Source organism: Collimonas sp. OK607 (assembly GCF_900111995.1).
Lineage (GTDB): Bacteria > Pseudomonadota > Gammaproteobacteria > Burkholderiales > Burkholderiaceae_D > Collimonas.
In genome coordinates this window covers 1-57,671 of record NZ_FOKF01000011.1, presented here as the reverse complement: position 1 = coordinate 57,671, position 57,671 = coordinate 1, and the positions used below count along the sequence as shown (strand labels likewise).

Annotated in this window: 48 protein-coding genes (1 of these 48 running past the window's edge); 31 read left to right on the top strand and 17 right to left on the bottom strand. The window is 57.2% G+C overall.

Annotated features, from left to right (window positions below; all coding sequences use genetic code 11):
* The 4 genes from BM029_RS09955 to BM029_RS09940 all read right to left on the bottom strand — a co-directional run.
* Nucleotides 1–603, bottom strand: the 5' portion of a protein-coding gene (locus BM029_RS09955) for an ABC transporter substrate-binding protein (protein WP_092435407.1). Its footprint begins 567 nt before the window's first position; the window shows 603 of its 1,170 coding nt (coding positions 1–603); the start codon lies at nucleotides 601–603; the stop codon falls past the left edge of the window.
* A gap of 56 nt (nucleotides 604–659) precedes the next feature.
* Nucleotides 660–2,534, bottom strand: a complete 1,875-nt coding sequence (locus BM029_RS09950) for a feruloyl-CoA synthase (RefSeq protein ID WP_092435404.1) — start codon at nucleotides 2,532–2,534, stop codon at nucleotides 660–662.
* A gap of 12 nt (nucleotides 2,535–2,546) precedes the next feature.
* Nucleotides 2,547–3,992, bottom strand: a complete 1,446-nt coding sequence (locus BM029_RS09945; protein ID WP_092435401.1) for an aldehyde dehydrogenase — start codon at nucleotides 3,990–3,992, stop codon at nucleotides 2,547–2,549.
* A gap of 90 nt (nucleotides 3,993–4,082) precedes the next feature.
* Nucleotides 4,083–4,916: a p-hydroxycinnamoyl CoA hydratase/lyase gene (locus BM029_RS09940; protein ID WP_092435399.1), complete on the bottom strand. Its 834-nt coding sequence runs from the start codon at nucleotides 4,914–4,916 to the stop codon at nucleotides 4,083–4,085.
* Nucleotides 4,917–5,014: 98 nt separating this feature from the next.
* On the opposite strand from BM029_RS09940, the gene BM029_RS09935 reads away from it, so the two are divergent.
* Complete coding sequence (locus BM029_RS09935; protein WP_092435396.1) at nucleotides 5,015–5,482, top strand: MarR family winged helix-turn-helix transcriptional regulator; 468 nt, start codon at nucleotides 5,015–5,017, stop codon at nucleotides 5,480–5,482.
* Between the two features lie 130 nt (nucleotides 5,483–5,612).
* Here the strand turns inward: BM029_RS09935 and BM029_RS09930 are convergent, their stop codons facing one another.
* Nucleotides 5,613–11,393 (bottom strand): putative Ig domain-containing protein, encoded by a 5,781-nt coding sequence (locus BM029_RS09930; RefSeq protein ID WP_092435393.1) that lies wholly within the window; start codon nucleotides 11,391–11,393, stop codon nucleotides 5,613–5,615.
* 288 nt (nucleotides 11,394–11,681) lie between these two features.
* On the opposite strand from BM029_RS09930, the gene BM029_RS09925 reads away from it, so the two are divergent.
* The 4 genes from BM029_RS09925 (at nucleotide 11,682) to BM029_RS09910 (ending at nucleotide 13,920) form a co-directional block, all read left to right on the top strand.
* Nucleotides 11,682–12,215 carry a phage tail protein gene (locus BM029_RS09925; protein WP_170851037.1) on the top strand — a complete coding sequence of 178 codons (534 nt, stop codon included), beginning with the start codon at nucleotides 11,682–11,684 and terminating at the stop codon, nucleotides 12,213–12,215.
* Between the two features lie 32 nt (nucleotides 12,216–12,247).
* Nucleotides 12,248–12,781 (top strand): phage tail protein, encoded by a 534-nt coding sequence (locus BM029_RS09920; protein WP_092435385.1) that lies wholly within the window; start codon nucleotides 12,248–12,250, stop codon nucleotides 12,779–12,781.
* A gap of 64 nt (nucleotides 12,782–12,845) precedes the next feature.
* The gene (locus BM029_RS09915; RefSeq protein WP_092435382.1) at nucleotides 12,846–13,379 is read left to right on the top strand and encodes a phage tail protein; all 534 of its coding nucleotides are present in this window, start codon (nucleotides 12,846–12,848) and stop codon (nucleotides 13,377–13,379) included.
* On the top strand, nucleotides 13,357–13,920 hold the full coding sequence (locus BM029_RS09910) for a GNAT family N-acetyltransferase (protein WP_211482458.1): 564 nt from the start codon (nucleotides 13,357–13,359) through the stop codon (nucleotides 13,918–13,920). The genes BM029_RS09915 and BM029_RS09910 overlap by 23 nt, the downstream gene beginning before the upstream one ends.
* Before the next feature lie 17 nt (nucleotides 13,921–13,937).
* Here the strand turns inward: BM029_RS09910 and BM029_RS09905 are convergent, their stop codons facing one another.
* A complete protein-coding gene (locus BM029_RS09905) occupies nucleotides 13,938–14,228 on the bottom strand; it encodes a DUF6916 family protein (protein ID WP_092435379.1) in 291 nt (96 codons plus the stop codon).
* Nucleotides 14,229–14,734: 506 nt separating this feature from the next.
* On the opposite strand from BM029_RS09905, the gene BM029_RS09900 reads away from it, so the two are divergent.
* From BM029_RS09900 to BM029_RS25600, 20 genes are all read left to right on the top strand, one after another.
* A complete protein-coding gene (locus BM029_RS09900; RefSeq protein ID WP_092435375.1) occupies nucleotides 14,735–15,310 on the top strand; it encodes a Pvc16 family protein in 576 nt (191 codons plus the stop codon).
* Nucleotides 15,311–15,350: 40 nt separating this feature from the next.
* A complete protein-coding gene (locus BM029_RS09895) occupies nucleotides 15,351–16,241 on the top strand; it encodes a hypothetical protein (RefSeq protein WP_092435372.1) in 891 nt (296 codons plus the stop codon).
* A 21-nt stretch (nucleotides 16,242–16,262) separates the two neighbouring features.
* On the top strand, nucleotides 16,263–17,831 hold the full coding sequence (locus BM029_RS09890; protein ID WP_092435369.1) for a phage tail sheath family protein: 1,569 nt from the start codon (nucleotides 16,263–16,265) through the stop codon (nucleotides 17,829–17,831).
* A gap of 57 nt (nucleotides 17,832–17,888) precedes the next feature.
* Nucleotides 17,889–18,347, top strand: coding sequence for a phage tail protein (locus BM029_RS09885; protein WP_092435366.1), 459 nt, complete (start codon nucleotides 17,889–17,891; stop codon nucleotides 18,345–18,347).
* 42 nt (nucleotides 18,348–18,389) lie between these two features.
* Nucleotides 18,390–18,854: a phage tail protein gene (locus BM029_RS09880; protein ID WP_092435363.1), complete on the top strand. Its 465-nt coding sequence runs from the start codon at nucleotides 18,390–18,392 to the stop codon at nucleotides 18,852–18,854.
* Nucleotides 18,855–18,859: 5 nt separating this feature from the next.
* Complete coding sequence (locus BM029_RS09875; RefSeq protein WP_092435361.1) at nucleotides 18,860–19,063, top strand: DUF5908 family protein; 204 nt, start codon at nucleotides 18,860–18,862, stop codon at nucleotides 19,061–19,063.
* Nucleotides 19,064–19,747 (top strand): CIS tube protein, encoded by a 684-nt coding sequence (locus tag BM029_RS09870; RefSeq protein WP_092435358.1) that lies wholly within the window; start codon nucleotides 19,064–19,066, stop codon nucleotides 19,745–19,747.
* A gap of 4 nt (nucleotides 19,748–19,751) precedes the next feature.
* A complete protein-coding gene (gene vgrG, locus BM029_RS09865) occupies nucleotides 19,752–21,536 on the top strand; it encodes a type VI secretion system tip protein VgrG (RefSeq protein ID WP_092435355.1) in 1,785 nt (594 codons plus the stop codon).
* Nucleotides 21,537–21,580: 44 nt separating this feature from the next.
* Complete coding sequence (locus BM029_RS09860) at nucleotides 21,581–21,883, top strand: PAAR domain-containing protein (protein ID WP_092435352.1); 303 nt, start codon at nucleotides 21,581–21,583, stop codon at nucleotides 21,881–21,883.
* 10 nt (nucleotides 21,884–21,893) lie between these two features.
* Complete coding sequence (locus BM029_RS09855; RefSeq protein WP_092435348.1) at nucleotides 21,894–22,310, top strand: GPW/gp25 family protein; 417 nt, start codon at nucleotides 21,894–21,896, stop codon at nucleotides 22,308–22,310.
* Between the two features lie 45 nt (nucleotides 22,311–22,355).
* Complete coding sequence (locus BM029_RS09850) at nucleotides 22,356–26,153, top strand: baseplate J/gp47 family protein (protein WP_139217223.1); 3,798 nt, start codon at nucleotides 22,356–22,358, stop codon at nucleotides 26,151–26,153.
* A 94-nt stretch (nucleotides 26,154–26,247) separates the two neighbouring features.
* Complete coding sequence (locus BM029_RS09845; RefSeq protein ID WP_139217222.1) at nucleotides 26,248–26,940, top strand: hypothetical protein; 693 nt, start codon at nucleotides 26,248–26,250, stop codon at nucleotides 26,938–26,940.
* Nucleotides 26,937–27,281 (top strand): hypothetical protein, encoded by a 345-nt coding sequence (locus BM029_RS09840; RefSeq protein WP_092435340.1) that lies wholly within the window; start codon nucleotides 26,937–26,939, stop codon nucleotides 27,279–27,281. Before BM029_RS09845 ends, BM029_RS09840 begins: the two co-directional genes overlap by 4 nt.
* Nucleotides 27,282–27,290: 9 nt before the next feature.
* Nucleotides 27,291–29,852: a hypothetical protein gene (locus BM029_RS25885; RefSeq protein ID WP_092435337.1), complete on the top strand. Its 2,562-nt coding sequence runs from the start codon at nucleotides 27,291–27,293 to the stop codon at nucleotides 29,850–29,852.
* A gap of 4 nt (nucleotides 29,853–29,856) precedes the next feature.
* Nucleotides 29,857–34,608 (top strand): contractile injection system tape measure protein, encoded by a 4,752-nt coding sequence (locus tag BM029_RS09830; protein WP_092435334.1) that lies wholly within the window; start codon nucleotides 29,857–29,859, stop codon nucleotides 34,606–34,608.
* A gap of 41 nt (nucleotides 34,609–34,649) precedes the next feature.
* Nucleotides 34,650–35,996 carry an ATP-binding protein gene (locus BM029_RS09825; RefSeq protein ID WP_092435331.1) on the top strand — a complete coding sequence of 449 codons (1,347 nt, stop codon included), beginning with the start codon at nucleotides 34,650–34,652 and terminating at the stop codon, nucleotides 35,994–35,996.
* A 1-nt stretch (nucleotide 35,997) separates the two neighbouring features.
* A complete protein-coding gene (locus BM029_RS09820; protein WP_092435329.1) occupies nucleotides 35,998–38,970 on the top strand; it encodes a hypothetical protein in 2,973 nt (990 codons plus the stop codon).
* 62 nt (nucleotides 38,971–39,032) lie between these two features.
* On the top strand, nucleotides 39,033–41,591 hold the full coding sequence (locus BM029_RS09815) for an eCIS core domain-containing protein (RefSeq protein ID WP_244544996.1): 2,559 nt from the start codon (nucleotides 39,033–39,035) through the stop codon (nucleotides 41,589–41,591).
* A 52-nt stretch (nucleotides 41,592–41,643) separates the two neighbouring features.
* Complete coding sequence (locus BM029_RS09810; RefSeq protein WP_092435326.1) at nucleotides 41,644–46,062, top strand: eCIS core domain-containing protein; 4,419 nt, start codon at nucleotides 41,644–41,646, stop codon at nucleotides 46,060–46,062.
* Between the two features lie 339 nt (nucleotides 46,063–46,401).
* Nucleotides 46,402–46,734: a hypothetical protein gene (locus BM029_RS25600; RefSeq protein WP_139217221.1), complete on the top strand. Its 333-nt coding sequence runs from the start codon at nucleotides 46,402–46,404 to the stop codon at nucleotides 46,732–46,734.
* 68 nt (nucleotides 46,735–46,802) lie between these two features.
* On the opposite strand, the gene BM029_RS09805 is transcribed toward BM029_RS25600, so the two are convergent.
* On the bottom strand, nucleotides 46,803–47,108 hold the full coding sequence (locus BM029_RS09805; RefSeq protein ID WP_092435323.1) for a hypothetical protein: 306 nt from the start codon (nucleotides 47,106–47,108) through the stop codon (nucleotides 46,803–46,805).
* Between the two features lie 132 nt (nucleotides 47,109–47,240).
* Here BM029_RS09805 and BM029_RS09800 point away from each other — a divergent pair, with 132 nt between their 5' ends.
* The 4 genes from BM029_RS09800 (at nucleotide 47,241) to BM029_RS09785 (ending at nucleotide 49,925) form a co-directional block, all read left to right on the top strand.
* Nucleotides 47,241–47,561, top strand: coding sequence for a hypothetical protein (locus tag BM029_RS09800; protein ID WP_092435320.1), 321 nt, complete (start codon nucleotides 47,241–47,243; stop codon nucleotides 47,559–47,561).
* A 2-nt stretch (nucleotides 47,562–47,563) separates the two neighbouring features.
* Nucleotides 47,564–48,871 (top strand): zonular occludens toxin domain-containing protein, encoded by a 1,308-nt coding sequence (locus tag BM029_RS09795; protein ID WP_092435317.1) that lies wholly within the window; start codon nucleotides 47,564–47,566, stop codon nucleotides 48,869–48,871.
* 172 nt (nucleotides 48,872–49,043) lie between these two features.
* On the top strand, nucleotides 49,044–49,325 hold the full coding sequence (locus BM029_RS09790; protein WP_244544989.1) for a hypothetical protein: 282 nt from the start codon (nucleotides 49,044–49,046) through the stop codon (nucleotides 49,323–49,325).
* A gap of 90 nt (nucleotides 49,326–49,415) precedes the next feature.
* Nucleotides 49,416–49,925, top strand: coding sequence for a helix-turn-helix domain-containing protein (locus BM029_RS09785; RefSeq protein ID WP_139217220.1), 510 nt, complete (start codon nucleotides 49,416–49,418; stop codon nucleotides 49,923–49,925).
* Between the two features lie 137 nt (nucleotides 49,926–50,062).
* Here BM029_RS09785 and BM029_RS25595 read toward each other — a convergent pair whose 3' ends face one another.
* The 10 genes from BM029_RS25595 to BM029_RS09745 all read right to left on the bottom strand — a co-directional run bounded on the left by BM029_RS25595 (nucleotide 50,063) and on the right by BM029_RS09745 (nucleotide 56,142).
* Entirely contained in the window at nucleotides 50,063–50,380 is a 318-nt protein-coding gene (locus BM029_RS25595) for a protein BatD (RefSeq protein ID WP_139217219.1), read from the bottom strand.
* A 127-nt stretch (nucleotides 50,381–50,507) separates the two neighbouring features.
* Nucleotides 50,508–50,885 carry a hypothetical protein gene (locus BM029_RS09780; RefSeq protein WP_092435312.1) on the bottom strand — a complete coding sequence of 126 codons (378 nt, stop codon included), beginning with the start codon at nucleotides 50,883–50,885 and terminating at the stop codon, nucleotides 50,508–50,510.
* Nucleotides 50,882–51,739, bottom strand: coding sequence for a zonular occludens toxin domain-containing protein (locus BM029_RS09775; RefSeq protein WP_170851036.1), 858 nt, complete (start codon nucleotides 51,737–51,739; stop codon nucleotides 50,882–50,884). Before BM029_RS09775 ends, BM029_RS09780 begins: the two co-directional genes overlap by 4 nt.
* A 1-nt stretch (nucleotide 51,740) precedes the next feature.
* Nucleotides 51,741–52,067 (bottom strand): DUF5455 family protein, encoded by a 327-nt coding sequence (locus BM029_RS09770; RefSeq protein WP_092435306.1) that lies wholly within the window; start codon nucleotides 52,065–52,067, stop codon nucleotides 51,741–51,743.
* A 2-nt stretch (nucleotides 52,068–52,069) separates the two neighbouring features.
* On the bottom strand, nucleotides 52,070–53,563 hold the full coding sequence (locus tag BM029_RS25590) for a hypothetical protein (RefSeq protein WP_139217218.1): 1,494 nt from the start codon (nucleotides 53,561–53,563) through the stop codon (nucleotides 52,070–52,072).
* A gap of 187 nt (nucleotides 53,564–53,750) precedes the next feature.
* The gene (locus tag BM029_RS09760) at nucleotides 53,751–53,999 is read right to left on the bottom strand and encodes a major coat protein (protein ID WP_092435301.1); all 249 of its coding nucleotides are present in this window, start codon (nucleotides 53,997–53,999) and stop codon (nucleotides 53,751–53,753) included.
* A 212-nt stretch (nucleotides 54,000–54,211) separates the two neighbouring features.
* Complete coding sequence (locus BM029_RS25585; RefSeq protein ID WP_139217217.1) at nucleotides 54,212–54,550, bottom strand: hypothetical protein; 339 nt, start codon at nucleotides 54,548–54,550, stop codon at nucleotides 54,212–54,214.
* Between the two features lie 110 nt (nucleotides 54,551–54,660).
* Complete coding sequence (locus tag BM029_RS09755; protein WP_139217216.1) at nucleotides 54,661–54,942, bottom strand: hypothetical protein; 282 nt, start codon at nucleotides 54,940–54,942, stop codon at nucleotides 54,661–54,663.
* 14 nt (nucleotides 54,943–54,956) lie between these two features.
* Nucleotides 54,957–55,787: a rolling circle replication-associated protein gene (locus BM029_RS09750; protein ID WP_092435295.1), complete on the bottom strand. Its 831-nt coding sequence runs from the start codon at nucleotides 55,785–55,787 to the stop codon at nucleotides 54,957–54,959.
* A 55-nt stretch (nucleotides 55,788–55,842) separates the two neighbouring features.
* Entirely contained in the window at nucleotides 55,843–56,142 is a 300-nt protein-coding gene (locus BM029_RS09745) for a hypothetical protein (protein WP_092435292.1), read from the bottom strand.
* Nucleotides 56,143–56,259: 117 nt separating this feature from the next.
* Between BM029_RS09745 and BM029_RS09740 the strand changes: the two genes are divergently transcribed.
* Nucleotides 56,260–56,631: a hypothetical protein gene (locus BM029_RS09740; protein ID WP_092435289.1), complete on the top strand. Its 372-nt coding sequence runs from the start codon at nucleotides 56,260–56,262 to the stop codon at nucleotides 56,629–56,631.
* Nucleotides 56,632–57,119: 488 nt separating this feature from the next.
* Nucleotides 57,120–57,545 carry a transposase gene (locus tag BM029_RS09730; RefSeq protein ID WP_092435286.1) on the top strand — a complete coding sequence of 142 codons (426 nt, stop codon included), beginning with the start codon at nucleotides 57,120–57,122 and terminating at the stop codon, nucleotides 57,543–57,545.
* Nucleotides 57,546–57,671: the final 126 nt, after the last annotated feature.

Sequence of the window (57,671 nt, the reverse complement as noted above, 5' to 3'; positions counted from 1 at the left end):
GGCCAGCGGCACGCGGGACGAGCCTACGATCTTGCCGCCGCCCGCGGTAAACCCCTTGATGAAGCGCGCTTCGGCATCGATGCCGGTACTGTAGTCGCTGACCAGGGTGTAGACCTTGCCGACCTTGTTTTTTGCGGTCCAGGTACCGAAGGGCTCGGTCATCTGCTGCATCGTCATGCCAGTGCGTAGCATGTACGGCGATTTCGCGGTGATGCCGGTGGTGACAGCGTTCATCACGATCATCGGGATCTTGGCCTGGGTGGCGATGGGTGCTACGGCCAGCGCGCTAGGCGTCAGCGAAAAGCCGATCAGGAAACTCACCTTGTCGCGCCCGATCAGTTCCTGCGCCGCGCGCTTGGACATATCAGCGTTGGTGCCGCCGTCGTCGCGGTAAATGACTTCGATCTTCTTGCCGGCCACCCGGTCGCCGTACTGCTGCAAGTAGGTCTTGATGCCATCCTCGAAGGGCTTGCCGGTGTTGGCAAACGGGCCGGTGAGGGCGGCGATGACGCCGATGCGTATTGTCTCTTGTGCCTGGACGTAACTGCTTGCCAGCGGCAGCGCAACGACCATAGCGATACCGGCCAATGTCTTCATTTTCATACGGTCTCCTTTATAGTTATGGTGCTCGAGTACTTAGGTCTTAGGTGCTCAGGCACCTATTCCAGCTGTGTTGCAAAAATTGTTTGCGGCTGCGTGCCGTCGTACAGTGCCTCGACTATCGCGGCGCGGCGCGTCAGCACTGCCGCCTGGTTGACCGAGCCTTTATCGGTCAACTCGCGCTGGTCGATCGACGGCGGCTCTTCAAGCAGCAACAGCCGTTCGATGCGAGTCGAGGAGCCGCTGGCGTCGGCATTCAAGCCGGCTAGCAGGCGCTGGAAGAAGGCGCGCACGGGCATGCTGGCCAGCACTTGTGCGACGCTGGCGCCAGCTGGCAGGCCGGATAGCGCATGGCAGTTCTCCAGGCGCGGAAACAGCAGCAGGCCGACGGCATTGCGATTGATGCCGGTGACCACGGCTTCCAGCACATAGGGCGCGCCCTGGCTGATCACCTTGGCGCGCAAGGGGCCGACGCTGACGAAGGTACCGGTGCTGAGCTTGAAATCTTCGGCGATGCGTCCGTCGAACATGAAGCCCAGTTCGGGGCGGCTGGCATCGACGAAGCGCAGCGCGTCGCCGGTGCGGTAATAGCCATCCTGGTCGAACGCTTGCGCCGTCAGGTCGGTCGCGCGCCAGTATCCGGGCATTACGTGCGGGCCGTGAAAGCGCGCTTCCATCTTCTCGCCGATGGCAACCAGCTTGACCCGGCAGCCAGGCGCCGGCACGCCGACATAGCCCGCCTTCACGATGGAGCCAGTGCCGAAGGTGCAGGACGGCGAGGTCTCGGTCATGCCCAGTCCGGTCATGATCCGTATCGACTCGCCGCAATGTTCCACCGCTATCGCATCGAGCTTGTCCCAAGCTGCCTGCGACAGGCCGGCGCCTGCGCAGAAGAACAGCTTGACGCGCGAAAAGAAGGTGGCGCGCAGCGACGCATCCAGTTCCAGCGCCTCGGTGAGCATCTCCCAACCCTTCGGAATGTTGAAGTAGATGGTAGGGGCGATCTCGGCCAGGTTGCGCAGGGTGAGTGCGAAGTCGCGCGGCGTCGGCTTGCCGTCGTCGAGATAGAGCGTGCCGCCGTTGTAGAGCGCGATGCCGACGTTGTGGCTGCCGCCGAAGGTGTGGTTCCAGGGCAGCCAGTCGAGCAGCACCGGCGCTTCGTCCGCCATGAAGGGGAAGGTCTGCAGCAGCATCTGCTGGTTGCTGCACAACATGCGATGAGTCGTGATGACCGCCTTCGGGCTTCTGGTTGAGCCGGAGGTAAACAAAAACTTGGCGATGGTATCCGGACCGACGCAGGCATTGGCCTGGTCGACACCGGCAGGCGTCGTTTCAAGCAGGCTGGCAAAGCGGCTGGCCTGGCGGCCGGCAACGTCGCCCTGGTCAAGGATCAGTTCCGCATCATCCGGCAGCACGGCGGCCAGCGCGCGGCTGAACGCCGTGCCGTCCGAGGCATAGACGGCGCCGGGTGTGAGCCTGGCGATCAGTTCCTGCAGCTTGCCATAATCGGTGGCAATCAGCGAGTAGGCGGGGGAGAGCGGTGCATACGGGATGCCGGCATACATGGCGCCGAGCACTAGCTGGAAATGCTGCAGGTCGTTGCCCGACAGGATGACCAGCGGACGCTCTGCCGACAGCCCGCGATCGAGCAGCGCCTGCCCTATGCGCCGGGCCCGATCGAGCATATCGGCGTAGGAAAGCCGGATCCAGCCACCGTCGGCACCGCGGCGCGCCACCAGGGTACGCTCCGGATGCGCACGCGCGCCTTGCACCAGGCGATCGGTGAAGCGCGGCGGAAAAGCGTCCAGCGGCGTGACGGCGTCTACATGCCAGACGCCGTCGACCTGATAGGCGGCGATCTCGGGATTGCCGAGCTTGACCGGACGGCGCTTTATCACCTCGCCCGGAGGGGCCGCAGTCAGCGGTTCATTCATATCAGCCTCCGTTCAGATGGGGTAGTGGCGCGGTGTGGTCTGGATCGTTATCCAGCGCAGATCGGTGAATTCGGCGATCGCCGCCTTGCCGCCGAAGCGCCCGTAACCGCTGCCTTTGACGCCGCCGAACGGCATCTGCGCCTCGTCGTGCACGGTCGGCCCATTGATATGGCAGATGCCCGATTCGATGCGCTGCGCCACCGCCATCGCGCGGCCGATATCACGGCTGAACACCGCCGACGACAGTCCGTATTCGCTGTCGTTAGCTAGCCGGATCGCTTCCTCGTCGGTATCGAAGCGCAGTATCGAGACGACCGGGCCGAACGACTCTTCCCGGTAGATCGCCATGTCCGGCGTGATGCCGTCGACGATCGCCGGCTGCATGATGTTGCCCGTCACGACGGCGGAGGATTGCACCACACTCGCGCCGTGTTCCTGGGCATCGGTCACCAGCTTGGCCACACGCGCCGCCGCGGCTGGATCCACCATGCCAGACAGCGGCGCATCCGACGCCGCCGCTCTCAAGGTTGCGGTCTTGGCGGCGAATTTTTCGAGGAAGGCCGGCGCGATCTTGCGGTCGAGCAGGATGCGGTCGGCCGACATGCAAATCTGCCCCTGGTTGAAGAAAGCGCTGAAGGCGGCACCTTCGACAGCGGCGTCGAGGTCGGCATCGTCGAGTACCACGATAGGATTCTTGCCGCCCAGCTCAAGCAGCACCGGCTTGAGGTGCTTGGCGCACTGCTGGGCGATGATGCGCCCGACGTGGGTCGAGCCGGTAAAGTTGACGCGCCGCACAGCCGGATGCGCGATCAGGCGTTCGACTATTTGCGCCGCGTCCTGCGGTGCGTTGGTGATGACGTTGACCACGCCCGGCGGGAAGCCCGCTTCTTCGAATACGCTACCGATCAGCCGGTGCAGCGCGGGGCATATTTCCGATGCTTTCAAGATGACGCTGTTGCCGCAGGCGAGCGGCATCGCCAGCGCGCGGGTGCCGAGGATCACCGGCGCATTCCACGGCGCGATGCCGACCACCACGCCGCATGGCTGGCGCACGCCCATTGCCAGTGAGCCCGGCATATCGGATGGAATGAGTTCGCCGCTGATCTGGGTCGTCATCGAGGCGGCCTCGCGCAGCATGTTAGCGGCCAGGGTTACGTTAAATTGGTACCAGACCGGGCTGCCGCCAGCTTCGGCGACGCCGCGCGCGACGAATTCACCACGATATTTTTCCATCACGTCGGCCGCCTTTTGCAGCAGCGCTCGGCGGGCGCCGGGCAACATCGCGGCCCAGGCCGGGAAGGCCTTCTGGGCCGCCATGATCGCCTTATCGACGTCGTCCAGCTGAGCGGCGGCGGCGCGCGTAGCCACCTCGCCGGTGGCAGGATTACAGCGCTCGAATACGGCGTTATTGGATGCGGGGTGCGATGTCCCGTCACTAAGCAGATCGGTAATAAACATGAGAGGTCTCATCTGTTGATTGGATAATGGCTGCCGCCATCGGGGATGGCGGCAGCCGCTGCTGTCACAATTCTTATTGTAGAGGGTGCTTCAGCTGCGCTTGTAGGTCTGGAGGCCAGGTTTGATGGTTTTGTCATCGAGGAATTGCTTCAGACCTTCCTTGCGACCTTTTTCCGGATCGCGGTAGTTGGACTGGTCGGTCTTGGCGTACAGGTAGTCTTCGCCCTGTTCCCAGGTCAATTCGCGCGAGCGCTTGAATCCCTGTTTCGCATAACGCAGCACCACTGGGTTCTTTTCCAGCAGCGTCTTGGCCAGCGCCACGACAGCGCTGCGCAACTGCTCTTTCGGCACGCTCTTGTTGATCAGGCCCATTTGCGCGGCTTGCACGCCGGTGAAGGTTTCGCCGGTCATGACGTAGTAAAGTGCCTCGCGGTGGCCCATGGTATCGGCGACTGCCTTACTGACCAGGTTGCCTGGCGGGATGCCCCAGTTGATCTCGGACAATCCAAACACCGCGTCATCCGCGGCGATGGCCAGATCGCAGGCGACCAGTGGCGAGAACGCGCCGCCGAAGCACCAGCCGTTGACCATCGCAATGGTGGCCTTGCTGTACATGCGCAGCAACTTCCATTGCCACTGCGAGCAGTCGCGGCGAATGCGCTCCTGCGTGATCTCCGGCTGGCCGTCGGTTTCGCGGAAGTATTCTTTCAAATCCATGCCGGCGGACCAGGCTTCGCCGGCGCCGGTCAGCACGATGACCTGAGCATCGTTGTCGAGCTCCAGCGTTTCCAGCACATCGATCATTTCGCGATTGAGGGTGGGACTCATCGCGTTACGTTTTTCCGGACGGTTGAGGGTGATCCAGCCGATACCGTTTTCTACATCGACCTTAACGGTTTGCCAGCGCGCTTCATATTTGGACATACAATGTCTCCCTGAAAGTAAAAGTAAGTTTAATATCAGGTTACCTGATACGCGCCTTATACTAAGCCTAACCGCCACGCTTTACAAGATGATTTTTTATGATTAAGAAAAATTTATTACAGTCTGCTTCCGATGCTCAAAAACCGTTGGGACTGGCCTACCTGGTAGGCCGCCTGGACCACGTATTGAACAAGCGCCTGCGCGACAGCCTGGCGCCGACCGGACTGACGGTGACCCAGTACACGGCGCTGTCCGTATTCCGCAAGCTGGGCTCGCTGTCGAACGCGCAACTGGCCGAGCGCACCATGATTTCGCCGCAGTCGGCCAATGAGATGGTGAAGGCGATGGAGGCGAAAGGCTGGATAGAACGCAAGCCGGATCCGTCGCACGGACGCATCATTCAGATTAGCCTGACCGGTGAAGGCCAGGCGATCCTGCAGGAATGCGATGCCAAGGTGAGGGAAGTGGAGCAGTTAATGTTTCCCGACCTGCTCGATGAGGAGCGTGCACAGTTGCACGCACAGCTGCGCGCCGCGGTGCGTGCGCTGAGCCTTGAAGGAATTTGAGGGCCGATCCCGGCGTATGGTGTTTGAGGTCGGGGATACCGAAAATTGTCTTCAGGCGGTCGCAGGTGGGCGGGTAGGGTAGAAGTGCATCACGTATTACCCGCCCTTTCTAAAGACTGTTCAGTTCAGTTCAGTTCAGCGGCACTTCGAGGCCGAACATGATCGACTGGCTGCGACCGTTGCCGACATTCAGGTTGCTGCTGTAGTCAATCGTGAACATCGTGCCGTTATGCATCACCAGCCTGGCGCCCAGGCCCGCGCTCCAGTTGCCGGTGTCCTGGCTAGTGGTATGGACGATATAGGCAGGCCCTGCTGCGGCCAGGTCGGCATACGCCAGCTTGGCGTCATCTTGTCCCTGGAACTGGTGGCGAAATTCCAGCCGAGCGCGTGGTCCCCAAGTGCCGAATCTGGTCACGTACTGACCTTCTGCGCGCACGCCCAGGCTGCCGCTGCTGGTACGCACGGTCTGCTTGAAATACGTCAGCGCATTGAGGCCGCTGGCGGTCTCGGTGTACTGGTCAAGCGTGGCCGACATCAACTCCACCCGGCCGTACGGCGACCACATCCAGTCTTGCTGGCGGAACTCGATGCCACTGACGATGGCGCCGAAGACCTGGTCGCCATGCCGCAAGCCGGTGGCAAAACCGCCGCCGTCGGTGACGTAGCGCGTGGCATTGAAATTCAGCGTGCCGTAGCCGAGGACGGCGTCGACGAACACATTCTTGGCTGGCCGCAAGCTGCCGTACATGGCCGCCACCACGCTCTCCGCCGTGCTCTTGGTGCCGTTGTCGCCGACATCGCTGCTGTCGCGGCTAAAACCTGCACCGAGTCCGATGGTAGCCAAATCGTTGATCCGGTAGTCGCCGCCGGCGCTGACGCCATTGGTGGTGAAGCGGAATCCAGCCTGGCGGCCATTCACGTTCTGCTGGCCGAAATCGACCGCGCCGCCCATCCATAATGACAGAGGCTGTTTAGGATTGTCCTGGCGGACCGGCAACTCCGGCAAGCCGGCGACTGTCAGCTGCGTATCGCTGGCTGCCAGTACCGGCCCGTTGCCGTTGCCGGTACTGCCGCTTGCTGCTCCGGCCGTCTGTGCCGCCGCAGATTGCAATGGCCAGCCGACCTTGCGCATGTTCGGCTGTAACGGTGAGCCAAGCATGCGGTCGACGTCGCTGTTCTGCCATTGTCCCGCGTTACTGCCCGGCCGATTGGTGGCCGGCGGCGCAAAGCTCAGTCCAAATCCCGAACTTCCCCAGCCGTCGCCGTGCAGGCTTTCCAGGCGGCGCGTGAAATTCGAGATCTGCGCAGTGGCGAAGCGCCTGGTGCTGTCAGCCTGAGCCGCCAGCAAACCGGTCACTTCAGGATCGGTCGACATGTCGCGCCGCGGCGTCACGGTCACGTTGACGCTGCCCGGCGCCGAAGTCGCAAAGGCGTTGCTCAGTGTATAGCTGACCGCAGCCTGTCCGGCAAAGGTGCTGGCCGCAGTGAAGCTCATCTGGTAAGCCGGTTTGCCGGCCGTGCCGACATCGCGGATGACGGCGCTGCCTGCCGCAGCCGGTGACACCGCGACCATGCTGGCGGCAGTGAACGGACCGCCGCTGGCGCCGGCCATCAGGTCGACATTCACCGTGGCGCCGGCGCTGACCGTCGCGTTATGCGCGCCTGCCACCGGCATCGGATTGACGCTGATGATCGCCGTCACCGGCGCCGAAGCGCCAAAGGCGTTCGCCAGCGTGTAGCTGAACCTGATGTCGCCGCTGCTGCCGACCGCGGAGGTGTACACAATATCGGTGCCGCTGACTGCTGTGGTCCCGGCACTCGGCGCACTGACCACCACTGCTAACGTGAACGGTCCGCCGCTGGCGCCATTGGCGGCATGCAAGGTGACCGGCTGGCCGGCCAGGACGGTGGCGGTTTGCGGCACGGCTACCGGCACTGCGAGCGGCGTCACGGCCACGGTCACACTGGCTGGCGTAGACGTTCCGCCCGGTCCGGTTGCGGTATAGCTGAAGCTATCGTTGCCAAAATAATTGCTGGCCGGCGTATAGACCGCGTTCAAGCCGCTGACGGCGACGCTGCCGTGCGCGGGTGGGGTGCTGATCGCAATGCTAGTGATCGGCCCGCTGTCGTTGGCCGTGACATTCACGGTTACCAGCTGGTTGGCTGTGGTAGCGGCGCTGTCGTTGACTGCGACCGGCTGCGCCTGTCCGACACCGAGCGTCAATGCCTGCTGTCCGCTGAAATTCTGCGTATCTGTCGCGCGCACCGTGAAGCCAAAACTGCCGGCTGCGCTTGGTGTTCCGCTCAGCAGGCCAGTAGCGGTATTCAAGGTCAGCCCGGCCGGCAGGCTGCCTACAGCTATCGCATAGGTGTACGGCGCGATGCCGCCGCCAGCCGTGAATTGCTGGCTGTAGGCGACGTTGACCTTGGCGGCCGCCATGACGCCTGGCGTTACGGCGATGGTCGGCGCACCGACATTCAGGGTGTAGCTGACGGTAGCGCTGAACGGCGCGCCAGCGCCGCTGCTGCTGTCGCTGGCGCGGATGTTGAAGGTAAAGCTGCCGCTCTGGTTAGCGGTGCCCGACAGCACACCAGTGGCCGAATTGAGCGTCAAGCCGCTTGGCAAGGCGCCGCCGGCCACGGCGAAACTGTATGGCGCCGTACCGCCGACTGCCGTCAGCGTGGTGGTATAGGCTGCCTCCGCGGTCGGGTTAGGCAATGTCGCCGGATTCAAGGTCACCGTCGCGGCGGCGATCGCCAGGCTATACGCTTGGCTGCCGCTGAAGTTGTTGGCATCCAGCCCTCTTACCGTAAAACTGAAAGTACCGGCAGCGCTCGGTGTTCCGCTCAAAGCGCCGGTTGATGCGTTCAGTGTGACGCCTGCGGGCAATGCGCCGCTGACCAGGCTGTAGGCATAGGGCGCGGCGCCGCCGCTGGCGCTGATAGCGGCGCTATAGCTGACCGCCACTGTACCGCCGGCGATGCTGCTCGGCGCCAGGCTGATGCTCGGTGCCGCCACTGTCAGCGTGTAACTGTTCTGTACCGTGAATGGCGCGCCGGCGCCGGTGCTGCTGTCGGTTGCGCGCACCGTAATCGGGAAGCTGCCGGCTTGCGCGGTGGTGCCGGACAATACGCCGGTGGCGGAATTGAACGTGATGCCGCTAGGCAGGGTGCCGGTCAGGGTATAGTTGTAGGGGGAGGTACCGCCACCGGCAGTGAATGTCGCGCTGTACCCAACCGCAACGGCCGCCGCCGGCAGCGAGGCCGGGGTCAGCGTCAGGGTCGGCACGCCGACCAAGATGTTATAGGTGCGGGTTCCGGCAAAACTGTTGACGTCGCTGGCCCGCACGGTGAAACCGAAAGCGCCGGCCTCTGTCGGCGTCCCCGAGAGCGCTCCGCTGCTGCCATTCAGCGACACGCCGGTCGGCAACGCGCCGGCCGAGACAGCATAGGTATAGGGTCCGATGCCGCCGCTGGCGCTGATCGACGCCGTGTACGACGTACCGATGGCGCTGCCGGGCAAGGTGGCTGATGTCAAGCTGATGATCGGCGCGCTGATCGCCAGCGTGTAGCCGATGGCGATCGAGAATGGCGCACCGGCGCCGGTAGACTGGTCGGTAGCCGTGACGGTAACAGGGAAATTCCCGCTCTGCGTCGGCGTGCCGGACAGCGTGGCGGTAGCTGCGTTCCAGCTCAAGCCGGTCGGCAGGCTGCCCGACAGTGCATAAGTGTATGGCGCAACGCCGCCGCTGGTCGAGAATGACTGCGAGAACGCGTTGCCATAGACCGGTGTCAGGATCGGCCCGGCCGGCGTCAGGGTCAGGGTCGGCGTGCTTACCGTCACCGAGACGGTCGCCGGGCTCGAGGTGCCGGCACCGTTGGTCGCGGTATAGGTGAACGAATCTGCACCGGCATACCCTGCTGCCGGCGTATAGGTGATACTGGTGCCGCTGGCGGCGGCGGTACCGTGTGCGGCAGCCGATGCAACGGCCACTGAAGTCGGCACGCCGCCGTTCAGGTTGAGCGTGATCGGATTCGCCGAGCTGCCATAGGCAACCGTGGCGCTGACTGGGCCGGCAACCGGCAGGCCGGTAGCGACCGATACCGAGTAAGCGCGTGAGCCGGTGTAAGGCCCGGTGCCGGTAGAACTATCGGCAGCGCTGACCGTGAAATTGAATGGGCCAGCCACGGTCGGGGTACCGGCCAGCGTACCGTTGGATGCCAATGACAGACCGGGCGGCAAGGCGCCGGCGATGATGCTGTAGACATAGGAGGAAGTCCCGCCGCTTGCGGTCACGTTCTGGTTGACGCTGCTGCCGACAGTCATTGCGGCCAGAGTGGCTGGACTGAGCGCGATGAACGGCGCGTTGACCGTGAGCGCATACGCGCGCGAGCCGGTATAGGGTCCGGTACCAGTCGAACTGTCTGTTGCGGTGACAGTGAAATTGAACGTTCCGCCGGCGGTTGGGGTGCCGGACAACACGCCAGCGCTCGACAACGAAGTACCTGCCGGAAGCGCGCCGGCAGTTATCGCGTAGGTGTAACCGCCAGTGCCGCCGCTGGCTGTCACATTCTGGCTATAGGCACTAGCCACGGCAGCAGCCGGCAAGGTAGTTGGCGCAATGCCGATCGTCGGCGCATTTATAACCAAGGTATAGGCCAGCGAACCGGAAAAACTGTTCTGGTCGGTGGCCCTGACCGTGAAGCTGAACGTACCGCCGGCTGTCGGCGTGCCAGTCAGAGCACCGCTGCTGGACAACGACATGCCGGCCGGCAGCGCGCCGGCGGTGATCGAGAATGTATAAGGAGCGGTTCCACCGCTGGCAGTCAACGGGCCGCCGGCATATGCCACGCCTACGGCACCGGCTGTCAATGTCGCTGGGGCGACGACGACGGGCGTCGCGTTGATCACGATTGTCATGCTCTTGGCTTGGGAAAACGGACCGGTGCCGGTAGAGCTGTCTGTGTACTTGACAGAAAAAGTAGAGCTGCCTGCCGCCGTCGGGGTGCCGGAAATCAGGCCGCCGGATGACATGCTCAGGCCCGGCGGCAAATTTCCTAGTCCGACTTGCACCGCATAGGCGTAGGGAGCCGTGCCGCCGCTGGTGCTGAGCTGCTGGCTGTAGGACTGCGACACCGTACCGGCAGGCGGACTGCCTGGCGACAACGCCATTACCGGGGCCGCGATGATCACCGAATAGGTTTTGGTGGTGGCCAGCGCCGTTGGGCTAGTCGAATCGTGCACCCCGACAGTAAAGGTAAAGGAACCGGCCGCGGTTGGCGTGCCTGTGATGGCGCCGGTAGACGACAAGATCAGTCCCGCCGGCAGGCTGCCTGACGCAAGCGAATAGACATAAGGCGCGACACCGCCGGTGGCACTGAGGGTCTGACTGTAGGTGCTGCCGATCGACGGGTTGGGCAAAGAAGCCGGCGTCACCGTGATCGGCGAAGAAGCTGGCAGGACCGTAACGGTAAATACGATCGTGTTGTTAACATCGTCCAGTACAGTAAATGTGTCAGACAGAGCGCCATCGCCATTGTTGACATAGGTCACCAGACTGGTGGCATTTCCGGTCGAAGGGGACACGTCCGGGACACTGCCGTGGGTAGGTGCTACCGACATGCCGCCAAGGCCGGTTAGGCTGCAGCCAGACAGATCGGCGGTAGCGGTGCCGCCGGAGGCTACAGTCATGGTCTGGGTAGGCGGGCATTCGGTGCTAGGTCCTCCCGCAGCATATGCCTGGCTTGCCCAGCCAAAAATCGCGGCATAGGACAATCCGGCCAGCAAGCGGGCAAACCAGGCTGCACCGCCAATCAGCCTTCCCCGCTTTCTGATTATCTCCCCGGATGCACCTGAAGCAGACGCAGACATTGCGCTAGTGCCGCCCCAGCCGTGTGGACGTAGCAACATGAAGGCTCCCTGATTTTTTATTTAATATGTAAGGCCATCTTAAGGATGGCTCTGTGCCGTTTTAATCAATCGTCGAGGGGAAGAACGGATAGTAATTAGAAGTGTGGTAGAAGCTATTGACGCTTTCCCTGTGGAAACGTATGCTAACCCTAATTATAAAAACGGCAAACAAAGATATTTTCTTTAAAGCAAATTTAATTTGGCTGTTGCGGAAATAACACAAAACCAACATTTTCGCGCCCGCCGCCAGCTACTGTCAGTGCATTACCAATCTTGGGAGAGATATCGATGGCTGAATACTATGTTGGACAAATCATGCTGAGCGGTTTCAATTTTGCGCCGCGCGGTTTTGCTGCCTGCAACGGGCAGATCATGCCGATCAGCCAGAACCAGGCGCTGTTCGCGCTACTTGGGACCATGTACGGCGGCAACGGCCAGACCACGTTCGCCTTGCCAAACCTGCAAGGCCGCACGCCAATACATGCAGGCGGGTCGGCCGACCCGAACTGGCAGCCAACCCCATATACGCAAGGACAGCAGCAGGGGGTTGAAACCGTCACCCTGCAACCTGGGCAACTTCCTCTTCACAATCACTTGGCGAACGGCACCACCACCGCCGGCTCCATCAGGAATCCGACCAACACGCTGTATGGCAACAGCGGTGCGGAAGCGATTTACGCTCAGTCTGCCGGTCCGCAAGTGAAGCTTGCTCCGCAAACCGTCGCGCCCGCCGGCGGCAATGGCATGCACCAGAACATGCAGCCGTTCCGGGTCTTGAATTTCAGCATTGCCCTCACTGGTGTTTTTCCACCTCGCACCTAGCCACATCCCGTAACCTTTTAGGGAATACAGCCATGACTACACCATTTGTAGGTGAAATCCGCCTGCTCGCCTTCCAACGCGTCCCGACCGGGTGGCTCGCCTGCGACGGCAGCCAGCCGCCCATCGCGCAATACGAAGTTTTGTACACATTGCTGGGGACCACTTTTGGCGGCGACGGTGTCAACACCTTCGGCTTGCCCGACATGCGCGGCCAGGTGCCGGTGCATCAAGGAGCAGGCAGCGGTTTGACGCCTCGGGTAATGGGGGAGCAGGGCGGCAACGAATCAGTCACGCTAATACCCGGCAACATACCTGGCCACAGTCATTCATTTGCTGTCACCAGCCTGCTGGCCAGCGCGACCGCGCCAGCAGCATCCGTGCAGCTGGGCGCCGCGGCGGGCAACGACAAGATGTACACCAGCAGCATCAGTGGGCTCACGCCGTTTGCGATGTCGCCGGCGTCGACGTCCGCCGTCGGCAATACTCTGCCGCATGACAACACGATGCCGACGTTGACGGTCTCGTTTTGCATTGCTTGGGCAGGGGTTTTCCCGTCGCAGTCGTAACTCAGCCAGTGCGCCTGCTGCGCGATACGCAGGCGCCGCCAACAGATGATATGAGGAGAACACCGTGACCACACCATTCCTGGGTGAAATCCAGATTTTCGGCTTCAATTTTGCGCCCGTGGGCTGGGCGCAATGCAACGGCGCCACCTTGCCGCTCCAGCAATATACTGCGTTGTTTTCCCTGCTCGGCACCAACTATGGCGGCGATGGAAGGACCACTTTCCAGCTGCCGAATTTTGCCGGACGCGCGGCATGCAGCCAGGGCCAAGGCCCGGGACTGACCCAACGCACCATCGGCGAATCTTTCGGTACCGATCAGGTTACCCTGGGGATCGGGGAAATGCCTGGCCACAGTCATTCGGTTAATGTCTATCATCAATCGAATGCGGCGCTGCAGAGCAACGCGCCAGACAACGGCTACGGCCTGATCGGGCCGGCCAATAGCCTGCCGTTTGTACCGAGCCCAACGGCAAACGTGACGTTTGCGCCAGCCGTCATCGGCGCCGCAGGCGGGGGGCTGCCGCACGAAAACCGCCAGCCGCTGCTGCCCCTGAATTTCTGCATTGCGTTGCAAGGTGTATTCCCTTCCTTCGACTGACCCCGGACTTCCTGCGCTGCCGGCCTTCCCGGTCGGCGCAGTTCCGGAAACGCCGGCCGTGCTGCGCCAACGCGGCATCGCCCTGCGTTCCTGCACAGCCGCGGATATCGCATTCCTGCGCGTTCTATACCGCCAGCTGCGCGCTGAGGAACTGGCGCCGCTGTCATGGCCGGAGACGCAAAAACATACTTTTCTCGACAGCCAGTTCGCGCTCCAGCACCGCCACTACCTGACCCATTACCCGGACGCGGATTTCTGCCTGATTGAATCAGCAGCGCAGCCGATAGGGCGCCTGTACCTGTGGCGACAGGCGCCGCAATTCCTGGTCATCGATATCAGCCTGGTGCCGCAATGGCGCAACCGCGGCATCGGCACGGCCCTGATGCACGACGCCCAGGAGCTGGCGCGGATGGATCAAGCCGGTTTGAATCTGCACGTCGACCAGCGCAACGGCGCTGCACGGCGGCTCTACGAAAGGCTTGGATTTATTGCGACGGATGAGGATGGCCCGTATGCCAGCATGCGCTGGCAGGCTTCATAAGGCTGCGGAAATCCAGGCTAGTTGAATACCGCCTGATACAAAAAACCTTCCTGGTCGCGCGCCACAGGCACCAGGAAAATCCCCACTTCGCCTATGGCTTCATGTTTCATCTGGAAGATTTTCTGGGTGAACAGGACCGGCGAGCAATTCCGGAACAGCAGGCTGAACGGCGCCCGCAGCATCCCGGCCAGGGTAGGCGCCGCCAGCGGTTTCGCTTCGACCAGCACGAAATGCGCATTGCCGTCATTCACAGAATAAAAAGTCTCGTTAACGCGTGCGGCAAAATGTTCCAGCGTGAGGATATCCATAGTTCCGTTGAGTATGCAGTGTTGATCGGGCGACAGTCATTTTAATGGAATTTAGTGTTGCCCCAGCATCCATTTTTGTCCATGCGCTGATGCAGGAAGGTTTGGAAAATATCCTCCAGCGGCGTCGCCTCGCTTCCTACGCCAGATGCTAACGGTGGCACCCCAGTCGCATTTTTTCAACGGTCGCATGAACGCTTCTTCCTCCTGATGTCCTTTTGATGATTTGACAGAAGCTTCGCTACTACAGGAGTGATGCGATAAAAATTTCGAGATATGTTGTTGTCATGAAAATGCAACAAAGAAGGATTTGTATTTTGACAATGCAAAAAAAATACTTATAAGCAACGATTGCCTTATAATAAAGTTGCCGCTGAAAAATAAAATGCCGAGTGAGGATGGGCGTGCTTCCATTAGGAAGACATGCGAAGGGAAGAAGAGACATCTGCAGTAGTCGCCGAATTGTCTCAGAAAAAGAACAGTTTCATCGCGAAAGGTGTCGGGGAAACATGATCAACGCTGCAGTGAGTCATCTGGCCGTCCAGCTCAACCAATCCCTCAAACAGACCTATGCACTTACCGAAGACATCGTGTTGATGTCCGGTCTGGTGGACGCCGACGGGCATGCAGCTCCCAACACAAACAATAAGTTGGTGGTGTTCCTGACCAATCTGGAAAAAGATACGGTGCCTTACCGTCAGCAGACCTCGAGCGCAGCCGGTGCCTCGCGCACGGTTGTTAGCAACGCGCCGCTCTACCTCAATCTCTATGTGATGATCGCCGCCAATTTCAGCGGCGCCAATTACTCCGAAGCCTTAAAACTTATCTCCGGCGCGATTGCCTATTTCCAGCGATTTCCGGTGTTCGACCATCAGGTCACGCCGGAACTGGATCCGCGCATCGAGAAGCTTGTGCTCGATATCGAGAATCTGAAAATACATGAATTGAGCAATATCTGGACGCTGTTGGGGAGCAAGTATCTGCCCTCGGTACTGTACAAGGTGCGCATGGTGGCGCTCGACGCTGACGATATCGTGGCCCGGGTACCAAATGTACGTTTGCCGGCATCGGCAGCGAATCACTGAAACCTAACCAAGAATTTGCCTGTCGCCATCGGAGTGCGTCATGTCTTTCTATTCGCCGTTGTTCAGCATCGATGTTGAGCACGCCTTTCTGGGGGCGACATTTACTTGCGTGCCGACTCCGGAGACGGCTGACTGGATTCGCCGTCGCGATTTGCTGGTGCGTCCGCAGCGCAATGGCGTAGCGGTATTTTGCGAAGCGGCACGACGCAGCGTGTTGCTAGCGGATTGCGCACCGGGTGCGGCGCTGCTGGCATTCAAGTGGTTCGCGCAGGATCCGCTGTTTTCGCAGTACACACTGCCGCTTATCCCGACGCCGGAGAGTCTGCTGTACTTGCGCAGCGGTGTCAGCATAGCCGACGACAGCGGCCGACACTGTCTGCATGCAGGCGAAACGGTTGATGCCGGACTGATGCAGGCGATGACGGAGCCGTCTCTGGCGCGGCATCTGGATCGCCGCGATGTCTTGTGCAAACCGGTACTGGTAGCGGAAATTGATCTTGCCGATCACGTTGCGGGACAGACAACAACGAGCGGAAAAGCGGACGAGGGAGCAGCCGTGAACGTGGATAGCGTGAGTGGCGTCAATTACTACGTGCGGTTTTCAGCGCGCAAGAGTATTTGGAAGTACTACTTCATTAGCAATGCCGACATCGATGCCGTCAATCTCGCCGTCGTCGATCTTGATGATACGGTACGCTTCGTCGCCGCAGAGCCGGAGCAACTGCCTGGAAGCCGGCGGGCATTGGTATTCATGAGCGAGGCCGAGATCGAGATGCAGCAAAAATATCCGCAACGATTCCAGTTGCGGGAGCAAGGCGACATGGGCGATCGGATATTGATCCGACGATTGGCCAATGCCGATGTGAGCAAGGTAACGCAGGAAATGGTAGGCGGAAGGGCAGCATTGGTTTCAGAGATTTATATCAATTGAACAATAACTGAGGGTGAAATTATGGCGCAATACAAAACACCAGGTGTTTATGTCGTCGAGAAGAACGCCTTTCCGAACTCTGTAGTCGAAGTCGCGACGGCAGTGCCTGCCTTTATCGGCTATACCGAATTTTCCGACAACAAGGGAAGCTCGCTGGCTCAAAAAGCCTGGCGCATTACGTCCATGGCGGAGTTCAATGCCTACTATGGCGGGCCGCCGCAGAGCAAGTTTTCGATCAATCCGTTGGCGGCTGCCGATCCGAAGGCGCCTGCGGTTGCCAGCGATTTCTCGATTACTAACAGCGCCACCAAGCTACGAACGGAGTACCAGATCAAGGCTGAAGGTACATCTTACATTTTGTATTACAGCATGCTGTTGTTTTTCCAGAATGGCGGCGGCCCATGCTACATCGTCTCGGTCGGCAACTACGGCGATGATCTCGACGCCGACAAAATCTCCGCGGGCATCGATACGCTGCTCAAGGAACAGGAACCCACCATGGTGCTGGTCCCCGATGCGGTGCATCTGTCGGCGCAGGATTGCACGACCGTACAGACCAATGCATTGATGCACTGCGGATTCAAGATGCGCAACCGCATAGCCTTGCTGGATGTGTATGACGGCTACAAGGATCGTCAGGACCCGGCCGGCGATTGCGTCGGCGCTTTCCGCGAATCGGTCGGCACCAATTTTCTGGACTTCGGTACGGCTTACTATCCGTGGGTCAATACCTCGATCGTCAAAGACAAGGACATCGATTTCACCGCTATTAGCACCCTCGACGTGCTGACCGATCTGCTGAAAAAAGAACTGTCGCCGATCATCGATGCGACCGACCCGACGCCGGCAACCAAGGTTAAGATCGACCAGCTCAATGCAGCGTTGGCCGCCATTGCTTCCGACTGGAGCAAATCGAAGGATCCGGCAACCGATATACAGACGCTGAACAAAACGCTGCTGGCGGTCAGCAACCTGTATCCGCAAATCATTCTGGCGATCCAGAAAAAACTCAATCTGCTGCCGCCTGCCGCCGGCATGGCCGGTTTATACACTATGGTGGACAACACGCGAGGCGTCTGGAAAGCCCCTGCCAACATCAGCATGAACGGCGTGGTGTCGCCGACGGTGGCGATCTCCAACGATGAGCAGGAAGACCTGAACGTAACTACCCAAGGCAAGTCGATCAACGCGATCCGTTCGTTCATCGGCGAAGGCGTACTGGTATGGGGCGCTCGGACGCTCGACGGCAACAGTCTCGACTGGCGTTATATCAGCGTGCGCCGCACCATGATCATGATCGAAGAATCGCTGAAGCAAGCCTGCAAAGCCTATGTGTTCGAACCCAACACGGCCAACACCTGGGTCACGGTCAAGAGCATGGCGCGCAATTTCCTGACCAGCGTCTGGAAGCGCGGCGGTCTGGCCGGCGCCAGCCCCGACGATGCCTTCAGCGTCTTCGTCGGCCTCGGAGAAACCATGACCGCCGACGATATCCTGGAGGGCTTGATGAAGGTCTCCATACTGGTCGCAGTCAGCCGGCCGGCCGAGTTCATTGAAATTACCTTCCAACAGCAAATGCAAAAATCCTGATGCCGACAGCATCGCCCGACTGATTTTTTAACATTCAATCTTTAGACGAGGTTTGTGATGGCAGATGACGGATCGAAACAATCAACCAGTTTGTGGCCGCTTCCGAAGTTTTATTTCCAGGTGAAGTGGGACTCGCAAGTCATGTCCTTCCAGGAAGTCAGCGGTCTCGACGTGCAATCGGAAGAAATCAAATACCGCCACGGCGACAGCCCGGAATTCTCGGTCATCAAGATGCCTGGCATGAAGAAGGTCGGCAACGTGACCATGAAGAAGGGCACCTTCAAAGGCGATAACAAGTTCTGGGACTGGTTCAACCAGATCAAGATGAACACTATCAAGCGGGTGCCAGTCACCATCAGTTTGCTGGATGAAGCTGGCAAGCCGACCATGGTCTGGACCCTGGCCAACGCATGGCCGACCAAGATCACCGGCACCGATCTCAAGGCCGAAGGCAATGAAGTTGCCATCGAAACCATTGAAATCGTGCACGAGGGTCTGACGATTGCCAATAGTTGAAGATGGTCGGGTGCGACCGCAGCATTCTCGTGGGTTAAACGGATGTCTTCTTTGTTTTCGAACGTTTATCCGCCATCGGCCTTTTATTTCAAGGTGGTATTCGGCGCCACCCAGGGTTTGACCGACACCTCTTTTCAGGAGGTGTCGGGCATGTCCGCGGAGATCGAGACCGAAACTGTCGTCGAAGGCGGCGAGAATCGTTACGTCCATACCTTGCCCAAGGGCGTCAAACATCCTTTCCTCGAACTCAAGCGCGGCATTGCGCCGCTGAGTTCGCCTCTGGTGGTCTGGTGCAAGTCGGTATTTGAACTTGGTTTCATGACGCCGGTGGTGGCCCAGCCTATCGTCGTGCAGTTACTGGATGAAAAACAATTGCCGCTACGCGTCTGGTCGTTCGCCAATGCCTATCCGGTGAAGTGGGAAGTCGAAAACTTCGGTTCCACCAAGAATGAGGTGGCAATCGAGAAGATCGTGTTGAGTTACACCTATTCAAACAGGCTGATATAAGAATCATGTCGATCGAAATAAGACAGTTGAGCATCAAATCCAGTGTGACGCAGCAAGCCGATGGCGGCCGCGGTACCGGTACGGTCGACGGCCGGACTCAAGCCGGCGGTTGCGGCAATGCGCAAGACAGCGAGGAAACACGTAACGATCTTCTGGCGGCATGCAGGGAGATGGTGCTGGACCTGTTGAGTCGATCGAAGGAGCGGTAAATGGGTATATCTACCGGCCTTAAGAAAAAACTGAGTATCGCCGCGTGCAAGGTCAGCGATGAGACTATCACTGTCGATAGAAGCCAGCCGATGTTTGAAGCCCTGATTAATCCGGCAGGGTATAAGCGTCAACTAAGCATCGCCTACAACAAGAAAAAAACGCTTGGCCAGTATGGCGCCTTACCTAAATTCAGCGCCATGTGCGAGGAAAACCTGACGCTCGAAAATCTGGTGCTAGACGGCACTGGCGTGGTCGAACTGATCGGCATGAAAAGCGTCAACGAAATGATCAACACCTTGTTCGCAGTGACCAAATACGATGGAAAGAAGCACGAGCCGAGTTATGTGCGCGTATTGTGGGGCACGTTCATCTTTTTCGGACGCATCGAAACGATTTCCATCGACTACACCATGTTCAAGCCCAGCGGCGAACCGTTGCGCGCCAAGGTTACCCTTGCTTTCGTCGGCTGGATGAGCAACATGGAAAGCAGTCTGCGGGCCAACCAGAGTTCGCCTGACCTGAGCCATCTGGTGGAAGTGACTATGGGCGACACTTTGCCGTTATTGTGCAGCCGCATCTATAACGACCCGTCGTATTACCGCGAAGTCGCCCGCATCAACAATCTCACCAACTTCCGCAACCTCGAGCCGGGTCTGGTGCTCCGCTTTCCTCCGCTGGTTTAAGACTATGGCTGATTCCCCAAAACGCAACACCAGCGAGGTGCTGAAGCTTACCATTACCAGTGACGGCAGTCCCATCGCCGACACCATCAGGATTATTTCGGTGGAAGTGAGCAAGGCAGTCAATCGCATTCCGACTGCGCGCATCAGCATACTTGACGGCGATATGCCGAAGGACGATTTCCCGGTCAGCGACCTTGATGTCTTCGCTCCCGGCAAGGCTATCGTGATCAGCGCCGGCTACGGTAGTGAGGTTGCGATGGTGTTTCAGGGTATTGTGGTCAAGCACGGCATCAAGATAAGCAACAACAACGAGGCCCGTCTGCAGATCGAATGCAAGCACCAAGCGGTGGCGCTGACCATCGGTAAGAAGAATGCCAATTACGTCGATCTTAAGGACAGCGACATCATCCGCAAACTGGTGTCGCCGTGCGGTGTGAGTGCCGATGTCGCAGCGTCCGATACCCAGCATAAAGAGATCGTCCAGTACTACAGCAGCGATTGGGATTTCGTCGTTTCGCGCGCCGAAGCCAATGGGTTCCTAGTGATTCCCGATGACGCCTGCGTGATCGTCAAGCCGCCGCAGACCAGCGCTGCGGCCGTGTTGAAAGTGACCTACGGCATCGATCTGATGACGTTCCAGGCCGATATCGATGCGCGTACGCAGTTGCAAAGCGTGGTTGGCGCCGCCTGGGATCCCGCCACTCAGGCCGTGGCGCAGCAGACTTCCAGCCCCGCGACCTTGAATGAACAAGGCAATCTGACTGCAGGCGATCTTGCCAAAGTGGCGGGGCCGGCGATATACCGGCTGCAGACTGCGGCGCCACTGGAGAGCGGCGAGATCAAGACATGGACGGCGGCACGGCAAATGAAGGCTGCGCTGGCCAAGATCCGCGGGAAAATGAAATTTCAGGGTAGTGCAACGGCCAAGCCCGGCACCATGATCGAACTGGTCGGCGTGGGCAAGCGCTTCAGCGGCAGTGTGTTCGTCAGCGCCGTCCATCACGACATCAGCGATGGCAACTGGGTCACGGAGGTGGAATTCGGCATGGCGCCGGAATGGTTCAGCGAGCAGCACGGTGGCGATGCCTTGGCTTCAGGATTGTTACCCGGCGCGGGCGGATTGCAGATCGGCGTGGTGCAGAAGCTCGATGCTGATCCTGAAGGGCAATACAAAATACAAGTGACAATTCCGGTGTTGCAAGCGGAAACGGCTGGAGTCTGGGCCAGGCTGGCGAGTTTTTACGGGTCGACCGGCGTCGGCGCTTTTTTTATCCCGGAGATAGGCGATGAAGTGGTGATCGGTTATTTCAACAACGATCCATCGCATCCGGTGGTGCTGGGCAGCCTCTACAGCAGCCAGCACAAAATGCCGTACGAACTCACCGCCGACAATTACACCAAGGCGTTGTGGACCAAGGGTTTGCTCAAGGTGGTGTTTGACGACGAAAAAAAGGTCATCACGATCGTTACACCGCAAAACAACACTATCGTCTTGAGCGACGACGCCAAGTCAATCTGCCTGACCGATCAGAACAGCAACAAGATCGAAATGAATACCAGCGGCATCCTGCTCGACAGCCCTAAGGACATCGTCATTAACGCCAAGGGCAAGGTCAACATTTCGGCAGTCGCCAATATCGAAAACAGCGCACAAGCCGATATCAAAAGTGAAGCTCTCAACATCAACAACACCGCCAAGATCGGTTTTGTCGCCAAGGGCTCGGCCACGGCCGAGCTGTCTGCCAGTGGACAGACGACCGTCAAGGGCGCGATGGTGATGATCAATTGATGCAGGCATTTACCCCGAATGGGCGAAATTTTCAGGAGTTTTTAATGCCGCTAGCAGCCAGGATTACTGACATGCACGTCTGCCCGATGCAAACTCCGGCGTTTCCGGCGCCGATTCCGCACGTAGGCGGACCGATCATCGGGCCCGGCGTGCCGACTGTCCTGATCGGAAAGTTGCCGGCTTCGGTGGTGACCGACAATTGCGTGTGCGTCGGGCCGCCGGATTCCATCGTGATGGGATCGAATACGGTCATGATCGGCGGCAAACCGGCTGCCAGGATGGGCGACAGCTGCGCGCACGGCGGCCAGATCGCGATCGGTTGCCCGACGGTGATGATCGGCGGATGAGGAGCAGGGCGTGAGCATCAGAAAATCCTTTCTCGGCACCGGCTGGAGCTTTCCGCCTCGCTTCGGCAACCGCGGCGAAGTAGCGATGGTCGAGGAAGAACGCGACATCCACGAAAGCCTGTTCATCATCCTCTCCACCACGCCTGGCGAACGCATCATGCAGCCGACCTTTGGTTGCGGTCTCAAGTCGTATGTTTTCAGCGACCTCAACGAGAGCGTGGTGACCGAGATGACCGACGCCATCGAACGCGCGATCCTGTTTTTCGAGCCGAGGATTACGGTCGGCGCCATCACCGTGGACGAAAGCGGCATCTCTGAAGGGCGACTGGACATCCTTATCGACTACACGGTGCGCGGAACCAATACCCGCAGCAACATGGTCTATCCGTTCTACTTCCTGGAGGGCAGCAATGTGCCCGATAAATAAGCCGGTGTGCGGATGCTTTGAGCTATTGCCATCGGCGGTGAATCGATGAAAAACCTCATCATCAGGGATGGAACAAGCCAGACGATGCGCGCTTTACCGGCATTGCAGGAGGACTATTTCAATCTCGATGAAATGTCGTTCCACGATTTGCTGACGATGGTCGCCGAATTCGCTTCCCTGGTGCGTTTCTACAATGCGGAAAACCGGCCGGACGGCGACTGGGCGCCATTTTTCCATGCCGACGAAACGGTAGTGATGAGCCGCATCCTGGCATTTAATCTGACCGGGGCGATGACACGCTTCGACGACTGGTGGCGCAGCACGCCGGACCATACCGGCGTCGGCGCAGATAGCCGCAATCACGGCTGGGATTTTGAGACGTTGCCAGTGGCGTATCTGGCAACAACGATCGATGGCTGGTACGTGGCACTGTTGGAAGCGCAAAGTGAAAATGGCTCGGCCATGCGCATGTTCATCGAGAGCGTCATTGTGCAACTGCGCTCCGATAAGTCCGGTTTTCTGGATTCGTTGCGGCAGGACGGAATCAAGTTGTCGCTCGCGCCTTTGTGGTGGGCCGACGCTGATACGGACATCGCCTCGGATAACGGGCAAGGCGGGCAAGCTTCTCTCACCAAAACGATGGTTCGCACCGATTTCCATGCGTACCTCAAGGCGATCGAAATGATCCGCAAAGAAGCGTTGGCGCGACTGCCGGCGTCGCTGCTGAGCCAGCAACATGACCCGTCGATCGGCATGCTGATCGCCTTCGTCGGACAGTTCCAGAAGCTCAAAGTCAAACTGAACCGCTTTACCCAAAACTATCTGGATTTTTATTACGACAAAATGCTCGGCAGCGTGGCGCTGCCGGTCGTACCGGACCGCACCTGGGTGGTATTTGCAAAGAGTCCGGCCATGCGTGAAGTGCCGGTGCCGGCGCGGACCGGATTTCTGGCCGGTCTGGATGCCGCCAGCCGCGACATTGTCTACACCTCAACTAACGATCTGACGGTCAACGATGCGCGCGTGACTGCGCTGCAGACCGTGTATTTCGATCACAACCGCCATAGCGCACCGGAAAAATGGCTCAGCGACGACCGCGCTGCGGCGAGCGCTGCAAATGCGACAACCGCCACGACGGCAACCACCACCGTCGCCCGAAGCTGGCCGACTGCCGCCTGGTTCAACACGCTGATGATCAAGGGCCTGACTACTGACACGCAGCAGGCCTATCCTATCCTTGGCGCGCCCAAAAGCAGCAATGTGCAGAACACGTTCGCCGACGCTCGTATCGGCTTTGCACTGGCAAGCAAGGTATTGCTGCTCAAGGAGGGCTTGCGCAAGATCAGTATAACGATCGCGTTCGAGGATGACATGCTGGCGCAGCGCCTCGCGCGCCTGGTGCACGTGATGGGCGAGGAGGACGACAGCGGCGGCGCAGCGATGAACGCGATCCGGCGGCAAGACGTCTTTCTGAAGGTCTTTCGACGCATCTTTCACATCACCGTCACCGGCGAACATGGCTGGCTTGAGATACCCGACTACTTGCCGGCCTACGACGGCCGGGAGCTGACGCTGAGCTTTGAACTGCCGCCGCAGGAACCGGCAGTGGTGGCCTACGATCCTGCGTTGCATGGCGAGCGCTATGCCGTCGCAGCGCCCATGATACGGTTCATCGTCAATCCGGGTGCCTATCTGTTCCCTTACGGCATGTTGCGCGACCTGATCATCCGCCATGCGAACATCGACGTGCAGATCAGCGGGTGCCGTGACCTTGTGCTGCACAACAATATCGGACAATTGAGCGCGGCAGCGCCGTTTGCGCCATTTGGCCCCTTGCCGAAACTCGGCAGCTATCTGGTGATTGGCAGCACCGAAATGGCGGGCAAGCAGATTTCGACATTCAGCGTGGAGGTTGAATGGGCTGATCTGACCAGGCTCAACGGCGGCTTCTCCACTTACTACGATGGCTATGAGGTCGAGCTCGCGAACGACGATTTTCTGGCAACTGTGGGCGTGCTGGCCAAGGGTAGCTGGACGCCGGCCGCCGAACAGGCACGGCCGACGGTGCAGTTATTTCGCGCAGATCTGCAACCGGGGCAGGGCGAGCGCCTCTATAATCGCGTGGTCTGGAACTGCAATCGGGTCGCCCATCTGTTCGAACCGGACAGTGACGTCTCCGTTAGAAAACCGCTTGCCTATGGCCCGGGCGCAAAAGATGGATTTTTCAAATTCACGCTGGCGGCGCCGGCGTTTGCTTTCGGCCATGACGCGTACCCGCATCTCCTGTCAGCGACACTGGTCGCGAACTCCCGCACCAAACGGCTGCGGCGTCAGCGCCCGGTGCCGCGTACGCCCTATACGCCGCAGATCAATTCGATCTCGATCAGCTATCGCGCCAACAGCACTATACATATCGACCGCAACACAGTCGACGACTCTGAGCACAGCGACCAGTTCATTCATCTCTATCCGAGCGGCTGGGAAGCGCTCAGCGTGGCCAGCTATCCGACTGCAGCCTTGCTACCGCGCTTCGATTTTGCCGGCAATTTGTATATTGGCATCGATGCCCAAGCGCTGAGCGGGACGCTCACGCTGTTTTTCCAGTTGCGTGAAGACTCGCAGCCCTTGCCATCCGACACGTCGTTGTTGCAACCGGGCGATGTCCGGGCTGGGTTGCATTGGTTTTATCTGTCCGCTAACGAGTGGAAGCCCTTGCCCAGAAATGCGCTGATCTCGGACGGCACACAGAATTTCATGACCTCAGGCATTGTCACGCTGCTGGTGCCGGGCGACATCGGCGCCGATAACAGCGTCATGCCGGCCGGCTCATACTGGCTGCGCGTAAGCGCCGATCACGATTTGGAAAAATATTGCAGCCTGTATACCGTGTACGCCCAGGCGGTAGAAGTGCGACGTGGCAGCGACGTGTCACCGCAAGTGCCGATGGTATTGCCGGCCGCGACCATCAACCGCAGCCGCAAACCTTTGCCGGGCATCACAGGGATCGCGCAACCGGTCGCGTCGACCGGCGGTCGCGTAGCGGAGACGCGCGCGCAGTTGCGCACGCGCGTGAGCGAGCGGCTGCGCCACAAGGATAGGGCCGTTTCGGCGACGGACTACGAGGCGCTGATTCTGCAGTATTTTCCGGAGGTCTACAAAGTCAAATGTTTCGCCAACCTGACTATGGATGAGGGCCCGGACAATTGCATCCGTCCCGGCCATGCGCTGGTGGTACCGTTGCCGTATTGGCCGGCGGTCACGCATCAGGATCAGATGCCCATGCTCAACGGTAATCTGATGCAGGAAATCCGTCAATTTCTGCAGGAGCTCGCCTCGCCGTGGAGCAGAATTTCGGTGGAAAACCCGGTCTACGAAAAAATACAGGTGCGTTGCAAGGTTAAGTTTACCGGCGGCATGAGCAACGGCCACTATATCAATCAACTCAACCGGGAGATTTCGGACTTTCTCACGCCGTGGCAGGATGGGTGCGGTTATCGGAATCATTTCGGCTGGCGTATCAGACAGCATGACGTCGAGGCATTCATCGGCGACTTGCCCTATGTCGACAGCCTTTCCGGATTTTCCATGTTGCGGATCGCATCTTCCGATACGGTGACTTACTCATTGTTCGATACCGCTGCCGCACCGGACGTAAATGGCGACGATGCCGATCATTGCGTCGACATCACGCCGCTGTGTCCATGGAGTATTGCCATTCCGGTGGTGCGGCATGCCATCGAGGCGATCGACGACAATCTGATGCACGGTCCGGCGCGTACTGCTCTCAGCAATCTGGAAATCGGTTCAACCTTTATCATTCCACAAAACGAAAATGATCAGTAAATCAATGGCGCGGCGTAATCGAGATACGCTAAGAAGCAAATTTAAAGATGGTGAAATGCCGTCGGCATCAGCTTTTTCAGATCTGATCGATTCCATGCTAAATATTGTCGATGAAGGTTTCGACAAGACGGCTGCGGATGGCTTGAAGGTGTCTCAGCTGAACCAAGGCAAGCTGTTGAGTTTTTATCAGAATATCGATATCAAGAGCCCGATCTGGTCGATCCAGCTCGACGGACCGGAGGGCGGCCTGGCTTTCGGCAATGCCGCCAACCCCAACGTACTGACCTTGCGCCAGCTCAAAGTCGAGCGCGACGGCGAGGTGAGCGACGGCGATTTCGAACTAGAGTTGGCGGGCCGCATCGTTGCCGACGGCCGGCGCGGCCGCGCCGGCCGCCTGAGCGTGCCGGCCAATGGCCTCTGGCACAATATCACCGATACGCTCAAGGGTTGCAATGCCTTTGAAATCACGGCCGGCGTCGGCAAGCCCAATAGCGGCAAGTATGCTCTGATGCATGCCTTCGCGATCATGACGTTCAACGGCAAGAGCGAGATCGACTACCGGCAGGCGCATTTCGGCAGCAAATGCAATCGCCTGCAATTGCAATGGGTGCCTGACCCCGAGGGCGCGCGCCATGCCTATATCCTGCAAATGCGCGTGGGATGCTCCTACGACAACGGCCGCAACGCCAAGGACAGGACCTGGGTGTCGTACTACCTGACCAACCTGTGGTTCGACCCATTGATGGAAGAATGCGCTCAGGATCCTGAGCCGAAGGTGAAGTCATGAGCAAGATCGCGGCGCCGGCCGAACCCGGGACGATGCAAATCGTTCTGACGGCGGAGCAGGGTAATCTGGTGATCGCCGCATTGGCGGAATGTCCGTTCAAGCTGGTCTATGAGCTGATAGGCAAGCTCAATCGCCAGGCCAACGATGTCGACGGCCAAGCCATCGCAGACAAGTACCCGTGCGCCCTGACGGCAGATGAACTCAAGCTGGTCCTGCATGCGCTGGGCAACCTGCCGTACCATCAGGTGCATGCGTTGGTGCATGTCTTGCAACAGCAATTGCAGGCGGGATTGACGCCTGTCGCCGCAGCGCCAAAAAAAAGTCCTAAGGGGCCGCGCTGAGCGATGAAAATGCCCGATTACATCGATAGAATCGAACCGGATCCGGACGGTCTCGATTTCGACGCCTTGAAAAAGGCAGGCATCAGCATGCTGCAGGAATTGTGCGGGGAGCGCTGGACCGATTACAATCTGCACGATCCCGGCGTTACCATCCTGGAGCAGCTCTGCTACGGTCTGACCGACCTCGCATACCGTTCCGATTTTGCGCCGGAGGACTATCTCGCCGGACCGTTCGGCAAGATCGATTTTGCGCGTCACGCGTTGCATCAGGCCGACGTCATCCTGCCCAGCCAGGTGCTGACTGCCGACGACTACCGCAAGATCATTTACGACAGCGTTCCGGAGATAGAAGATGTGTGGCTGACTTCGGCCGATTGCGTTGACAACGCTGCGGGGCCGGCTCACGCCGGGCTGTACCGGATATCACTCAAGATCAGGGAAAGTTTGCAGACCGATATCGGATCGGACGAGCAGGCCGAATTGGAGGTGCGCACGAAGCAGCGCGTCATCGAGGTATTCAACGCGCACCGCAACTTGTGCGAGGATATCGACGAGGTAGTCGTCATCGGTACCCAACCAGTGTTTCTTTGCGGCGATATCCAGATTCACAGCCTGCGCGATTCCGCAGCGATCTTTGCCGATATTTTCTTCCGCTGCGCACGACAAGTGGTCTCGGGCTTTCGTACCGAACGCTACCTCGACGCCCGCGATGGCGGGATCTCTCTGGAAAACATGTTTTCCGGCCCCAGGACAGTGCATGGGCGCATCCTCAGTACCGGCGCAGACATGCCTGGTGCGCCGATTCCCATGGCCAGGTTGATTTCAGTGGTGCAGTCGGTCGATGGCGTCACGCACGTTCAGCGGCTGGCATTGTGCGACGGCAGCGGTCAGCCGGTGCAAGGCGAAAGCATGGATGGGAAGGTCTTGCGTTTGCGTTTTCCGGACAAAGAACAGAGCACTTTCCTGCGCCTGCATTTCGCCAGCAGCGGAGTCGGCGATTTTGATGCCCGTTCGGCAGCGCAGATCACGCAGTTGCAGACGGAAAAGGCGCAGATCGTACTGGACGATGCGCGTATCGTGTTGCGCAAGGTGCGTTTTGAATTCGATACCGTGCGCAACACCGTGCAATCGCTGGAACAGATTGTACCGGCGCCGCAAGGCGTGCAGCGCGCCTTGCACGAGTATTACTCGATCCAGCATCAGTTTCCCGCCATCTATGGCATCAACCGTTACGGTGTGCCGTCGTCGGCGCCGCTGATAAACAAGGTCAGCGCCCATCAACTGAAAGCCTACCTGTTCGTGGCCGAACAGTTGATGGCCAATTACCTGGAAAGCCTGCAGGCGATTCCCCAGGTGTTTTCCGTCGACGATCTCGCGCAGACGTATTTTTCCCAGGTAATCGACAATCAGGCTCTGCCTGATATAGAAACGCTATACGTCGATGCACCACCGCACATCGGCGCCATGCTGGCGCGTATCGTCGCCCGCATCGACAAGCCGGAAGAGCGTCGCAGCCGTCTCATCGATCTGCTGCTGGCGATGTACGGCGAAGAGTTTTCCCAGAAATCCCTGCGTCGCTTCAACTACTACGAAGACCGTCATTCGGCGCGCTGGCTGGTCGATAACAAGTTAGCGTTCCTGAAAAACATCACCGTCCTGAGCCGTGATCGCGCCACCGCTTCCGATTACACCAGAGGGACGACACGCTCAGACGGCAGCGCAAACCGCCCCGGTCTGCATGCCAAGATCGCGATTCTGCTGGATTTGCCGCCGGCGCTGGAGAACGGCGAAGTAAGCCGGGAGTTGCTGCACTACAAGCTGCGTCTGAGCACTGCGGCGCTGTCGTCGGCGGAGTACGAGCGTGCTGCTGCCCATCTGATGCGACTGGCAGAGAGCGCCGACGACTACGGGCGCCGCGCCGCGCCAAATGGAGAAATTCCTGGAGAAGTCCTGCCGACGTCCTTGCTAACGCAGGGCGTGCGTCTGGAAAACTATATCCTTGAGCAGAACGACGGCGCGGTCCATGTGCATTTCCAGACGCACGACAGCCGCTTGGGCGTCGTCAGGCTAGGCAACTACGCCGGCATGACCGACGCCGATCACCAGGTGCAGCTATTGCGAGGTTTCATCCGCCGCCTCAACATGGCGTCGGAGGGCGTGTTCCTGGTTGAGCATCTGCTGTTGCGGCCGCGCACTCATGTTGCTAATGGCGCCAATGAGGCCAATGACGCAGACAAGCCTACCGGTGATGTCCCTGCGGACTTTTATTCCAGCCGCATCAGCGTGATATTTCCCGGCTGGTCCGCGCGTTTCAGCGATCCGGATTTTCGCGCCCTGGCGCAAGAAACCGTGTGCCGCAATTTACCGGCGCATCTTTACCCGGAGTTCTATTGGCTCGATTTCGTTTCGATGCGGGATTTCGAGCACCGCCATCGGATCTGGCTGGACTGCTTGCGCAAAGTCGCAGCTGATGCCCGATCTGGACCGGACAGCCTGAATACGGCATCGGCCAGCCTGAGGAAGTTTCTCCTGCGCCATCGCAGCGTCAGCGACTTGACGTATTGGGTGTGACGAGATGAGCACCAGACACCGCATTGGCGAGCTACTGTTCGATATCGCGTTTGCTTCGCCGACGCTGGAGATGACGCAGGCCGACGCATTGCGTGCGCTCGTGGTGGACAAGCTATTACCGGTGATGGATCAGGTGTTTGATGAATGCGCAGGCGGAGATGTCGTCTGGCAGATCGACGCGCTGGAAATCGATGTCGGCAACGTGAACGAAACCGAATTCGCGTCGGCCTTGGCGACAAATCTCAGAATCGTGCTGGGAAAGGCCTTGCAGGGCGACGACGCGGGAGCATCTATGGCGCGCGGGATTCCACGCAGCCGGGCCGATGTGGATATGCTGCTGGCCTTTCTTGATAACGGCATATTACCGTGGCAGCTGGAGGGCAGCGCTTCCAACGGTTCTGCTGCGTCCGGCGCAGCAGCAACAGCTGCGCTTCATGAAAGCCTGCTGCAACGAGTATTACAGCACGGCGCCGAAGTGTTTTTACCGGCATTACGCGCGTCGCCCCGGCGCAGCGTGCAAGTGGCGCGGCTGGTACGCCAGTTCCCGGTGACGCAATTGCAGGCGCTATTGCGCCATCTGGCTCCAGCCGATGCCGATGCTCTGATACGGCATGTTGCTGCGTTGCAGGCGTTGCTACAGGAGGCGGTGCCGGAGCGTACCGCGTGGAGCGAGGCCATGTACGCAGCCTGGGAAGATATTGTCGTAATGCGTCTGGAGCAGCCAGGGGCAACGCCGTCGGCGGCGACCATCCTGCACGCGGCGCTGAAGCGGATCGCAACACAACGACAGCATGCGATTGGGCGGGTGGCGCGCGAACTGGTTCAGCGCGTCGCAGCGCGTCGCGGCGACTTTCCGCAAGACGAGATCGGCCGTGCGCTGGCTGCCTCGACTGATGGCGCCAGCGCAGAACCGATGACGACTGCTCCGGCGAACGCGCCGTCAGACGACGGCTTGCCGGCAATCTTGTCGCAACCGCGTCGGGCTGCCGCATCGGATAGCCGGATGCAGGAGCTGGACGCAACGCTGTCGGCATTGCAGGATATGGACGATGCCCGAACTGATGCTGCCGGACATGTGCGCGGCAGCGACAACAATACCGATGCTGCGCTGATGCATGAAAAATCCGCGAACGTCGCGATCGTTCCCGAGGACCGGTCCGGGATGGCGTACGAGCCGCCGTATACGGTAGGCATGGTTAGGAACCGGGTGATTACAGCGCTGGTGGGCGGTAACGCGGGCGATATTTACGGGGACTGGTGCACGTTCCGCGATAGTCGGCCGGAGTTGTTGCATTCGGCTCTCCTGCATTACAGCGGTTACGGAGAAATCCGGGGAAAAATCGCTTCGGCTTTTCCGCTGTCTCTGCTGGCGGATATGCTTGCCTTGCTGGCGCCGCAGACTGCGGAATTGACGGAGCATGTCTGGAGCGATCCTCAACTGCGAGTATGGCTGGACGACGAAGGTCCGGAAGGGGCGGCGCGCTGGAACAACTGGCGGCGAAACTGGTGGCGCGGTGCGATTGCGTATCTGCTGAAAACAGTGTGCGCGCAAAATAAAGCGGAAGCGGCCGCATCCGGCGCGGCGCCAGCATCATCGTCATCGACGTTCGACATGACGGCATACCTTCTCGCAGCCATGGAAAACGCAGCACCTGAGGATGAGCGTCTGGCAAACTACGTGGCGCAATTACATCGGCTGGACAAAGAGGGGGAAAGATCGATATCGCATGAACAAGGGAAAAATGGCGACAATAATAGCATGCTCATCGGGCGCCATGCGTCCGGCACAGTTTTCTTGGACGATCGGATCAAGACCGGCGGCACAGGCCTTGAGGAAGAAATCGCCGATGCTGGATATGCCTCGTTGTTGTTGCAGGAAAGTCTGCAGCAACAGCAGCCGTCGCCGGCATCGCCATCGGCCGGCCGGGCACCGCTGGCGCAACTATTCGAGGCCATTCGCGGCGGCGCGCAACCCTTGCAGCCGCAAACGTTCAGCGTAGCGCAACTGGAACAACTGCTGCACGAAGCGGTGCGTGAGCAAACGTTCTTCCAGGCCATCGTTGACCATGCGGGCGTTGCGCGCGACCTGCATGCCTATTACGTGCAGGTTTTGCATGCGTTGGCGCAGAACCGCATCATCGATCTCGAAGCGTTTGCCGCAATCGAGGGCGCCGTATCAACGTCCAAGGAGGCGCCGGTGGCGCTGAGCGGATCGGCCGCCTCGGTCGGGCCGGGCGAGGCCAGCGTCACTGCAGTACAGTATGAAGCGAAAGATATCGGCGAGCGCGACAAGGCGCAATTGATGGACCGTCTTGCCAAAGCCTTGATGAAGGGCGATCGGGCGCCTCTCTATGCGGATTGGGATGTCTTGCTGCATAAACATGCGCCGCTGCTGCGCGAGGCACTCCAGCACTACGGTATTCACGAGGATATCCTCGAACGAATCGCGTTGTCGTTTCCGGAAAGCATACTGTACGACATGATCGCGCTGCTGGCGCCGGAGGCGGCATCGACATGGGAATTGCTGCGCGATCCGGCAATCTGGGCCGCTGCGGAGCGTGAGAGCGGCGAGCAGGATTTCGCAATTGATCTGGCCGTAACGGATAAAGCGCTTGCAAGCAATGTCGCCGGACACGAAGCAGAACAGGCTGAGGCCGGGGAAGTTCCGGAGTCGGGCATGCCGGCTGGTTTCCTCCGTTGGAAACGGAAATTGTGGCAAGCCGGCTTGCGCCATGTATTGATCCAGGCGCAGGAAGAGAACAATCCGGAAGATGTAAGGAGCGAGCAAATTTCCCTGTCGGCGTTGTCGAAACATGTTGCAATGGATGCAACTTCCGAGAGGTCTCCGGGACTGCAAGCGGCAACCTTCTTCGCCATGCTTGCGCGCGACGTCGCACTCACTGAACAGGCGTGGCAACAGCGCTTTCTGGCCAACTGGCAGCGGTTATCGGGAAAGGTGCAGGCGCCGGCATCGGCACTTGTCGGGACCGCCGCTGCTAGCGTCGCAGTAGTACCGGGAAATGATGCTGAAGACTGGCGAAAGATTCTGCTGCATCACCACCTGCAGGCGGCGCCCGGCGAATTTTCTTTAATGAGATTGCCTGTCCAGGCGTTACCGCAGAATATTCCAGAACAGGTCCGCATCGATCTTCGGCAACGCTTTGCACATATGAAAGTGGCGTCCGCTCGCCTCGACATGCCGTTGGCGGCGGCAGAACTGGAGCGCATGGTGGCGCTGTTCATCGTCGTCCATGGCGACGCCATAACTGAGCAGCAACAGACATTCATGCAAGCGATTGTTGCGCAGGCCCCGCCAATGGCGACGCACGGCTGTGAACGCTATTTCCGCTCGGTATTGCATGCGCTGCTGCATGAACGGACGCTGGATCTGGAAGCGATTGCGGAGATGAGCGTCGACATCGAAACGCTTCCGGAAGTTGACAGCGATGCCAGCCCCCGCGCCGCGATGGAACACGTTGCAGGGCAGGTTACAGCAGGAGTTCCGGGGACTGTCGCGCATGCTGCCGCCTCCACGAAGTCCGCAGTAACGGCAGGGGCCTCTGAATCACGTACCGCCGCTGAAGCTGTCGCCATCGAAAAAAATCAGATCTACATTGATTTCCTGCTGACTCCCGGATTCGGCACAGGCAGCACCGCCGCCCCGGACGGGCTGGCCGAATGGCTGCAGCAGGCTATAGCGGCAGGAACGCCGGCGCTAGGGCCGGTTCTGGCGAAACTGTTCGTCAATCCGTCTGCAGTTGGGCGTTTTATGGCTTTGTTGCCGGTCGCTTCATTTCCCTCGTGGTCATCGTGGTCGCGTCTGCTGGCTCGAGCGCCGCATTCACCGACGCAATTGCAACGCATGCGCCGCTATGTTGGCGATGTTTCCGAGATGTTTTCCGAGTTCAACCGGCAATTGACGGCCACGCATCTGGCGCGCCTGGAGTGGACTTTTTTGTTGCCCTACCTGTTTGCTGTTGAACGCTCGTTCGAGCCTTCGCGCTTTGTCAGGGAATTGCTCGACTTCCTGGCACATCAAACCGGCGTGCCGATTTCGTCGGCATTGACGGCCCGGCTGCGCAGTCAGATGGGAATCGCTATCGGCGCACCAACGCCAGGTATCGCGCATGCGGCTACGGCCCATGTTGCAATCGCTAGCAACTCTGTCAACAAAGGTGCTTACAAGCCCAACGAGGTCGCGCATCCGCAAGCATCGATACCACCTGCCGCTGAAGAAGCCGCCTCGGCAACCAATCTGGAAACGTTTGTGCCCAATGCCGGCGTGGTGCTTTGCTGGCCGTTCCTGTCGCGGGTGTGGGAGGCGCTGGGATTGACACAGGCCGATGCTTTCGTCGATGAAGCTGCGGCCCAACGGGCAGCGCTGCTGCTGCAATTCATCGTATACGAGCAAACAACTGCGCCGGAATATCAATTGACGCTCAACAAGTTGCTCTGTGGCGTCCGCGCGCAAACGCCGATGATGTGCGAAATCGAGATATCGACAGCGGAACGCGAACTGGTCGAGCAGATGCTGTCGGCCATGATTGCGCACTGGAAGGTACTAGGCAATACGTCGATTCGCGGCCTGCGCGAGACCTTTCTGCAACGGCCCGGCTATTTGTCGCTCAAGGAAGACGGCTGGCGCCTGCGAGTGCGTACCGGCCCGTTCGACGTATTGATGGAAAAACTGCCTTGGAGCATTTCCACCATCCGCTATCCGTGGATGGAAAAGCTGCTGTGGGTGCAGTGGATGTAACGAATGAAATTGCTGGAACAAGATAAAGAAAAGGGAACGGGATGAATGCCTTGACGGCCAATGCAAAGAGTCTGGAGCGAGAGATCGCCTGGTTCAGCGAAGTGCTGACTGCGCGCTTCCACGACTATTTTATGCACGAAGGCGGTCCCTATGAAATTGAGCGGCACCAGCCGCCGGATGTGAGCGGCGATCCTTCGACGTTCGCGGGAGCGATTTGCGAATACGGCATGAGTTTCGACGAGCGCATGGTGCTGATCCTCACGCTGTTGCCGCACATTCGGCCGCAGGCGCTGGATTTGCTGTTTACGGCTAATAAAAATACAGATCGCAGCTATACCGAATTCGGCGGCAGGAAGGGGAAGAACCACGCCGGGCTATTGCCGACCTGCGAAACCGCCGTTTTCATCCTGGCCGGAGACGATTTGGTGAGGCGTTTTGAGGTACTCAAGTTGTTTGATGCGGATCATTTTTTTGCGCGCCAGTCCATTCTGAAACTGGAACAGCGCGTCGATGGCGAGCCCTTCCTGAGCGCTGCGCTAAGCGTAGAGAGCGACTTCCTGGATCGCTGCACCTCGGGGCTCCAGCACAAACCGGACTATAGCGCAGGGTTCCCGGCCAAACGCATCATGACGCAACTGGACTGGTCTGACCTGGTGCTGGCGCCCGAAGTGCTGGAAGAAATCGAGCACATCAAGATCTGGCTCAAAGGCGGCGCCGCCGTGATGCAGCGCTGGGATCTCGACAAGAGCGTCAAGCCCGGTTTTCGCAGCCTGTTTTACGGACCGCCCGGCACCGGCAAGACCTTGACGGCGACCTTGCTGGGCAAGGCTGCGGAGGTCGATGTTTATCGCATCGATTTGTCCAAGATCGTTTCCAAGTACATCGGCGAGACCGAAAAGAACATGGCAAATGTGTTCGACCAGGCGCAGAACAAGAACTGGATTCTGTTCTTCGACGAAGCCGACGCCCTGTTCGGCAAGCGCACCGAAGGCAGCAGCTCCAACGATCGCCACGCCAATCAGGAAATTGCCTACCTGCTGCAACGGATCGAGGATTTTCCGGGTGTGGTAATTCTGGCGAGTAATCTCAGGAGCAATATCGACGATGCCTTTGCGCGCCGTTTCCAGAGCGCCATTTATTTCCCGATCCCGGACGGTTTGCAGCGCCTGCGCTTATGGCAAAACATTTTTCCGCAGCGGCGTCATCTGGCGGACGATGTCAACCTAGAGAATCTGGCAGAAGAAAATATCCTGTCCGGCGGCGCGCTGCTCAACGTGGTGCGTTATGCCGCCATGCGCGCAGAACGGCAAGGGCGCGACAAAGTCTGCAAGGACGACCTGCTGCGCGGCGTCAAGAAAGAATTTATCAAGGAAGGGCGGACGATCTGATATGAGGACTTATTCAACAGCCTGGGGCGCCACGGCGGCGGCCGTTGTGCGCTTGATCGCCGTTGCCGGCTGCATGCTGTTGTCGGCCTTGAGCTGCAACGCGGCGCCGATTGCGGGCGATGCCGCCGTTGCGCCGGGTGCTGCAGCCAAAATCTCCGCGAAAGTCCAGGTGAAAGAAGCAGCGGCCTCTGCGGTGTGGGTCGAGGGAAAACCGATGACGCCGGAGGCGGCCAGACTGATTGTTAGCAAAGTGGCGCTGCAACGCGACGAACGGGACGGTTCGGCGGCGCAATTGCTGTCGCAGGACGTCCTGAAAAAATTCACGCCCACATTGCGCAAGCAGATACAGCGGGCCTTGCTGGAAATCTACGCCGAAGATCCTGCCTACTTGCTCGCGTATCGCGAAAGCACCACGCCGCTTTCGGACAATATCGTCGGCCCGATCACCTTGTCATGGCTGAATCGCTTCTGGTTCGAATTCAAGATGGAACCGTCCGGCAACCTGACCAATGCCTCGGTGGCTGCGTTGCTGCATTTCGCCGCCACCGTCAAGGCTCATCCGGAGTGGAAAGCCGACCTGATCAGTTCAGATCTGGGGCGTTGGATCGACGGCTTCGATAGCGAGGACAGAGCGCGTTACTACCAGATTCGTCAGGCCGGCACCGATGAGCAAATCATTGCAATGCTGCGGCTCTATCACTACGAAACTGACAATAGCCGACAACCGCCGCCGGACCCGGATCGCGCCTTGCTGACCATTTACAGTTACAGCCTGACTGCGAACGACTTCAAACTGCTAACCTCGAAGTCGCAAGTGATCGCAAAATTGTCGGGGCTGCAGGATATGGTGTATCTGAACGAACCCTTGTTCGACGCTGCCGTGCTCGACGCCCTCAAGGATCTCGGGCGGCAGGCCGAGTCCTACCTGCCTGCCGCCAGATTGGCTGCGCATGAGCAAAGTTACAGGCTTACCTTGGGATCGCTGCAGCTGCTCAGGGACGGCAATACAGTGCCGGACTCAGTGATCAACGAACTGGAGAAATTGTCCGGCACCTATCCCAACGAGGCATTTTTCACTGAAGCGATCCTCGATGCAACCGCCAAGCTCAATGAGCCCATCGACCAGTACACGCCTGAGATCGTCAAGGTCGCTGAAACCAGCACCTCCTATATTCTGACTGCGCGCGCACTGACCGAGCTAAACGTGAATCGCAAGAACGAGCCGGTGCCGCCAGTAATCCTGGACATGCTCAAGGGATTGAAGGGCCTCGATTATCCGCAGCAGTGGCTGTTCGATAAAGCCGTGATGGCGCGCTTTCGCGACGGCATAGGTGCTTGCCCGAGCGGCACACCGGGCAATACAAGCTATCGCCGCAAGCTCTCGGATGCGCAAATGATGCAACTTGAGGCCGCGCTCAAGGATGCCAATTTGTTCGGGAAACTCGACAAACTGTGGCAAGACAAGGCATGCGGCCCGTCCGATCTGCTGGTCATGCCGCAGCAGATCGAAGCCTTGTACGTTAAATACCGTGCTTCGATCCGCGAGACCGCGCGCAAGAAGCCGGCGTATGACCCCAACAAGCGCGTGCTGTGGGACGGCGCCGGCTGCGGGTGCGTGCTGGACCAACTAGACGGAGAGGTCTACGGCTTTTATCCATTCTGGCTCGCCGGCTCCCGACAAAAAGTGGATTTCAGCACCTTGTCACGTATCGCCTACTACGGCCCGACCTTCGACGACAGCGGCGTGCTGCGGCAGGCCAACGACGGTCGCGATTTTGTCGCTGCGATGGAGAGCGGTGATCTGACGCAGAACGATTTCATCAACATCGCGCAACGTCATCAGACAGCCGTCGACTGGGTTATTCAGCGCAACGACTGGCGCTCCTGGATCAAGATGGACAAGGACCGCAAAGAACTGGTATTCCAGCGTCTGACGACCAACATCGTCAAGTTGATGTCGATCAAGCTCAATAATTGGAGTGCGACCCTGTCGAGCCATTTGCCGTTCGGGGACCGCTTTGTGCCGACCAACGGCGAGGGCGTCACCTTGTTCTTTGACGGTTATCCGGACGACGAAGTTTCGGTCGGTGTGTTCAACAGGTTCGTCGATACGCTGCGCACCCGGTTGCGTGAGGCAAGGGTCGGCGACGGCATTAACGTGATGATGCGGCACACAGCGCTGGGTAATGGTGTCTACGACTATGCCAATCTCTACAACCTGATCGCCGCTGCCGATGCCAATCGCAGCGTCGATTTTCTGAGGGCGGTGGAACGCGGCCATGACCGGCGGCCGCATTTCCTTGTGCTGCTGGAAGAGGAGACCAGCGATTCGAAAAAACAACTGCGGTTGCGCATGGAAAATTCCCTGCATGGCGGGCAGCGGATGACGGTGCTGCGTCAGGTGGTGCCGGTGATTACTTTCAACAATGACAACTGGCAGCAATTGCAAGACGACATCATCTATTTCAAGGACAACTTCGGCGGCATCGGTTTCTGGCCGATGTCGATGACCTTACCGCCGGCTGCCGGCGAAAAGACCGCGCCGACCGACGCAGTGCTGCCGACCACAACCGGCGTGCAACAGTGCGATATCACCCGCGACATAAGCCAGTGCATTACTGATTTCTATCAGTACGTACCCGGCGCGCAAGCTTCGCTTGTCTGCAAGACCGTGTGCGAAAACCTCTACGCTTTTCGCCTGGCGACCAAACTGGCGTTCATGCTACTAATCGGTTGTGCGGCGCTGTATTACTGGTCCTGCCTGTGGCGCGAAACCATGGCGCGTTATCACCATGCTCCGGCACTGATCGTCGCGGCGGTGTGGATACTGCTGGTGATGGCCTTGTTGTTTTGCGATCCGTTTCTGCGTTGGCTGGCGCGGGGGTACATGATTCCGATTTTTCTGGTGTTGTTTATTATCGGGCTGATTTCCTGGTATCAGTATTTGTTGAAGGCACGCGACGAGCAGCCTTAAGATGTGACTGTTCGGCTGGACGTATTGGTAATGAGGACGAAAAACCTGAAAAGGGAGTCGTAATGAGAACGAGCGCATTGACAAAAACTCAAGACGCAGCCAATGCCACGCAGAAGCACGCGATCCAGCCGGCCGGGTTCGTCGACCAGCGTCCCTCGGCGGCCGCACAGCGCAAGCTGGCGGAAGTGGCCACCGGAAGCGACCGAAGTATGCAGTTGAGTGCGACCGGAATGGGCATTGCCCAGCGCGTGGAAAATCCAGAGGAAGAGGAAGCGACGAAACAGGCCAAATCCATTGACGCCCATAATAGTTTGGGAACAGTACAAGCAATGGGCGATGAGGCAGGAGGCGTCAATAATACGGGACTTCCGGATAAACTCAAGGCAGGCGTCGAGTCGATGTCCGGTATGTCGATGGATCACGTCAAGGTCCATTACAACTCTAACAAGCCGGCCCAGCTCAACGCACATGCTTACGCGCAGGGTAGCGACATCCATATTGCATCTGGGCAGGAACAGCACCTTCCGCATGAGGCGTGGCATGTGGTGCAGCAGGCGCAAGGAAGGGTGTCTCCGACACTGCAGGCCAAGGGGATTCCTGTCAACGACGACGACCGGCTGGAAAGCGAAGCCGATGCCATGGGCTCGCGCGCAATGCAATTGCAATCTGAAACAGCGCCGGGCACCGGCCCTGCTTCGCTGACGTCGGGCGTGCTACAACTGGTGAAACAAGAGGTGATTATCAACGGCATCACTCATCTGGTGCCACTTAGCGGCGGCTCTATTTTCGAAGGGGCAGCCGGCCCCGAGGTCGGCAACGGCGAAACGCTAGCCATCGACATCGCCGATCCGATCTGGTCTCGGCGTGGCCCCAATCAGGAAATGGAAGGCAATCGCAGAGAAGATCGCCACGGAGAGCAAAAATACGCTTGGTATCCACTGTATTCCGAGAGCGATTCCAATTATCAGCAAGATGGTTGGCTGCATTTGCGCGATGAAACCTTCATCAAGACCGACGCCCTGTCGCCACCGATGCCGGAAGGAGAGGCCGACGGGCGCCGCGCGCGCGCCGCACCTACTACGGCACCGCCTGAAACCTTCGATCCATCCAATGTGCCGGCTTTTATCGCCAACCAACGCCACTATCAGAATAGTCTGAGCGCACGCTTTTCGATGCAAAGCATCATGACATCGCACCGTAGCGTTGGCTTCGAATATGAATTCGGACAACACAATTTGGGACCGGACATACCTTCTCATATTGCTTTGGCCAAATCAGAGGCATTTTCCCGCCTGTTTCCATTGAACTTCGAATTGGAAACAGATTCGGGTGCGGTAGTCGAGATCGGCATGCCGCCGTTCCTGGTGCCGAACGCTACCGACGGCGGACCGGACAAGCCCAAGGTACAAGCGATCGATACAAAACTTAAAGCAGTGATGGGCGACTTCAGCAAACAATACGTACCGGTAGTGAACCTCTTACCGATGCTGGAAAGAGGCGGCCTGGGCGAATCATGGCAGCGGACTTCGGTACTGGAGCCTGGCGGCGATTATGCAGACATGGCCCTGCAAGCTCCCGGCCCTGGCAAACTGGAAGGGGGGCAAGTCTACTCCCAGTTGAATATCACACTGACCGGCGAAGAAAGCGCACGCTTCATTTCGACTGTGCCTAGAATAATGAAGCCCAATTCTACGGAAGACGGAATGTTGGGGAGCACCTTTCGGATACTGGAAAAAATGGCTGCAGCAGAATTCGGCGATGCGGCTCTTGCAACGCATTTGAACAAGGCGCTTGTAAATACACTCACTATCCCGTCGATCCTGCTAGGTGCCAGCGGAAAAGCTGGAAAATTGCCGGATGATCTTGATTTTTCCTCCACGATCAAGGAATTGTATTCACTGTGGATCAAGGATTCCGTGCCGAATATTCTGGCGACGACGGCGACGGCCCCCGGTGCATTGTCCGCATTCGCTCCCAAAGCGGCAAATGTGATATTAGATCAGCTGCCAGAAGTAATGAAGCCATTACGCAGTCTGCCGTTCGAAAACGATGCGGAAGTTGGCGCCTGGATCAACTTGACGCGATATGTTGAAAATAATTCATTTTGCTACTCAGATTACGCGAGATTGGCTGAAATGGCGGCATCCATCCCAGCTGATAATATGGGCGCCATCCTGGCCGATGCTTTGGTTTTGCGCAATATGATGGTCAGCGACGGGACCGACGATTTCACTGGCGCGGAGACTAGCGATCCCAGCGGCGGCGGTGTACAGGCACGCTACGATGCGAGACTGACGGCATTCAAACTGTTGGTCAAAACGCGCAGTGACGCGGTACTCGAAATCAAGAAACAATTCTTCGAAGATATAGAGCAGCAAGTCCGCGATGAAATCCATACGTTGCTCAAATTGATAGGAACACCGCATGTCGTCCACTCTCCGCCAACGAAGTTCGGCACTGAAAAATTCGGTAGCGGCACCGGAGTCCGTAAGGACACCCATATTCCCCGTCCTGCCACGGAGAAATCCAGCAGCGGCCTCCGGCATTCCGTAGCGGAAGTGCGCAGCGATCCGGCGATGGCCTTGTTCTATAGTGATCATTGGGATAAATCCAGGTCGTAAATCTAATCGATTTCGTGAAAAAGCCTCGGAAGTCCGTTGACAAGAGAAAATCATGCGAATCTATTCACGGAAAAGCAAGTCAAGCGAAACGCCTGCTGGACGCGGACGGCAGGGCGTTGTCGATAACAGTTTTCATGACCGTCGCGACAGTGCGAGCGCACAGCATTCGCTGATGGACATGGCGCGAAACAGCGAACGCACGTCGCGGCAGCAAGCGGACGGGAATGTGATTGCCAACGCGAACGGTCCGATGCAACGCAAAGAAACTGACAAGGCAGGCAACAAGGACGATGAGCAGAATGCAGCTACCGACGAGTTGGCGGGCATGTTGCCAGCGATGCCCATACAACGACAATCTAACGACACCGGACTGCCGGATGGCTTGAAGTCCGGCATTGAGTCCCTGTCCGGAATGTCGATGGATCACGTTAAGGTGCATTACAACTCGACTAAACCGGCGCAGTTGCAGGCTCATGCTTATGCGCAAGGCAGTGAGATTCATGTGGGGCCTGGACAAGAGAGGCATTTGCCGCATGAGGCTTGGCATATTGTGCAGCAGGCGCAGGGGAGGGTAAAGCCGACGTTGCAAATGCATGGCGATATGCCGGTCAACGACGACCTCGGACTGGAGCGTGAGGCCGACGCAATGGGGGCAACGGCGCTGGGATACACCGGCTACGGTGCCAATGGGCAGCATCCACAGCAGAACAACCCGCGCCTGGCCCGGTTGCGCGCGCTGCGCGGCGTCATCCAGCGCAAACAGCCGGCAGGGATCGAAAACCGTGCCAATGATTGCTTCCTCAACGCATTGATCCATTTGATCGGCGCCGGCTACCAGGAACAATTTGACCCGGCAGCCAGGCCCTGGACGCACCATGGGGATGTTCAGAACGAACTGTGGACAGTGATCCAACAAGTCAATGCCGGCGGCGACAGTGTGCCGCAAGCTACGATCGGTACGTTGCGTGAGCGCTTGCACGGCGTCGAAGTCGGTCGCCGCGGACGCGTGATCACCAGCAAAGGCAACCAGGAAGACGCATCTGAAGTACTACAGCATTTGCTGGAGCTGACACTGGTTGCGGGCGACCAGGTCGAAGTCGAAGAAGAGCGCGAATACGCCAAGTCCGAACCCGACGCGGCCTACACCCACGACCGCAGTCAACTACAAACCTATACCGACAAGAAGGCCCGGCAAACCAGCCGGACCGCGATGATTGGGGTCGATATCGACCAGTACGCGAGTTTCCACGACTTCCTCTATCACGAGTTCGGCGTCGGCAATGTGCACACCGAATTCGACGCCAAGAATCGCTATGCAATCCTGGTCGGCGGCAATGTCCGCCGTGTCGGCGAGGTGGCCGTGCGACGCCGCTTCGTGTCACTGCCGCCGGTACTGACATTCAATTTGCATCGCTTCCGCGTCGGCCCCGATGGCGGACAGCAGCGCATCAACCGGCGTTTCGCAATGCCGCGAGAACTCGTGCTGCGCAGCGGCGCATCGGACGCGCCGCGTTGGGAACAGTTTGAGCTGCAGGCCTTTGTCGTGCAACACGGCGGCTTGTCAAGCGGCCACTACACGGCCGAACGCCTGACGGACAAAGGCTGGCTGGCGCGTAACGACGACAAGCCCGCCACCGCCCGCGTGGAGCCCGACAATATCGACACTGGTTATATCTACACCTATCGCAGCGCCGGTCCTTTGAGGCTCGCACCGGACAAATCGCTACAGGACGAGAAGCCGGAATTCACGCTGCGCGACCTCGGCGATGGGCATGAGAGCTCGGAAGAATCGTCTGGCCCGGAGGACAGGCACTTCCCCGAGGGAAAACCGAGTACGGCGCGTCGCGGCCTACCTAATGTCAGCGGACACGACTGCTTCATGAATGTGGCGTTGCAAATGATCAGCGGGCCATTGCACAGCGTGTTCGAACATCACCGCAAGCATCCAGTATTGGATCCGATCATGAAATTGGCCGCGGACATCGGCAAAGGCGGCGACAAAAACATCGAGAAAGCGCGCATCACGGAAATGCGTGAACTGCTGCTCAAGCATGAGCTCGTGGAAAGCGAGACGGCGGAAGAGGATGCGTCCGAACTACTTCTGCGTTTACTCAACCTGGCTATCCGCGGCAAAGACCAGATCCGCGGCCAGCGCGTGCGCAGCTTCGAAGCCGACGCCCGCCACAATTGGACGGGCGACACGCCCAAAGGCCCGGCCGATTACACTAAGGGCAAAAGTACGGAGAAAATGGCACCAGCCAATTCCATCCCCATCGATATCGCCCATTTCGACACGCTCGAACAATTCCTGGCGCTGCGCTTTCATGAAGGGATCACTACTTTCTACGACGAAGCGAACCGACCCAAGGTGCGCCAGGATAACGCGGTCCACGCGCTTTCGGCAGTGAAGGAAACACACGAGCTGCTGCACTTGCCCGATGTACTGGTCTTCGTGCTGAACCGCAGCATCCAGGATAGCCGTGGCTGGCGTCGCCTCGATAAAGCCTTCTTCATGCCGCCGACCTTCACGATCAGCGAGCACCGTTCCGTCGAGACCCAGTACCGCTATCGACTGACCGGTATCGTCATGCACACGGGCTCGCGCGATACAGGCCATTACCGGGCCTGGATGCAGCAAGAGCAGGGGGGCGAATGGCTGCAGGCGAATGACAGCAACGTCACCGCCCATGACGACCCGGGCGCCGAACAGCACCAGGGCTATCTGTATACTTACCGCCGGATCGCCGACGCGCGCGAGTTCGATACGCCGGTCGAGCAACTTAGCGGCCTGACGGCCAGCGCCTTGCTGCTGGAACAGGTCAGGGCGGGCAATCGGCATCGCGTACAACAAATGCTGGATTCGGGCGGTATCAGCGCCCAAGCTGTCGATCCCGCCAGCGGCAAGACAGCCCTGCATGCGGCTGTGGAAGCAGATACGGAAGACGAAGAAATGGTCCGCTTTCTGTTGCAGCGCGGGGCCGATCCTGCCGCCGTCGACGGTGAACGCTATAGCGCGATCGAGCGTGCCGAGGCGCTGAAGCGCGACGGCCTGGTCAAGCTGATGCGTCAGTCCAACATGCACGACGTCGGCGCGCTGGCCAAGGATGTCAAAAGCTTTAGCGGCAAGGATCAAAGCGCATTGGCACGCCTGTACAACCGATTGAGCGACCTGAGCGAGACGATCAACGCCTGTTACGGAAGGCTGATCGGCATTGACTACGACGGCGCAGCCGTGATGGTGCGCTTGCAGCATCAACTGCATCAGATCCGCCACGATCTGAATCAGCATGCCAGTGCCATCCACGGCGTCAAACTGGGCGGCCCCGGGGGACGACCCGACACGCACCGTGTCTTTACCAGTTCGGATGACAAAGACCTCGGCTTCTATCTGGCCCAGCTGGACAAGCTGAATAAAGGAGCCAAGGATGCCTATGTGCGCTGCCAGGCGAAAGCCTCAAAGAAAGAGACTGCGGACGCCAGCAAGCCTATCTCGGAAAGTTTGACGGCTGCTTATGCCCAGCCGATGAAGGGCTTTGAAAGAATCGGCCCCTGGTCCGGCAAAGGCGACCTTGAATACGACGTCAACGGCGTCGGCTGGGACCAGAAAGCCATGTACGTGGGCCAAGGTGAAAGCTTCGCGGGCCGGTTACACCATACCCAAACCAAAAGCAGCAGCTCGACCACTGAAAAGAACAGCGAAGCTCGCAATGGATTGTTGTTGGACGCCACTGTGACCGACCCACGCAATTACGAGCTGATTTGGGAAAAACTTTTCACGTCCATGAATCGCGGCGAGCTGGATCCGAAAAGGACCCGCGAAGTCCAGTCGCCACTCAAGCTGGCCCTGAAGTCGGACATCGTAATCGATACGACGACACGCGAACCGCGCTGCAATGACCTAAGCTTCGAGGAAAAATCGGTCAGCGCGGTGGCCGAACTGGACGCGCTCGGCGGCATACCCAGCGACGGCATTCGCGTGATCGCACCGCCAAGCTGGCTCGGCGACGAAGTCAAGAAACTCCTCGCCGGTGCCAAGAGCGCTTACACGGTCCATACGAACGACCGCCATTGGCTGCAGGGCGGCCATTTGTATTTCGAAGCTTCGGCCAGCCGCGGCAGCAAGGTCAAGATCGTGTTCGATCGCGACATGACGAATTTCTATGTCAGTTGCACGCATTACAAGGGCTATACGATCCGCGAGGCCAGCGGTCTGCGCTTTTGCCATCCTTTCTTCGCCATCGATACGACCGGTCTCAAACTCACAGCCTCCAGCGTGGCCGTTACCGTAGACGAAGCCCAAGGCGCTGAAACGGCAACGCAGGCGGCGGACAGCACACCGGGCACGAAAGACGGCGGCAAGAAGAAAAAGCCGGTCGAGCCAGCCAAACGAGATAAAAAAACCGATCCGAAACAAAACCAGCAGTCGAACAAGAAGAAGCAGGCGCCAACAAGCAAGGGCAAGAAGAGCTGACAATTTCAAGCGGGAGGGCAGCCTTCTAATGACTTTACCCGTGAGGGTTACGTGTTCAACCCGGATAGTTTTTTGTTAGAGCGCTAAGCCATGCAAGTACCGTCGGTTTGCACAATTTTGTTCCTACTTTGTCACCGTTGAATCAGAGTGTCGAGTTTAATCTTTGGGAACAATTTCTGCGTTACTAATTGTGCAGAAAAGTGTTCCTTTGAATTGCGTTGTGCAGAATTTTGTATCCCACCCAACGGAACAATTTATTACGTGCCTGACTGATTCGAGCAGTGCTATGATTTGCAATCTGCCGTGCTCAAGCGGCGGAAGCCCTGTTGGAGGATTCCAATGGAAGATGGCGATGTTGAGGAAAGCGGCCAGTTCTCCCGACGCATGATCGGCGGGAGTAGTATTGATACTACACAATGGCCAACTCCAGACGAGGGCGCATTAACGGGGAGCAAGCGTGCCCAATATTTCGCAAGGAAAGAAGCGGTTTTACTTTATCTTTCTGGTGCCACTACCGAAGCCATTAAACGGCTAACTACACTTGGCGCAAAGCAGGCTTACCGACTTGTTCGTGAGCGCTGCCTCGAAACTCATCACGACGGGCGACCATATGGCTGGAGGGGATTGATTCCCTATTTCAGAATTAAGCCATATAAACGGCATTGTCGATAGACGCCGTTTCCTGCGTATCGCATTTGACATAATACAAAGACTGCCGCGCTTACCTTGCACCGTCACATTTAGCTATAGCTAAAACGTGCGCGGACATACGATGCAAGGGCATTAAAATTTGTTTTGATTTTTTCTGCTGCGGCTATCTTCTTGGCGTTCTGTTTTCGCAGTCGCTCTTCCTTCGCAAGCATCTTGACGGCTTGCTCTATGCCTATTCCTGCGGCGTTAGCCATTGTCAGTGCTGCTTCAAAATCCGGCAGTGTTTTTCCTTTTACGTACCGGTCTAGTGTTGGCTGCGGGATTCCCCATTCTTTCGCTTTTTTGTTCACTGATTCGCCTCCTAGGGCTCTTTCTATTAATTCGCTGTAGTTCATAGTAATTCCCAATTGGAAATGTTATTCATTGTTGAGTAATCTAGCCTAAGTTACTCATTAATGAATAACTCAAATTCGGTTAGTTGGTTAACCATACTCACATTTATCCATTCAGTCTAGGGGCTAGAAAGCATGAAAAACACCATCCAAATTTTGCACGTTGTCACTGTCGCCGGTCGCTCGAAAAAAACCGGCAATGATTACGACATGCGCATGGCTCAATGCATCGTGCATAAGGTCAATCGTGATACTGGCGTTGTTGAGCCTTTGGTCGGTGAGTTGGTGCTGCCGGAGCGCTTCAAGGAAACTACACCTGGCATGTATGAGGTGGAATTTGAAGTCGCCATTTCGCAGCAAAAGCGCGTTGAATCGACTGTCGCGACGATCACGTCAATTTCTCAAAAGCCTGCGGCAAACCAAGCTGCTCAAGCTCCTGCAACTAAGGGGGCTTAATCGTGAGCGTTCACGTTGCTTCTTACGATCATCCGAATCCAGATAGTGAATTGGATTTGCAGTTTCTTCGGGTGACGGTGGTTGATGGTACTCAGCTAATTTTGCCGCAAGTCGTCTCCGCTGTTGTTCCTCAGTTTGCGCCGTATGACATTGATTTCGAGGGTTCGATTACTGGTTACATCGCTTTCGTGTCGCAAGCTCCATCTATCCCCGGTGTCATGGCATCTGCTCGGTTTTTTGAGGGCGCTGATTCTTATCAAGTGGCTTGCGATTACGTCGATGGTATCCCTGTTGGCTCCTTGATGATTATCGATGAGTTGCAAAACTATTTTCCTGACGCTGGCCGCAAGCCATTGTCTCCAGGTGTAACCAAGTTCGTTGCAGAGCATGGCCACAAGGGATTGGACATTGTTTTCATGGGGCAGGATCTCAAGGACTGCCATAAGATTTGGAGGCGGCGTGTCGATACAAAAATCAATTTCACCAAGCTTGATATGGTCGGCGCCGGAAACCATTACAACTGGAGCTTATCGAAGGCGACTGGGCCGGAAAAATTCAAGCATGTCAGTTCGGGAAAAACGCCGTACAACAAGAAAATTTTCGGCTCTTATAAGAGCTTTGAGAAGGGCGCTGAAACGGCTCAACGCTATGCTGACAGCAGACAATCGATCTGGTCGAATCCTGTATTTAAAAAATGGATTCCGTTGTTTCTGGTTGTGTTCTGCGTGTCTGTCTATTACGTCTACAACGCCTTCAAGGGCGGCGGGTTGGAAAAGTCCTTGATGGGTAAGCATGGTGCTTCTACGCCGTCCATGTCGGCTAGTTATCAGGGCAATGGTGGACCGGCTCAAGCTGCTCCTGCTGCGCCGGTTCCCGAAAAAAAATATGAAAAGGATTTTATTCAGGATTTGAGCGAGCGTTATCGTTTGCGGTTGTCGATGGTGGTACGTAATAAAGAAAAAATGTCGGCTGTTTTTGAATGGTTTGATGATGGTTTACGTGCTGTCGAGCGGCTGACGATGAAGCAGATCATTGATCTTGGGTACATGGTGATTGTGAGTCCTGATCTGGATACTGCGACGATTTCAAAAGGTAAGGTGAGTTATGTTGCTACGCAATTTCCGCTTGAGGGTTGGGCGCGGGTTTCCGATGCGCGGCAACGTGAGATTGCCGGTGGTGACCGTGTTGCTGATGCTGGTGGGGTTTCCGGTGTGTCTGGTGGCGGCTCTGGGCCTTCTGTGGTGTCTTTTGACGAAGATGGCTATGGGGTACTAGGGAAGAAAACCGGCAAGGCAGTCGGTTCTAAATAGTGGCGGGGTATGGGCCGCAGGGCCCATATAGACCAGTGAGATTAATTATTTACGGGCTGTGCAATGCGGCCTTGTCCGTTCGCGCTTCCGTGCACGTGTTCGCCACCTAAAAAACCGGTTTTAGTCTTTTCTCAACATTCCTTTTGTTTCCAAATTACAATCGCTGCATTTTATGCAACTGGAATTGTTCGAGCGCGAACAGATCAGCCAGGGCGATCTGGATCGTATGATGATGGAGATTCGTCATTCGTACTGGCATTTGCGGAATTTGCGCAAGGTTACTTGGAACAATGCACGGCGACGGCGCGAGTATCGCAAAGTGGCCGAGCATAAAAAACGCCTGCAATTAGCAGGCGTTGAAAAGAGGCAGATTTTGGATTTGCTAGCTTGCTGCCGGTTGCAGTGTGGTGCCAACAAACAGCCTCGAAAACCGTGCAAATATTGCCGACAATAGGCGACGTTGCCACTTTGATAATTTTACATAATACAAATTATGCGAAGTTACTGTACCCGCAACATGGCATCAAATTATCGTAAATAATGCATGCATGGTGAGGATAAAAAACATGGCCGGGACAACGTATCCCGGCCTTTTCTTTTAGTTATTCACGTTCAGGGGTTAATGTCAATGAAAACGCAGCGTATCGCTACAAAAAATAAATATTGTTTTCCATCAGAATTTGTTGCGGCAAGGCACATGAGCGGCTTTACAGTCGCCGCCGCCGCCAAAATCACAGGCCGCCATGTCCGGACAATCACGGACTGGGAAGCCGGAAAGACTTACTGCCCACAGTGGGCGCTCAGGCTCATCGTTCTCGAGAGCCGCTACATGGAAGCCCTGTACGGCCTCAAGCGTGACCGCAGCCGCACAGGACGCGCCGGAGAGCTACGCTGGTCAACCATATCAGCCAACGACAGCAGCTACAGCACAAAGCCAGGCTTACGGTCTTTTGAGCAGTATTCAGGAAGAAGCAAAAAGCCGCTTCCACCTGAAAACCGGCCCAGTCCGCAAAAACGCCGATGGCTCAACATGCGCAGATACATGGCTGGATAAGGTCAAAAGCGGCTTTAGGTGGCGAAGACGTGCAGAGATAGGCCAACTCCGAGGCCGCATTGCACCGCAAGCAGCTTCGCGGCCTCACTGGTCTACCTGGGCCCTGCGGCCCAGACCCAGCCGCTCCTCAGAGCAGATCAGTTATGACGACTACGGTCAATTTCCAATCGCTCCAATGCACGCTGAATGGCCTCAGCATGCGTGATGCCTGGACACCGTTTCTTTTCATACTGGATAAGCCGATCAGCCTTCGGACGATCACCAAAGCAGGCCTGCTTAAGCCGCCGCGTTAATTCCGAGTTTGCCGCCTGGCGATCGCGAGGCGATTTCGCTCCAGGAGGCGCAGCCGAACGCCCTACCGATTTTTTCTGTTTCTGATTGACGCGATGGCCGACAAGCCACATCAGCAAGCCGACCAGCAGAATGACGATCTCAGTTGTAGATGGTATTTGCATAATGCCCCCTGTTTGGCAGGCATTTTATCGTTAACCGTGACCATCCAGGTGTGACAGATCCTGGACCAGTCACGCCGGCACAGTCACAGTGACCGAGCTGCCGCAAGTAACACCTGGTGCGTCACATTTATTCGTGATAATCACGAATGGTGCCGGGCCGAGGCCGATAACGGCCCTCGTCGGTCTTGGACGGTGACCCCTCGATACGAGCGCCCTGCCCTTGACACGTCAGAAAACCATCAGCCTCACAGCCACCGCGCTCAGCATACGACCTCTTAGAAGCAAGGTACGCCAACAACTGATCACGCTTCATCGTCTGGTCACTCAGCGCCCTGGAAACCTTTTCAACGCGGAGCGTCTCCTCTTTCGGCTTTGGTTTCGCAACGACCTTAACAGGGACTTCCGGCACATCGAGCGGCACCTCATCCGCATTTGCCGAAGGAGCAAACAACCAGAACAAGAGATTGAAAACCAAGACAACCATGCCGAAAAACATATAAATCATTTGAATGCCCCCAGTTGCTCCAAACGTTGAAAATGCCTTACACGATCAGGCGCCGGAAGTTGCGACACCAGCCGCGCTAACGGGTGCATAGGCTTTGGTTCAGGACGCGAAAACGAAGGTGTGAAAAGCAACTTGATATAGTCGCGCAACCGCATAGGCAGCTTGCCGTACCGACCCTTGACATGCCACGGCGACAGATAAGAAAACAGCCCATCCGAATAATCCGCTTTGAACACTTGGCGAGTATCGTAGCCAGCATATAAGCCATGACCGCGATAGACCCAACGATCATTCACTACAGCCTCATGACCAGAGCCATAACGCACAGTAGCGACATGCACTTTCGGAGGCCGCAACTCAACATCAAACATAGCCTTAGTCAATGCACCGAGAAACGGAATCCGAATCTTATCCAAACGCTTGCACGACACCGACAACTCGACCAACGAAGTACGAACCTGCTTATCGATCTGATCAGGCGACTGACAAATAAAATAGGTATCCCAGCCGAGCTTACGGGAATGCACAAACCAGTCCAGCAACGCCTGACGCTCTTTATCGGCCCACGACCTAGCATTCATCCATGTAGCCATCTCATCGAGCACCACGAGGCCATACGTCGATTCATCGATCTTTTCCGAGCCAACGCCGATAGCCTGCATGTCGGCGAAAGTTGGACGGTCCGGCAAACGGTAACAAATCACCTGCTTATGACCAAGCGGAAGCAATTCCTCTAATGTCAAATTGAGATTAGTGGCGACCTTTTTACCGGCCAACAGAGCATCCTTAATACGCCCGACCACGACCAGGCTTTTGCCGTTGCCTTTTTTTCCGTGAACAAGATAGTCAGACATATCAATTCGCCTTAACGACCAAATCAGTTTTCTTGACACCATAGGCAAATGCAGCGCGACAGATTTTTCCAGAAACCATCGCCGCCAGCACCACAGAAAAATCACCTGGAATAAACATACCGATAAAATTCAACAGCCACGCCGGAATAACGAGCAAGCCAATGACGGTTTGAAGGATGACATTAATGCAGCTGATAAAAATAACGAGCAACGCGCCCATCGCCAAAATACCCGCAACAGCAGTCGTATGCTTTCGCACAAAATAAGCGAAGAAAGCGGAAAACAGCGCAGGTACAGTGGCAAACAAAAAAGTTAAAATTTTCAACACGATCAGTTCTCCCTGAAAATCAAACTGTAAATTTGCCACGCACCAAACATGGCAAACAAAAAGCCCATCACGTCACGAATTTTGAGAACGGTAGGACAGTAATCAAGGGACACTGCAACGCCATTCAACGTCGCGGTACTTGGAACACACGAACCGACAGGCGGCGTCCACACCCACGAAAACCAATTCGCCTTATCGGTAGCAAGCTGAGTCGGAATATTTGTAAAATCAGTAGATTGATCTTGCTGAGCGGACGCAATTCCAGTAGTCACAGTCGTCAAATCAGGAGGCGCACCAGCAGCATCCGTATTCAAATCACGCTCAATTTTTTGCTGCGTGACTTCCTTGTTGTAATCATTCGGAAACATCGGCAAAGCAGGCGGATTACTTACAACGTTCGTGCTTGTCGTCGTCGTGTTGCTAACGTTATTTGTTGTCGTGGTAGTAGTTGTCGTACTGCTTGGAAAAGTCGTTTTCGTATCACCAACAGTCGTACCAGTTGTGGTTGGCGTCACAGTTGTTTGCTCTGTCGTCTTCACCGTATCAATTGACCCATCTGGCTTAGGAATTGTCTGAACACTTGGCGACGAAGGCGCAGAAGTAACCGGAGGAGCCGTCACAGTAACAGGCGATGTAGCAGGATACAGAGGAGGCAAGCTATCGGGCTGAACCGTACCAGTAGCATCAGCACGCATGGCATCAAACAACGCCTTGCGTGCATTTGAATCAGCGATCATGCGAAGCTTCAACGCACCGGCGATCGCGTCACCAGAAGCAGAAGAATATGTCTGCGCAGGAGGATTAGGATTAACGATTTTGCTACCAGTCACCGAAGTGTAATTGCCAGAAGTAACGCAACTCCAACTACCAGCACCACTAGCCTCAGTACAAGAACCACTTGGAACAGGACAGTAATAGCCACTAGTAACACCATTCTGCTGACAAATCTGAGCAGAACGCGCAGTAGCAGCATCCAACGCCGACGAAAAATTAGTATTCAAGCCACCAACCGTATATAAATACAGTCCATTATTGTTAGGCATGCAGTACGAACTCGACGGCCCCACGATCAAGCCGGGATTCGCACAGTTACCATAACGAAAGCCAGCGTCTTTCAACATCTGGGCAACCTGAACAGCAGTGGCAGCGACCGCTATTGCAGTACCTACACCTGGAATAGCCATGGCCGCACCACGAGCAGCGATAGCATCACCAGAAACAGTAGCAACAGCAGTGACCGGAACATCAATAGCAATACCGGTTGCAGTGCGAACGGCCACATTTGTACCTACAGTGGCGGCAACATCAGCAGTACCAGCAGCAGCAGTAGCAGTAACCGGAGGCGGAATGATGCCGATACCAGTCTGGCCCGACGGAAACCAAGTTGAGTACGGACCAGCAACACCATTAGGAGGCAGAATGCCGACAGCCGCGATAGAGATCACGGGATCAAGAACGATCAAGAGCATCAACAGCAAGGATAAAACGCGTCTCATACGATCACCGGTAAAGACCGCGATTAGGAGGAATCAGGCAATCACAGTCAGATGAATGTGGCACAGTAACGCGGGGCACCCGGCTAGCGCCGAGCGACCCCGCGCTACCGCGCCCCATATACAGCAAATAAAGATGCGCCGCAGTCAGGCACACACAGAGCCAAACGGCAGCGCGGATCACGATGCGTTAGATCTTGCCGCCGAAGCGCTTGATCAGCTTGTAAGTGACCAACATGCCGAAGATACCCAAGACAATAGGCATCACCAAGCCGTTCAGCGACGTTGCGTCAGTCTGAATAGCGGTCAGCGACGTAGCAACAGCCGGATCGAGAGTAGCATTGGCAGCACCAGAGAACAACGCAGTAGCCACCGCCACGCCAGCGGTCGAAGCAGCAACAACGGCACGCTGAGAAACATTTTTGATTTTCGAGAACATAGAAATACCCCTTAAGTTAAATTGCATCAAGAAATTGACGGACCAGTTTCCAGCCACGCCCTACCACCCAACCGAGACCCACAGAACTCATGCAGCCCCCGATCATTATTGCGAGGTCACTCATGAGAGCAATCCCGCGATAATCCCAACTGCGAAGCACAATACAAACGATGCCCCTGCAATCAAATCCTGTACCGAAGCCGTATCAAACATCACGCCTCCTTTTTTATGTGACACGTCACTTTTAATCTTGCGAAGCGCAAGCGCCAAATGCGACGACGAAAAATACGTTCATGCCGACCAACGACGCCCATAAACCAGCGCCAATAACTCCAATCATGCTTACGACGAACACCTGCATAAGCTCGCCTCAAATAACGCACATACGTATCCGACAAAACAGGAAACAGGTAATCCAAGAACCGCGACGGATGCGGCAAAGCCCACGCCAGCAAGAGACCGAACACCAGCGACAATGCGGAGCACTGCCAGACAGCCTCAAAAACAACCGGCTGCACATAAGCAAGCTGATCTGCTGTAAGTGGAATCATTCAAGCACCATATGAATCAAAATAACCATGAGAATCGCGAGAACGAAACCGAACACAAAACCCCAGTAAAACTGAGCAGTAATAATCGGCAAATCAATATTTGACATGCATCACTCCCAGTGCGCCCGTATGCGAGCTATTGACTCCGTGGAGCCGCTTCCACCGGCTTCGCCGTGTGGAAGGCTATTCACCGGGGCCGCTGGACGCTTGGCCCCCGGTAGTGCCCCGGCAAGGCGATCTTGCAAAATGTTTTCGGCCCACTCGACCTGCCGAACTACGAAATCAGCGCCTAGATCCGCCTGATTTTCGAAAAGATAGTCCATGTATTTATCGACATCGACGTTGTAAGCCGTGCGCATTTCCATGCAGACCGCTTGACGGCGATCAGTCATGTACGCACTACGCATCAAGCAATTTGCTCGACCTTGAGATTCGACTTTAGCCATGAGAACGGGCCTCCGACATCGAGGGGACGGCCGTGATCGTGAAGACGGACGATCGAGAGTCTAAGTTTCGTGACAAGGCAAATACCCCATTCCGAAGGCCATAACTGACCTGTTGCATGTTCAAGCCATCCACCTCCCACTGATCGCTTCCAACAGTCACCGACCGCCGCACGTGCTTTAATAAAGCCAGGGAAATTAAACCAGCGCCGAGCACTGCGATCAGCTTCAACGAGACCACCAACACCATATGTGCGAGCACCATCAGGGAACCCCTCTTTCGAATCCAGTTTTGACGCGTATTTCATCGCGTATGCAACCGGCTTATTCGCCTTTTCCGTCTTGGTCGAGCCGTGCGGCCACCAGCCCTGTTTATCGGCCTTCGGCATCGTTATGCCGCGTGGCATCCAGTACAGAACGTGGTAATGAATCACGCCACGCTTTTGCATCTCTGCGACCCATACGTATTTCAGCTTTTCGCCAGTGCGACGAAACATCCAATTACGCACATTGGTCAGGTACGCGCCCATGTGCTTTTTGTCCCAGCTATCAACCTCATAAGTCAGCGTGACCATGACGACGTTATGATTTTTGCGACCCGCCGCCACACTGATCTCGTGCAGCTTTGCAGCCACGCCGATGTTTCGACGTAGCCGCTTGTATCGCAATTCATCACGTACCATTTCGAGCGGGTCAAACGGCTTTGCGCCGAAGGTTTCAAAAATCGAATTCTTTTTTTGAACACCTTGAAAATCTTTTTCATACTGCGCAACGCCTTCTGCAAATTTGCCCACTGCGTACCCCGTTTATGAGTTGTTGATAACTGGGACAAGCCCAACGTCAAAAGCCTTACTCGACCACGCGCAGGGTGTTACGGGCGGTCTGCACAGTACCGCCCTGTTTGTCCTTGTAGCTGTCACGGAAACCAGCGACGGACACCAAAACTTGGACGAGATCACCGGAGCCACCAAGCCGGTGATGGGACATCAGTGCTACTGCGGAGGGGGAGGAATACTCGTCGGCTGCTGCCTGGATAACGCGGGTCTCGAAAGTGTTCTTGCCTGAAACTTCGAAGTTGCGGACGTTGTCAATACGACCAACGATTACTGTTTGATTTGCCTTAAGAGGCTGTTTAGGTGCTTCGCTCATGGTAAATTCCTTTTCGCTTGAATTAGCCCGCAAATGCGGGTTGTGCGAAAGGTAGCTCTCATATGCGGGGGTTGTCAAACGCGGACCACCGTGTAAAGTGGCAAAAAAGGAGGTTTTATGAACCAAATTGACTTAATTGATGCAGCGAAGCAACAGCAGGGCTTGACAAGCGATTACAAACTCGCTCAAGCGCTTGGAATAACGACCGGAAGGATTTCAGACCTACAAAGTGGACGACGACCAGCCGACGAAGCGGAAATTATGATGCTTGCCGACATGGCAAAAATTGAACCACACGTAGCGTTTGCGGCAGTCCATAAGGACAAGGAAAAGAACCCGGCGAAACGGGCTTATTGGGAGCGGATTTCTTTACAGTTTGCAGTCGCGGGAGTGGCGACTATTGCGGTAGCCGTGGAAAAAATTTCCGGAAATTTTGAATCACTCATATCACGCTGTACCCCGCGCCGGAGCTTGTTCTCGACGTGGTGATATGAGGTAAAAGGGTACAGTTTCTTCGCTTGATAATCTACAAATTATGCGAACTTCCAGTACCGGCAACATGTCATCAAATTATCGGCCGCCACGATGAATTCGTGGCTTTTTTTTAACTCTGGGAGAAACACGTTCTTACAAAAATCTACGTACATTCGTTACCTAATGTGCTGACAAACGGTACAAAAGTTTACGTACATGTTGGAAAATGACTCCAAACAGTGACCATAATCTACGTACATGTTGGTTATTCTCCCTGATCCATGACCAAATTTTGCGTACATGTTGGTTTTTGCTGTACTTTCCGCAAAGGATAGCAAAGAAGCCTTTCTGGTAGCGTTGCATACGGAAGATCTCGTAATCAGTGGTGACTTTATTGAGGTGATGTGGTTCCAAGGATTGACGGAATACTTGCAGCCTGGCAAAAAGTAAGTAAGCGGCCGGTAAAGTCATCTTGAGGAGGTACCGGGATCTAAGCGACGATCATGTCCATTACAAATTTAAATGGACATGTGTACACGATGGAAGCAGAAATTGAAGTATTGCCAGACGTAGTTCCGCCAACGCGACGGCGGCGTCACAGCAAGGAATTTAAAGCCCAGGCCATACGGGCAGCCATGCAGCCGAACATCTCTATTGCGGCGGTGGCGTTGCACTACCGCCTGAATGCAAACCTGCTAAGGAGCTGGGTAGCTCGTCAGGAAGAGCTGGATGCTGCCGCGGAGATTCGCAAGTCGATGAGCACGCCATCAGCAGAATTTGTGCCGTTGCAATTGGAGACCCCGGGCATTTCCCTTGGATCGCAAGAAATTCAGATTGAGGTACGCCGTGGCGCTGCGACGATCAATATTCGTTGGCCGATGTACGCTGCAGGCGAATGCGCGACATGGTTGCAAGGGTGGTTGCGTTGATCCGCATTGATGCAATTTGGTTGGCCACCGAGGCGCTGGATATGCGTGCCGGCATGGACACGCTTCTGGCGCGTGTTGTAAAGGTGTTCGGTGCTGCGCGTCCCCATCATGCCTATTTGTTTGCCA

What these genes read in the sequence shown, in the direction of transcription:
- BM029_RS09940 (WP_092435399.1), bottom strand. Translation starts at nt 4,916, where the DNA reads ATGTCCAAATATGAAGCGCGCTGGCAAACCGTTAAGGTCGATGTAGAA.
- BM029_RS09740 (WP_092435289.1), top strand. Translation starts at nt 56,260, where the DNA reads ATGAACCAAATTGACTTAATTGATGCAGCGAAGCAACAGCAGGGCTTG.
- BM029_RS25585 (WP_139217217.1), bottom strand. Translation starts at nt 54,550, where the DNA reads ATGATTCCACTTACAGCAGATCAGCTTGCTTATGTGCAGCCGGTTGTT.
- BM029_RS09905 (WP_092435379.1), bottom strand. Translation starts at nt 14,228, where the DNA reads ATGGATATCCTCACGCTGGAACATTTTGCCGCACGCGTTAACGAGACT.
- BM029_RS25885 (WP_092435337.1), top strand. Translation starts at nt 27,291, where the DNA reads ATGCCCGATTACATCGATAGAATCGAACCGGATCCGGACGGTCTCGAT.
- BM029_RS09815 (WP_244544996.1), top strand. Translation starts at nt 39,033, where the DNA reads ATGAGAACGAGCGCATTGACAAAAACTCAAGACGCAGCCAATGCCACG.
- BM029_RS09895 (WP_092435372.1), top strand. Translation starts at nt 15,351, where the DNA reads ATGTCTTTCTATTCGCCGTTGTTCAGCATCGATGTTGAGCACGCCTTT.
- BM029_RS09820 (WP_092435329.1), top strand. Translation starts at nt 35,998, where the DNA reads ATGAGGACTTATTCAACAGCCTGGGGCGCCACGGCGGCGGCCGTTGTG.
- BM029_RS09870 (WP_092435358.1), top strand. Translation starts at nt 19,064, where the DNA reads ATGGGTATATCTACCGGCCTTAAGAAAAAACTGAGTATCGCCGCGTGC.
- BM029_RS09840 (WP_092435340.1), top strand. Translation starts at nt 26,937, where the DNA reads ATGAGCAAGATCGCGGCGCCGGCCGAACCCGGGACGATGCAAATCGTT.
- BM029_RS09800 (WP_092435320.1), top strand. Translation starts at nt 47,241, where the DNA reads ATGAAAAACACCATCCAAATTTTGCACGTTGTCACTGTCGCCGGTCGC.
- BM029_RS09890 (WP_092435369.1), top strand. Translation starts at nt 16,263, where the DNA reads ATGGCGCAATACAAAACACCAGGTGTTTATGTCGTCGAGAAGAACGCC.
- BM029_RS09825 (WP_092435331.1), top strand. Translation starts at nt 34,650, where the DNA reads ATGAATGCCTTGACGGCCAATGCAAAGAGTCTGGAGCGAGAGATCGCC.
- BM029_RS09885 (WP_092435366.1), top strand. Translation starts at nt 17,889, where the DNA reads ATGGCAGATGACGGATCGAAACAATCAACCAGTTTGTGGCCGCTTCCG.
- BM029_RS09775 (WP_170851036.1), bottom strand. Translation starts at nt 51,739, where the DNA reads ATGTCTGACTATCTTGTTCACGGAAAAAAAGGCAACGGCAAAAGCCTG.
- BM029_RS09830 (WP_092435334.1), top strand. Translation starts at nt 29,857, where the DNA reads ATGAGCACCAGACACCGCATTGGCGAGCTACTGTTCGATATCGCGTTT.
- BM029_RS09780 (WP_092435312.1), bottom strand. Translation starts at nt 50,885, where the DNA reads ATGATTTATATGTTTTTCGGCATGGTTGTCTTGGTTTTCAATCTCTTG.
- BM029_RS09760 (WP_092435301.1), bottom strand. Translation starts at nt 53,999, where the DNA reads ATGTTCTCGAAAATCAAAAATGTTTCTCAGCGTGCCGTTGTTGCTGCT.
- BM029_RS09900 (WP_092435375.1), top strand. Translation starts at nt 14,735, where the DNA reads ATGATCAACGCTGCAGTGAGTCATCTGGCCGTCCAGCTCAACCAATCC.
- BM029_RS09845 (WP_139217222.1), top strand. Translation starts at nt 26,248, where the DNA reads ATGCTAAATATTGTCGATGAAGGTTTCGACAAGACGGCTGCGGATGGC.
- BM029_RS09930 (WP_092435393.1), bottom strand. Translation starts at nt 11,393, where the DNA reads ATGTTGCTACGTCCACACGGCTGGGGCGGCACTAGCGCAATGTCTGCG.
- BM029_RS09850 (WP_139217223.1), top strand. Translation starts at nt 22,356, where the DNA reads ATGAAAAACCTCATCATCAGGGATGGAACAAGCCAGACGATGCGCGCT.
- BM029_RS09860 (WP_092435352.1), top strand. Translation starts at nt 21,581, where the DNA reads ATGCCGCTAGCAGCCAGGATTACTGACATGCACGTCTGCCCGATGCAA.
- BM029_RS09875 (WP_092435361.1), top strand. Translation starts at nt 18,860, where the DNA reads ATGTCGATCGAAATAAGACAGTTGAGCATCAAATCCAGTGTGACGCAG.
- BM029_RS09730 (WP_092435286.1), top strand. Translation starts at nt 57,120, where the DNA reads ATGTCCATTACAAATTTAAATGGACATGTGTACACGATGGAAGCAGAA.
- BM029_RS25595 (WP_139217219.1), bottom strand. Translation starts at nt 50,380, where the DNA reads ATGCAAATACCATCTACAACTGAGATCGTCATTCTGCTGGTCGGCTTG.
- BM029_RS25600 (WP_139217221.1), top strand. Translation starts at nt 46,402, where the DNA reads ATGGAAGATGGCGATGTTGAGGAAAGCGGCCAGTTCTCCCGACGCATG.
- BM029_RS09810 (WP_092435326.1), top strand. Translation starts at nt 41,644, where the DNA reads ATGCGAATCTATTCACGGAAAAGCAAGTCAAGCGAAACGCCTGCTGGA.
- BM029_RS09925 (WP_170851037.1), top strand. Translation starts at nt 11,682, where the DNA reads ATGGCTGAATACTATGTTGGACAAATCATGCTGAGCGGTTTCAATTTT.
- BM029_RS09945 (WP_092435401.1), bottom strand. Translation starts at nt 3,992, where the DNA reads ATGTTTATTACCGATCTGCTTAGTGACGGGACATCGCACCCCGCATCC.
- BM029_RS09935 (WP_092435396.1), top strand. Translation starts at nt 5,015, where the DNA reads ATGATTAAGAAAAATTTATTACAGTCTGCTTCCGATGCTCAAAAACCG.
- BM029_RS25590 (WP_139217218.1), bottom strand. Translation starts at nt 53,563, where the DNA reads ATGAGACGCGTTTTATCCTTGCTGTTGATGCTCTTGATCGTTCTTGAT.
- BM029_RS09785 (WP_139217220.1), top strand. Translation starts at nt 49,416, where the DNA reads ATGCATGGTGAGGATAAAAAACATGGCCGGGACAACGTATCCCGGCCT.
- BM029_RS09755 (WP_139217216.1), bottom strand. Translation starts at nt 54,942, where the DNA reads ATGACTGATCGCCGTCAAGCGGTCTGCATGGAAATGCGCACGGCTTAC.
- BM029_RS09950 (WP_092435404.1), bottom strand. Translation starts at nt 2,534, where the DNA reads ATGAATGAACCGCTGACTGCGGCCCCTCCGGGCGAGGTGATAAAGCGC.
- BM029_RS09880 (WP_092435363.1), top strand. Translation starts at nt 18,390, where the DNA reads ATGTCTTCTTTGTTTTCGAACGTTTATCCGCCATCGGCCTTTTATTTC.
- BM029_RS09745 (WP_092435292.1), bottom strand. Translation starts at nt 56,142, where the DNA reads ATGAGCGAAGCACCTAAACAGCCTCTTAAGGCAAATCAAACAGTAATC.
- vgrG (WP_092435355.1), top strand. Translation starts at nt 19,752, where the DNA reads ATGGCTGATTCCCCAAAACGCAACACCAGCGAGGTGCTGAAGCTTACC.
- BM029_RS09920 (WP_092435385.1), top strand. Translation starts at nt 12,248, where the DNA reads ATGACTACACCATTTGTAGGTGAAATCCGCCTGCTCGCCTTCCAACGC.
- BM029_RS09805 (WP_092435323.1), bottom strand. Translation starts at nt 47,108, where the DNA reads ATGAACTACAGCGAATTAATAGAAAGAGCCCTAGGAGGCGAATCAGTG.
- BM029_RS09790 (WP_244544989.1), top strand. Translation starts at nt 49,044, where the DNA reads ATGCAACTGGAATTGTTCGAGCGCGAACAGATCAGCCAGGGCGATCTG.